This window comes from Waltera acetigignens, from assembly GCF_025567015.1.
Lineage (GTDB): Bacteria > Bacillota > Clostridia > Lachnospirales > Lachnospiraceae > Acetatifactor > Acetatifactor acetigignens.
The window spans coordinates 1-57,671 of the sequence record NZ_JAOQJO010000015.1 but is presented as its reverse complement, the minus strand read 5'-3'; the positions used below and the strand labels follow the sequence as shown (position 1 = coordinate 57,671).

The window sequence follows — 57,671 nt, the reverse complement described above, 5'->3', positions numbered from 1 at the left end:
TTTTGAGAAAGGCATATTTTTGATGTCATCAAACGAAGAAAACGGAAAAAGTGAAAAAAGACTGATGTCCATCGGAGAAGTCTCCAAAGCGATCGGCATCACCAGAAGAATCATATTGAACTACGAAGCCAAAGGTCTCCTGCTTCCGGATAAAAAAGAAGGAACTGCCGGGAATCGCTATTATACCCCGGATTCCATCTCCCTGATCCGCTCCATCCGGGTACTGCAGAATTTAGGGCTGTCCCTGGATGAGATTTCCTCCTATTATAATGGATCCACGGATCTGGAACCATTGATCGAACGTCTGGAAGCCTTACGAGACGACCTGACGCAGAGTATCGAGAAGTTAAAGCAACGTACTGCGTCCCCGGCTGCTTCCGTGATACAGTTTCTTACCCTCCCCGCCCAGACGGTGTACTGCCGCAAGGGGGCTTTTAACGGAGTGGAAGAACGCAAAGAATTCCTGCGGGAGGTCTTTATGGAAGCCATTCATCTGTACGGCTCCGACAGCAGTAAGCGGATGTTTTTCATTGAGTACAATCTGGAACATCCGGAAGAATTCACCTGTTGTATCTCCGTACCTCCTGCCAGCAAGGGAGAACATGTGGTGCATCTGCCGGAGCAGAAAGCTCTCGGCATCTTCTATCACGGCTGTTACGAATCACTCCCGGATGCCCGTAGAAAACTGTCTGCCTACGCAGCTGCGCAGAATCTGTCTCTGTCAGGCACGGTACGGCATACTTATCTGGAAGGTCCTCCCCAGCATAAGGATCCGGCGAATTTTATCACTCAGGTGGCTCTTGTTTTACAATGATTCAGTCAAACAGGATTTCCTCCACCGTTACGAACTGAAAGCCTCTTTTCTGTAGAATATCCACTACTTCCAGTGCTGCGGTGACAGAAGTCTCATAATAATCATGCATCAGAATAATATCGCCGTCCCCCGCCTTCTCCACCACTTTGGACGCAATACAGTCTGCATTGTGGGAACACCAGTCCAGAGGATCGATATTCCACAGAACCGGGAACATATTCAGTTCTTTCTCAAAGCTTTTGTCCCAACTGCCGTAAGGCGGCCGGACAAAGCTTATTTTCTCCCCTGTGATTTCTTCGAGAATTTCATTGGTCTGCACCAGCTCCTCCCGAAAGGTCTCCCGGTTGCGGAAAGTGAGCTGTATGTGACTATAGGTATGGTTCCCGATCAGATGTCCTTCGTCCTGTTCTCTCCGGATAATGTCCGGGTAATTCTCCGCATTCTCTCCCGTCACGAAAAAAGTAGCTACCACTCCCCGCTCCTTCAATCCATCCAGAAGCTGTTCCGTATACTTCGGATGCGGCCCGTCGTCAAAGGTCAGCGCGATCTTTTTCGGTTCTCCTGATGTCCCGCACACGCCAGTGTCTGTTTCTATATAGGTTCCATATGACTTCTGCTCTGCGTATCGTTCCGTTCCCACTGCCAGACACAAGATTCCCAGAAGCATGTCAAAGATCAGAATTCCCGCCAGTACTTTTTTCATTTCAAGCCGTCCGTTTCACGCTTTCACAGAAAATATATGCATTCTCAAAAGTGACCATTCCTGCTGCCGCAATAAAACATGCTTGCAAAAAAGGAGACCCGAGACTCTCATCTCCCGGATCTCCTCTGTATGTTACTTTTTTATTTATACTCAGATCTTGAATACGGAAATCTCGTTCTTAAGTCCTTCCATATTCTCATCCAGTACACTTGCAGTAGTGCTCAGCTTCTCCACATGGTTCAGAAGCTTATTGGCCACATCGTTGACGGTCTCGGCACTGCCTGCGGTCTCTTCAATGATATCGGAGATATTCTTCACGGCTGCCACAGCAGCGCTACGCTCACCGTCTGCCTTCTCCGTGCTTACCACGATATCTTTCAGTCCCTCGATCAGCTGGCCCATACGCTCCTGCATCTCGCGGAATACTGCGATCACTTCTTCCACAGCTTTGGTCTGGAGTTCTACCATTGCTTTCGCCTGGCTTGCACTCTCCACGCTGTTCTGGGTCTGGGCTGTAATGTTGGCCACATTGTTGCGGATCTCGCCGGCTGCCTTTGCAGAATCATCTGCCAGCTTACGGATCTCTTCTGCTACTACAGCGAAGCCTCGTCCAGCCTCTCCCGCTCTGGCTGCCTCGATAGAAGCATTCAATGACAGCAGGTTGGTCTGCTCTGTGATCTCTGTGATCGTAGCTACGAAACTGTTGATGATCTCAGATTCCTTGCGAAGAGATTCGATACTCTCACTCACTTTCACAGTCATCTGTGTTGTCTCGCCAGCACGATCACCCAGTACCTGTACGATCTCCATTCCCTTGTTGATCATGCCTTCCGTCTCGCCTACCAGCTTCTCCACACGTTCTACCACATGGCTGACTTCCTGGATCTCATTGGAGAGGATATCGGTCTTCTCCACGCACTCCTGTGCATGTCTGGACTGTTCTTCCATACCTTCGTTGATCTCACCGATGGCACGGGTAATATCCTGTGAATATTCATGAATCAGTTCAGAAGCCTGTCCCACGTTCTGTGCAGACACTTCCAGCTCTCCGGTAGCATTGCTTACCTGATTGACCAGCTTCTTCGTATTCGTGATCATGTTGGTAGCCGAGCCTGCCAGATCCTGGAACTCATCATGTCCCTTGGCAGATACGGTAACCGTCAGATCACCCTTCGCCACATCACCGAACTTTCTGGAAATGCGTCTCATGTTATTCTCAATACCTGCAGTGATAAAGATACCTACGATCACTACGATCACACATGCCAGGATCACCAGACCGATGGTCATGTTGCGGATCTCGGTAGCCTGACTGGTCACTACTCTCATAGGTACCAGTGCACAGGTGGTAAAGCCGATATCTGCACTGTGGCTGTAAATGAAAAGATACTTCTCACCCTGGAAATCTACCTCCGCAGTACCTGCATCCGCTACTGCCTCATCCATGACAGCTGTATAATACTCCTGTCCGGAGAATACATTTCCCTCTTCCGGAAGGACACTTTCTTTTCCTTCTTCTACGTTCTCAACAACCAGTTCTCTGCCTCCGGGAGTTACAAATCCGATGATACTGCCGTCTCCGATATCGATCTCTTCCATGAAATCCGTAATAGCAGAAGGCTTGATATCGATGACAACGCAGGCATTGTTCGACTGGCTCATCATTTCGAAGGCCATAATATAATCTTTTTCGGTCTCCGTTACCTTTTCATCCAGTACAGGATGACTGTCGATCCACTGCGGGATACTTCTTCTGCCTTCCCCGCTTGCCACGTCTTCCTTGTACTCATCCAGGAAACCGTCCACACCGGATGAAAGCTTAGTGGACAGAAGGTTTACTCCCTTCTTGGGAATAATGTGCATGTGGCTGATGAACGGGTTGGAGGTCTGCACCGACAGAAGGTTGGACTTCGTAGATGTCAGGAAATTCAGCTTATCCACGGGATTATCTTCGAACATTCCCAGGAAATATTTCCGCAGATCATCATCGTAAGCATATTTCAGACCCTCTGAGCGGATAAAATCACAGCTCATATTCAGATTTTCCGTGGCCATACGCATCGTCTGTAATGTGGAATCGGTGAATTTCTCGCTTAATCCTTCTGCGGATTTCTGGTATGCTGACACACCGATGATCACCATAAACACAATAGGCACCAGGAAACATACAACGATCTTGTTGCGGATGCTGAGCAGTTTCGAGCTCTTTCCACTCTTTTTCTGCTTCGGAACCTTTTGCTTCTTCTCCGCAGATGCCTTCTTTCCCTTCACTGCCTTTTCAGGCTTCGGCTTCTTTTCGGAAGTCGTCTCTTTTTTCCCCGTAAAAAGAGATTTCTTTGGTTTTTCAACATTCGTACTCATTTAATACCCTCCGGTACTTGTTATAGATATTTAAAATTATAGCATAATAATTACCAGAATGGAACAACATTTTCTGCCATTTGTTATGCTTTTTGTATATTTTTAGTTAAAATTTATCTTCGTCAGAAAGGTCTCAGGGAACTTCTCTTCCTCCGCCAGATTTAGGATACGTATCTGCAATTCCTGCCGTTTTCGAAGGTCATCCCCACCATCTGGCAATGTTCCTTCCGCCGTTTGCTTTCCACCTGCTGTAAGGATCCGACTGCCCACCATGGCTGCACCGCTCAGTGCCGTATTGCCGCCGGTCACCGTGCAATCTGCCAGTTCTTCCGGAAGCAGCCCGATAGCCACAGCCGCCTTCGGATCCAGATAATAACCGAATCCTCCCGCCAGCACCACTTTCGAAATGTCCGAAAATCTTATGCCATAGCTGTCCGCCAGAATCTCAATGCCTGCGGCAATGGCTCCTTTTGCCAGCTGCACTGCACGCACGGACTCCTTCGTCACCAGCACATCGCCGATACGGACTCCTTTCGTAAAATAAGGTTCCTTCAAAAGACCCTGTCCGTCCATCAGCCCCTCTTCCAGAAGTTTTTGTAACAGTCTCACCATATCCGCGCCCCAGATGCCCCGGTTGGCTCCGCCTTCGAAAGCAGGGCCAGCCGCCGTGGCACAGGCATGTAATCTGTGCCGGTTTCCCAGTGCCATCTCCCCGTTGGTTCCAAGATCGATGAGCAGGGTGGAGGCCTCCTGTTCGAGCATTCCACTGGCCAATATTCCGGCAGTAATATCGCCGCCTACAAAGGCTGACAATCCCGGTATGATATGACAGGCCACTCCTGCAATTTCTGTCTCCACTGCGCCGCTATGACTGACTGTAAAAGGTGCTTTGCCCAGTTCCTCCGGATTCCAGCCCATGAACAGATAGGTCATGGTGGTATTTGCCGCAACGACCATCTGCAGAGTCTCCTGCGGCTGCAGCTTTTTGGAAAAACGCTGCACTCCTTTTTCCATGAGGTCACGGACTTTTTTCTGCATATCTGCCGCTTTTCCCGGATCCTTCGCTGCCTCTATCCGTGAGAGCACATCGGCACCATAGCTGACCTGGGGATTCACACTGGGAAAGCTGTCCACCACTTTACCGGTCATGTCATACAACTGCATGGCAATGGTAGTGGTACCAATATCCACAGTCATCAGCCGTTTACCGTCCGGATTTTGTAATGTTAACGGAGGAAGTTCCAGCTTTTCCGTCACCACCTGCATCCCCCGGATCACTCCTGGACATCTACCACAACCGGTACAGATCAGGCATCTGGTTCCCTTTTTTCCTGTGGGATTGGTACTGCTCGTATTATACAAACTGATTCCTCTCTTCATCGTAATGATAGTCAATGGCTGCCAGTTTATCTGTGATCTCCTGTTCCTTCACATCCAGATCATCGCAGAGCTGTTTCAGGCTTCCGTAGAAATCACGGAGTTTTAAATTTATAAAGCTTAATAACATTACGGGATCCTGTGGTATCATAACGTTTTCCTCTCTTTTCCTGTTTTTGACAGAGTTATATTGTAAACGAAAGGAGCAAAAATGACAAGTATCATCATCTTTGCTCCTGTTTTATTTTACAGATTATTGATTTTTCGATCCTTTTTCGCACTTGGCGGCCAATTGATCATTCTCCACGGTAATGACAATGGTATCGCCTTCTTCTACCTGATCTGCCAGAATCATCTTGGCTGCCAGGGTCTCCACGTACTTCTGGATATAACGCTTCAAAGGCCGTGCACCGTAGACCGGATCATAAGCATTGTCCACGATATACTGCATAGCTTCCTCCGACAGACGGATGGTCAGCTGCTTATCCTCCAGACGTCTGTTCAGATCGGCAATGATCAGATGAATGATGCCGCCGATATTGTCCTTGGTCAGAGGCTTGAACAGGATTGTCTCATCCAGACGGTTCAGAAATTCCGGACGGAAATGAGCCCGCAGGTCGTTCATGACTGCCGCCTCTGCCTCCGGCTTGATGGTGCCGTCTTCGTTGATACCGTCCAACAGATAGCTTGCGCCGATGTTGGAGGTCATGATCAGTATGGTATTCTTAAAGTCTACGGTACGACCCTGAGAATCCGTGATACGGCCGTCATCCAGTACCTGTAACAGTACATTGAATACATCGGGATGTGCCTTCTCGATCTCATCGAACAGTACCACGCTGTAAGGTTTTCTCCGGACAGCTTCGGTCAGCTGACCACCTTCCTCATATCCTACATATCCGGGAGGCGCTCCGATCAGACGAGAGACAGAATACTTCTCCATGTACTCACTCATATCGATACGTACCATATTATTCTCATCGTCGAACAGTGCTGCCGCCAGACTCTTGGCCAGCTCCGTCTTACCGACACCGGTAGGTCCCAGGAACAGGAAGGAGCCGATGGGCTTGCTGGGATCCTTGATCCCGGCTTTGGAACGGATGATGGCTTCGGTGACTTTGGTCACACCCTCGTCCTGACCCACCACACGTTTGTGCAGTTCTTCGTCCAGATGGAGGGTCTTGTTACGCTCACTCTCGGTCAGTTTGGCTACCGGAATGCCGGTCCAGCGGGAAATGATCCTTGCGATCTCTTCCTCCGATACTTTTTCATGTACCAGAGACAGATCGGATTCTCCTACCTTATCCTCTTCCTGTGCCAGCTGCTTCTCCAGTGCGGGCAGTTCGCTGTATTTTAATCTGCCGGCCTTTTCATAGTCTCCTTCCCGCTCTGCGATCTGGATCTCATTATTCATGCGGTCTCTCTCTTCCCGCAGTTTGGAAAGTTTATCCACGGATGCCTTCTCGTTATCCCACTGTGCCTTTTTAGTGTTGAACTGATCCTTTAACTCTGCCAGTTCCTTCTGCAGATCTGCCAGACGTTCCTTACTGATCCGGTCATCCTCTTTTTTCAGAGCGGTCTCCTCGATCTCCAGCTGTGTCACCTTACGCTGCAGTTCATCCAGCTCCGTAGGCATACTGTCCATCTCGGTCTTGATCAGGGCGCAGGCCTCATCCACCAGGTCAATGGCCTTATCCGGCAGAAATCTGTCGGTAATATAACGGTTGGAAAGCACGGCTGCACTTACCAGTGCGTTATCCATGATCTTGACACCGTGATATACTTCGTAACGATCCTTCAGTCCACGCAGGATAGAGATCGTATCCTCCACGGTGGGTTCTTCTACCATAACCGGCTGGAAACGACGTTCCAGAGCGGCATCTTTTTCAATATACTGTCTGTATTCATCCAGTGTGGTGGCACCGATACAGTGCAGTTCACCACGGGCCAGCATGGGCTTCAACATATTGCCCGCATCCAATGCGCCGTCGGTCTTGCCGGCACCGACAATGGTATGCAGTTCATCGATGAACAGAATGATCTGTCCGTCACTGTTCTTCACATCATCCAGTACGGCCTTCAGACGTTCCTCGAATTCACCTCTGTATTTGGCACCGGCTACCAGTGCGCCCATATCCAGTGCGAAGATCTTCTTATCCTTCAATCCCTGAGGGACATCGCCCTTGACGATACGCTGTGCCAGACCCTCCACCACGGCGGTCTTACCGACACCGGGTTCACCGATCAGCACGGGGTTATTCTTTGTCTTACGGGACAGGATACGTACCACATTACGGATCTCGCTGTCACGTCCGATGACGGGATCCAGCTTCTGGTTCCTTGCTTTCTCCACCAGATCCTGCCCATATTTTTCCAATGTATCATAGGTTGCTTCCGGGTTGTCACTGGTGACTCTCTGGTTGCCTCTTACGGTAGACAATGCCTGCAGGAAACGTTCTCTGGTGATGCCGTATTCCTTCCAGATCTCGGCGATCTCCTTGTTGGGATTCTTGATCATGGCAAGGAACAGATGCTCTACGGAGACATATTCGTCACCCATCTGTTTTGCTTCGTCCGATGCGCTGACCAGTACCTTGTTCAGATACTGACCGACATAAGGCTGACCACCCTGCACCTTTACTCTCTTCTCCAAAGCCTGTTTTGCGCGGTTTACAAAATGATCCTTCTGGATCTCCATCTTTTCCACAAGCTTTAAGATCAGACTGTCATCCAGCGTCAGCAGACTGTACAGCAGATGTTCCTGTTCGATCTCCTGATTGCCATATTCCATGGCGAGCTTTTCACAGCCATTGACTGCTTCTATGGATTTCTGTGTAAATTTATCAATATTCATAATCGTTCGCCTCCTCACATAAGGTTATGCAATTTGCAACTATTCAGAGCCATTAAATATTGCCTAAGCTTTGTTGATTGCTTGCATTCATATAAAGCTTTGGCAATATTTATTTGGCGAGGTAGCCTCAATGAGCAAAAAGGAAGCTGTGTAACAGCGTTTTGCGAATGAGGCTCTGAATAGTTGCTTTATTTATTTTCTTACTCGCGAACAGATTCACAGGCTTTCTGTCTCATCTGTTCTATATTTAATATAACACATAGTCAGAGAAAATCAATTAAGAAATTATAAACTTTATATGGAATCTTTCGAAAATTATTTTCCATTCACGCGGAAGATTAATGCCGTTAGGAGAAAAATCACTCTCCAGATACTCATTTTTCACAATTTAAGTATCTATGCCTGAAATTTTTCTGTATAGACCCATACGCCACATATATTCCTGAAATATTGCATTGAAAAGTACCTGCGGATCACTTTTTTCTCTATAGACCCAAAATAGCGCCGTCCGGTGTCGTGTTTGCAAAAACACGGCATCTTGGCAGCGCCATTTCTCTTTTTCCGTTATTGTAACCTACAGTAACACTTTATTTTTCGGTAACGCCCTTTACTTCATATCCTGCGTCAACTACAGCCTTGGTCAGTACTTCGTCTGCCACATCAGAAGCCAGTTCCACAGTAGCATTCTTCTGCTCCAGGCTCATGGTTACGGCCTTTACGCCCTCTACGGCCTCCAGTGCCTTCTGTACGGTCCCGGTGCAGTGGTTGCACATCATTCCTTCGATACTGATTACTTTTGTCATTGTGTTTGTCCTCTCTTTCTCTTCTTTGCTATTTTGCTCTGCGGGGGCTTCCAGTATGCACTGTTCTCCCTCCACAGCTGCCTGCGTTGTCTCCTGTTCCGTCCGGGCTGCTTCCGGCGTTCCTGTTTTCAGCGGAGTAAATCCGCTCTTAAAGCCTCTCAGCCGCAGGGCATTTCCCACGACAAAGATACTGCTTAAACTCATGGCTGCCGCGCCGAACATGGGATTCAGACGGATTCCAAAAGACGGGTACAGCACACCGGCTGCCAGAGGGATGCCGATGCAGTTGTAGAAGAAAGCCCAGAACAGATTCTCCTTGATGTTGCGGATCACGGAACGGCTCAGTTTCATGGCCGTCACGGCATCCCGCAGATCATTTTTCATCAGAATAATATCTGCGCTCTCCATGGCTACATCCGTGCCTGCACCAATAGCCATGCCTACATCTGCGGCTGCCAGTGCGGGGGCATCGTTGATGCCGTCACCGATCATGGCTACCTTATGGCCCTGACGTTTCAGTTCGCTGACCTTTTTCTCCTTATCCTGCGGCAGTACTTCTGCCACGACCTCAGAGATACCCAGCTTCTGTCGTACAGCTTCTGCAGTACGGCGGTTGTCTCCGGTCAGCATGATGACTTTGACACCCATTTTCTCCCAGACACGAATAGCTTCATAAGAAGTGGCCTTAACAGTATCCGCCACGCCGATGACTCCTAAGAATCTTCCTTCCTGTGCCACAAGGAGCGGTGTCATGCCTTCGTCCGCCATCCGGTTCAGACCTTCTGTGGCTTCCTCCGGCAGAGTGATATGATTCTCCTGCAGAAAGGCAAGGTTACCTACATAGAATTTTGTACCGGCAGGAATTATCACGCTACTGGCACCCGATACTGTATTTCTCGCCATCTGGTTCTGTTCCGTTGTCTTGCCAGAGCCATCTGTGGTGTCGTTCTGTTTTCCGGCATAAAATACCGCCGTAGGGCCGTCATTTTTTACTGATTCTACCGCGCGGAATTCTGCTGCCAGTGTACCTTCCACGCCACGGCCGAAGGTTGCCTTGAAATCCACGATCTCGGGAATTGCCAGACCGAACTGCTCTGCCCATTCCACTACAGCTTCCGCCAGCGGATGCTCACTTTTTTTCTCAAGAGCTGCTGCGATCTGCATCATGGCATCCATCGGGAAGTCACTCTGATAACCGCCTGCTTCTTCTACCTTTAACTTACCGCTGGTGATGGTTCCGGTCTTGTCCAGTACCACAGTGTCAATCTCTTTGGCCTGCTGCAGGGCCTCACCCGTCTTGATCAGGATACCATTGCTGGCACCTACGCCGGTTCCCACCATGATAGCCACGGGTGTTGCCAGTCCCAACGCACAGGGGCAGGAAATTACCAATACGGCAATGGCTGTGGAAATGGCAAATTCCGCGGTAGCACCGCTTATCAGCCACACGATCAGGGTGATCAGGGAAATAGTCATGACCGTCGGCACGAATACACCAGCCACCTTATCTGCCAGCTGTGCAATGGGAGCCTTGCTGGCACTGGCCTCTTCCACCAGACGGATGATCTGTGCCAGTGTTGTGTCATCGCCAACACGATCCGCACGACATTTTAAGAAGCCCGCCTTGTTCACGGTAGCGGAGACCACATGGTCACCTGCCTGTTTCTCCACCGGAACACTTTCACCAGTGATAGCCGCTTCATCCACACTGGAGTTGCCTTCTAACACGATACCGTCCACCGGTACCAGACTTCCGGGCTTTACCAGAAAAATATCGCCTTTCTGCAGGCTCTCCGTGGGCACTTCCTTTTCCTGTCCGTCCTCGGTCACAAGAATTGCCACCTTGGGAGCCAGATTCATCAGCCTGGTGATGGCTTCACTGGTCTTTCCCTTGGAACGGCTCTCCAGATATTTTCCAACGGTGATCAGAGTCAGGATCGTACCGGAGGATTCAAAATACAGATCGTGGGCATAATGCTCTACCACTGCCATGTCACCATAACCCAGGCCGCAGCTGATCCGGTACATGGCGAAAATGCCGTACACCAGTGCCGCGCCGGATCCCAGAGCGATCAGGCTGTCCATGTTCGGACTGCGGTGCGCCAATGTTTTGAATCCTACAGAGAAAAACTTCCGGTTCACATACAGAATCGGCAATAACAGTAAAAACTGCGTCAATGCAAAATTCATGGCATTGGCATTGCCGTGCATCGTGTTTACGATAAATGCCGGAACCGGAATTCCGAACCATTCTTTCAGCATATGGTGCATAGACACATACATTAACGGGATCAGGAATCCAATGGAGATTCCCAGACGCCATTTCATGGCTCTTGCGTCTGCATCCAGCTTCTGCTGCAGCTCCTGTTTGCCATCGGCTGTGGACTTTCCTGTACTTCCCGCATTCCCGGAAGTGCTCTGTCCGCCTGCACCTGCCACACTGCCTTCGGTCATTACCGAAGCACCGTAGCCTGCTTTCACCACAGCATCGATAATTTCCGCCGAAGTGATCTTCGTCTCGTCATAGGTCACATCCATGGTCTCTGTCAGTAGATTCACGGATGCTTTTTCCACATTTTCCAGCTTGTTTACTGCCTTTTCCACATGGGAAGAACATGCGGAACAGGACATTCCCGTAACATGATATCTTTCCTTCATAATACCCTTGCCTTTCCATGACCTGCAAAGTCTCCGGTGCTTTCAATGCACCGCAGCAGCACAAATTTACAGGTTTATCTGCGACCATTCCGCCGCTTATTTCAATTTCTTCACAAGTTCCACTGCCTCATCTACTACAGTAGTATTCCCCTTCTGGATCTCTTCCACCACACAGGTCTCCATATGTTCCTTCAGGATTGCATAGCCAAAGGCCTGTAAAGCACTCTCCACGGCAGCTACCTGTGTGAGAATATCACCGCAGTAGCGGTTCTCTTCCAGCATCCGGCTGATACCGTTTAACTGCCCGGCCATGCGGCTTAAACGGTTCTGTAATTGTTTTTTTTCTTTTTCGGAGCGGGGCGTTGCCTTCTGGTGACAATGACAACATTCCATGCCTTTTTCTTCCATTTTTTCTTCCTTTTGTTCTGCCATAATTTTCCCCTTCCTGAGCCTCCGGCACCGGAATCCGAATTTTCCAGAATCTTCCCGGTTCTACACATATGCTGTTTCCGGCCTGAATATCAGTGCACGCAACATGCTGCCGGATCTTTCGTTGCAGCCATACGCAAAATACCCCGCAGGGGTATCTTGCCTTTTTCTACAAGATATACCCCCATAGGGTATTTGTCAAGAGGCACTTTCTAATTCCTGCCAGTTCATCTCTGACCAAAACAGATCCTTACGATCTGCATCTTCATGATTCTGTCGCCGGTTCTGGCGAGGAAGCGGAATAATCCGCTGACGGAAGGGTCTCGAAGATCATTATAGCCCAGCATATAGCCACGGCTTGTGACCTGCAATCTGCTGTCCCACGGGGAAATCTCACTTTTCGCATCCGAAACCGCAAAATACGCACCCACATCCTGAATTTTAGCGCTTCTTAGCCATGTCTTTGCTATCATCTTAACCGCTGTCCGGTTCGCCGCATCAAATACCAGCACACCACCGGGAAAACTGTCAGCCATTGCCTGTACCAGCGTCCTGACTTGCTCCGTCAGAAAATAATAGAATACTCCGGAGGCAAAGAATATCGCCCCGCCAGACGCGTCGATTTTGGTAAACCATTCCGTATCATTCAAATTGCAGGGAATATTTTCCTCACGGTCTCCGGCGGGCAGTAATTGATTGCGTACGGCGATAACATCCGGAAAATCCAGATTGTAAATTTTACAGCTGCCATTGTCACAGGCTCTTCCCGTACTGTCAAGTCCACAACCCAAATTGACCACCGCCGCATCAGGATGGTCTGCCAGATAATTTTGTACCTCCCACGCAAGGTCATTCTGCCGCATGGCAACCTCCAGCGAACCGAAACGCTGCATCAGGCTGTGAGATTTTTTCTCCACCTGTGAAAAGTCATAGTCGATCTGGTCGATCAGGTGTACCGCCATCGCGTCCCGATAAAGGTTCGGATACAACTCCGAGCATAGCTTTCGGGAATAAAGCGGGATGATCAGTGTCTCCTGTACGGTGTTCTTCTCAATCTTGTATTTCATGGACATCTCTCACTTTCTTGCATTTTTGCCATTTCCTTTTTGTTAGTTTTGTTTAACCGCTGTATAGAGTTATGCGGTTAGTTTGTGCTAACTTAAATATCTTAGAAAAGCCGCATTACTGCGGCCTTTCAGCTGACTGTTTTGGTTTTCGTTTATATTATACTGAACTTATTTCTGTTTTGCAAGGTAGATTTCCACCAATAGATATTTCTTGTCTTCTTCCCAGTTATAGTAGAACTGAATCAGTCCGATGCGGCTCCTGGTGCCGGTCTTCTCATTCAACGCAGAAAACATGCCGCTAGAGCAGCGCACGGGAGACAAATAAGGCTGTCGGCGATCACCGGCACCGACAAGAAAAATCCCACTGCCTTGAACGCAGTGGGATTCCCGGTTTTGCTTTTCCATAATAGAAAACAGCTAATGAAAGCATGGTCTCTCCTTAAACAGACTGGAAACCGCCTTCCAAGTCTTCAATAATATCATCGATATTCTCTGTACCGATGGACAGACGAATGGTATTGCTGTAAATACCCTGTTCGTTCAGTTCTTCCTCAGACAACTGTGCATGGGTGGTGGAAGCCGGATGGATGACCAGAGACTTCACATCTGCCACGTTTGCCAGCAGTGAGAACAGCTCCAGATTGTCGCAGAACTTTTTCGCTGTCTCCTTGCCGCCCTTGATCTCGAAGGTGAAGATGGAACCGCCTCCGTTCGGGAAATATTTTTTATACAACTCCTGCTGCTCCGGATCGGTGGATACGGAAGGATGATGCACACGCTCTACCTGAGGATGATTGTTCAGATACTGTACCACCTTCAGTGCATTCTCCACATGACGCTCCACGCGCAGAGACAGTGTCTCCAGTCCCTGTAAGAAAATAAAAGCATGGACAGGGGAAATGCATCCGCCCATATCACGCAGAAGCATTGCACGGATTGCTGTCACAAAAGCTGCACCCGGTACTGCCTTGGTGAAGGTAACGCCATGATAGCTGGGGTTCGGAGTGCACAGATGAGGGAACTTGCCGCTGCCCTCCCAATCAAATTTACCATTTTCCACGATCACACCGCCTAAGCTGGTGCCGTGTCCGCCGATGAATTTCGTAGCGGAATGTACTACGATATCTGCACCGTACTCAAAAGGACGTACCAGATAAGGAGTAGCAAAAGTATTGTCCACTACCAGAGGCACCTTGTGTGCATGGGCGATCTGTGCCAGACGCTCGATGTCTACCACATCAGAGTTGGGGTTGCCCAGAGTCTCGATGTAGAGAGCCTTGGTGTTCTCCTGAAAGCTTGCTTCGATCTTATCATAATCGGAAGGAGCCACGAAAGTGGTGGTCACACCGTAGTCCACCAGAGTATGCGCCAGCAGATTGTAGGTGCCGCCGTAAATATTATTTGCAGAAATGATATGATCTCCCTGTTTTGCCAGGTTCTGGATCGTGTAGCAGATAGCTGCTGCGCCACTGGCTACCGCCAGAGCTGCGGTACCACCTTCCAGTGCTGCAATACGCTGCTCGAAGACGCCCTGTGTTGGGTTGCCCAGACGACCGTAGATCTCACCGGGATCTTCCAGTCCGAAACGAGCTGCTGCGTGATCGCAGTTGCGGAATACATAAGAAGATGTCTGATAAATGGGAACGGCTCTGGCACCGGTCACGGGATCGGGCTGCTCCTGTCCCACATGTAACTGTAATGTCTCGAATTTCAGATTACGCTCTGCATAGGGCTTTTTGCTCATGTTCTGCCTCATTTCTGCACTTGGATGTGCTATGTATTATTGCGTAACGATCCTGGCGGAACCGTTACAATTTCTATAAAAACATGCTAAAACACATTGCAAAATCTGTCAATGTAAAACTTTAGCGCAGCAGATATTTTTGTCCACTGCGCCTCTATTCCTCTCCAGATTGCATTATATTACTTTACTTCACCAGCCGGTCCTTATACTTCAGCCATTTTCCCGTACGTACCCTGTTAGTGAACAAAAATGCCCGTACGACCCAGTCCATGGTCATAGCGATCCAGACGCCGATGACGCCAAGTCCCAGACCCTGTCCCAGGATATATGCCATGCCCACACGGCAGAGCCACATGGAAGCGATCGCCACGATCATGGTAAATCTCACATCTCCCGCAGCGCGAAGTGCATTGGACTGTGCAAAGGACAACGGATGCACCAGCATACAACATACACAGCTGTAACATAACAGAAAAACAGTTATTTTCATTGTCTCCGAACTCAGATGATAGATTCCGCAGATCGGCCTTGCAAAAATAATCATGGGAATTCCCAACAGGATCATACAGGCATATGCTACTTTCATCATTTTTTTCAGATAATATAATGCCTGCTCTGTCTCTCCTGCACCGATGCACTGTCCGATCACAGTGATCATTGCTACACCGATGGCGTTGGCAGGGATCTGCTGAAAGCTGGCAATACTGCCTGTTACGGCATTTGCCGTCGTAGCAGCCATTCCAAAACCGGCGATCAGACTGGTGGTCAGAAGCTTACCGATCTGGAAAATACTGTTTTCCAGTCCGTTGGGAACACCGATATACAGAATCTTTCCCAAGATTTTCGTATCGATCCTCCAGTGATTGCTCACTATGATCTTGTCACTTTTTCCAAGCAGCACTATGATCATCACAGCCGACAATATTCTGGAAAACAACGTGGACAACGCAGCACCGGCAGCACCGATCCCTGCACCATAGATCAGGATCGCATTTCCGGCAATATTTACCAGATTTGCCACCAATGACACTTTCATGGACACCTTGGAATCTCCTACCGCACGGAACAGAGCTGCACCACCGTTATAAATTCCCAGAAAAGGAAAGGACACCGCCACAATATAAAAATAAATTCTTGCGGCATTCATGACATCCGCCTCCACATTTCCGTAAAGCAGTGCCAGCAATCCCCGGTTCCAGATCAGTGCTATCGTCATAAACAGAAGGGCCACACCCCCTACCGCTAAAAAAAGCTGATTGGAGGCCCGGCCTACCATTTCCTTATCTCCGTGTCCCATATATTGCGCCGCCACTACGGCACCGCCGCTGGCCATGGCCGTGAACAGACCGATCAGCAATACGCAGATACTATCCACCAGAGAGATTCCGGATACCACAGCTTCTCCACAACTGGCCGCCATCACCGTGTCCGCCATTCCCATTGCGATTGCCAAAAACTGCTCTATGATCAGCGGCCACAATAATTTTTTCAGTGCATCCTGTGAAAATAACATTTTTTTCTCTTCCGTCATACCTTACATCGTTCCTTTATCATCACATTAACAACTGCCAAAATATCACATTGTCATTGCATTGTAAATAGAAATGTAATTTTATGATTCAGTAACTATTCAGCACCCCATTCGCAAAACCGCCTCTACGAGGCTTTCTTGGAGAACAGGCCGGCCTGTTCTCTGCTCATTGTGGTTACTTCGCCCTATAAATAGTTACAGCTCCTGATATACGAAATAGTCCGCAGCGACCAGGCCGCCTTCCATACCCTGCTCATTGATGGCAAACAGTCCGTCCTTGACACCGACCCAGCGGCCCGGAGTTGCTTCCACCATCTGTCCCACAGGCTGTAAATTTTCTTCTGCGATTCCTACATAAAATGTACGGTAAATCTCCTTCTCCACCTTCATCTGGATATAAATGACATCACTGTTCCATTCGCCCAGACCGGTGCGCACTTCATCGTCCTTCGTCCAGTTGCCGGTGCGCTGCTGTAAGCTCATCTTTCCGTTTATTTTCTGCACCGCAAGTGCTGTATAACATCCGCCCAGCGATACCAGTCCTGCCACATCGCCGTCCTTCATCTGTTCCAGATGCAGACAGGTGGTAATGGAGAATTCCGGTGCCGGCCATTTCTGCAATAACAGGTTACTGATATCGCACAGCTGCGTCTTCGGGTCTGCGGCCTGGGCATGAAGAATGAGCTGGCCGTTTTCCAGATCATACCATTCCTTTTTATAATTGGCATTCCACTGCCACTGTAATCCCAAATTTTCCCCTTCGAAGAAATCACTGTCCTCCGGTGCATCGATTGGGTACGTCGCTCCTACTTCCGGCTTTTTATAGCGCAGTACCGGTTCGCCACAGCCGTCCACCTCATTCACACCGATCACCGGCCAGTCATTCTCCCAGTGCATAGGCTGCAAATGAACGATACGTCCTGCATTGCCCACATCCTGGAAATGCAGGAACCAGTCCTGTCCGTCCGGGGTATCCACCCAGGCACCCTGGTGAGGTCCGTTGACAGGAGAATTTCCCTGATGCAGGACGATTTTCTCTTCCCAGGGACCGTAAATATTTTTCGAACGCAGTACGGTCTGCCAGCCGGGCTTCACGCCCCCTGCCGGAGCGAAGATATAGTAATAGCCGTTTCTCTTGTACAGCTTCGGTCCCTCGATGGTGGGCTGGGTCGCATGGCCATCATAGATGAACTGACCGTCATCCAGCACTCCGGAGCAGTCCGGTTCGATGGGAGACATATACAGCATGCTCTTGAAACCGATACGGCTTCTGGCGAAAGCTGTCACCATGTATGCTTTGCCGTCCTCATCCCAGAAAGGACAGGGATCGATCCATCCCACTACCTTACGCACATAAGCCGGCTCGCTCCACTTGCCGAAAGGATCCGTGGTCTTGCACATCATGATGCCCTCGTCCGGCATGGGGATAAATACGTAATAAGTTCCCTCATGATAACGGATGGCCGGTGCCCAGGTACCACAACCGTGTACCGGCTTGTCATAATAGTCAAAGGGAAGCTTGTCAATGATGTAATTGATGACCTTCCAGTTCACCAGATCCTTCGAATGCAGCAGAGGCACCGCAGGGGTGTTACAGAAGCTGGAAGCGATCATAAAATAATCCTCTCCCACACGAATGGCATCCGGGTCCGAATAATCGGTATACAGGATCGGGTTGGTATAGGTGCCGTCGCCCTGATCGGCGATCCACATTTTATGTATCTTGGTCTTGTCCATAATTTCTCCATTCCGCAGCCTTTGCCGCCTTTTATTTACGAATGCAGGTGTTCAACACTCATTTGATAATAGTTACCTGTTTCTGAACAATTTCAGTATAACAGATGTTCCCTTGTATCGCGTGCCATTTTCCCATTAGTTTGTGTCAAATCTTGCATTTAGCGACTATAAATGTCATAATAGTGACAAAAGTTGCAGGAGGGAATCCCATTGAGTTTCTTTTACCAGAACCGTCAGGAACAGCTTTATTTATATTTATCCAAAAACAACCCCTATGCCATCCATCTTCACAGACAGTTGGAGTTGATCTATGTATTGAGCGGTTCCACCACCGTCACCGTGGAACAGCAAGATTTTTTACTTACCCCCGGTCAGGGTGTTCTGGTTTTTCCGAACCAGATGCATGGTCTGAAGCATGTGGAACCCGGTCAGAATCTGCTCTGTATCTTCGAGCCGGATTTCTGCCACTCTTTCCGCCATTTTTTCCAGAACAAAAAGCCTGCCCGCAATAACTTTACCGTCTCCTCCCTGTCAGAGCACAGCCGTATTGCCCTGCAGGGACTTAAAACACTGGCCGCTGCCATGGAAAAGGATCGTCCCACACCTTCCGATGTACAAGTCTATGCGGAAGGGTATCTCACACTCCTGCTGGCAGACCTGCTGCCATCGTTGCCTCTGCAAGTGCGTAAAAACACAGATGACCTGGAATTGGAGCAAAGACTGCTTCTCTATCTGGATACCCACTATACCGAAGAATTGTCCCTGGAAAGTCTCTCGAAAGAATTCGGTGTCAGCCGCTTTGTCCTGTCCCGGATCTTCACTGAGAAACTCCACACCACTTTTCCTGATTACGTGAACTCCCGAAGGCTGGACTATGCCAGAGATCTTCTATTGTCCACGGAGCTCTCCGTGACGCAGATTGCGCTGGATGTGGGATTCGGAAGCTCCCGCACCTTTTTCCGGGCCTTTCATTCCGCTTATCACACCACTCCCGGAGCTTACCGCAGGCAGAAAGAATCTTCCTGATCCCTTCCCTTACGCTGTATCCACAGAAGTTCCTCTCCCGCCCGGATATAATCTTTCCAGGTGCCGACGATCTGTCCCCGCTCCGGGATCTGGCACATTTCCACCGTCACCGCCGTATCCACGCCTTCCCTTGCCAGGCCCTCCTGATCAAATTCCATCAGCAGTTTTCCTTTGCGCACGATCTCGTTTTGCAGGACATTGCAATGATAATAGGCGCTGTGCAGTTCTTCCCTGTCTCTGCAGATATTCAACAGCAGTTCCAGTCCGCTGTCCGTGCGGAATCGGATCCGGTTTCCCATGGGATAGAGTTTCAATACCTTTCCTGCCGTGGGCGCATAGACCTTTCCATCCTCTGGCACGATGCTGATACAGCCAGTTCCGGCATCAGCGGTCTCTTCCGCGGTCTCTTCCATGCGCTTACGGATCTCTCCGTTCACCGGGCTGCCTATAGTGACACCTTCCCTCACCAGTTGCCTGGCTGCTGTATTTTTTCTCGCTTCCCTGTCTTCCCCTGTCTCTTCTGTTTCTTCCATTTTCCACCGGATACTCCTGCCAGACCAGAAGCCGACCAACAGTCCCAGCACTCCCGTTGCCACGATGTCATACATCTGCATGTTTCTACCTTCCTTTTTCCATGATAAGGTTCCCGCTCCTTATTCTGTCTCATTTTCGGGAAAACATGCCATTTTTTCATTCATAACTTCCAAAAGAAGTGCCGCCACGATTCCTGCCGCCATGCAGAACAGATTCCGGGATGCGGTCTCCGGAGATGTGGCAAAACTGTTCCATGGAACCGTCATCACTGTAGCTGCACTGATGATCCCGAAGATCCCGTGGAACATCCCCGCATACTGTTTTTCAAGCAGGCGGTTTACCAGCCTGGCCAGACACACAAAAGTCACCACGCAGCCGGTCATTCCGGGAATCAACACCTCCGACCGAAGATGAGCGATCCCCTCTACGAACGGTGTATACAGCCCTAAGGGCATCAGTAGTGTAGAAAAACTCATCCCCGGAGCGATCACCGACAGAGCAAGGGCAAATCCACAGAACAGATACGCTCCGAGTCCCGGCTCCACTGCAGTCTTGGAAGTCTGCAACGAAAACAGCAAAAAAATCATTGCCGCAAACGTCACTCCGGAGACGATCCTGTTTCCTCCGGTCCTGCCCTGCTCTCCCGCTTCCCGCCACAGGGACGGCAGCATTCCGCCGATCAGCCCCACAAATACACAGACGGAAGGCTCCGGATAAGTCTCTAATACGTAAGATAACAGATTCGCCACCCCCAGAAATCCTGCTGCCGATCCAATCATATAAGGGAATAATTCCGGCAGATGGGTCCGCCACTTATGTACCGGATCCGACAGCAGCTCCATGATCGGTCGATAGACTCCGAACACTACACTTAAAACGCCGCCGGATATCCCCGGGAGTACCGCTCCCAGACCGATCAGCGCCCCTTGTAATACTTTTCCCAAAAATCTAAGATCCATCGTTATTCTCCGCATCCTGTTGCTCTTAAAATCATATGCTTTTTCCATAAGAAAATAGGTCTAAAATTCAAAGATAATTATTGACATTTCGATCAGGGCAATGGTATACTCTAACCGTATTCTAAATGAAAGTCATTGATCTCACATATTTTTGTAAGACATTGCTACTTTTTCACGGATGCTTTACAAAAATATGTGATTTTTTTGTCCTACGTTTTAGAATCATCAAAAGGATCAGGCAAAGCCTGAATTATTAAAGGAGGTACCAATAATGAATAACGGTACAGTTAAGTGGTTCAATGCTCAGAAGGGTTATGGTTTCATCACCAACGATGCTAACGGCGAGGAAGTATTCGTACACTTTTCCGCAATCAATGCTGATGGTTTCAAGTCTCTGGAAGAGGGCCAGAAGGTAACTTTCGATACCGAGTGCGATCCTCAGAACAGCAGCAAGATCCGTGCTACCAACGTTACTGTTGTAGCTTAATAGCAAGACAGACCAAAAGGATCAGTCCCACGGGACTGATCCTTTTTTGTGTATACGATGAGCCAAGTACAGATTTGTGCTTGCACAAGAATCTGTATTTGGCGAATGTAAATCATCGAGCTTTTAAGCGAGATGGTGTACAAAGTATACAAATCGAGTAGGAGCCAGCCTACTCGATTAGCTATTCAAAATTCATCCACCGCTCTGCAGAAATCTCCGGCTTCGTCACAAGGCATTCCGGATCCGGTGCCAGCACATGCCGTACCACCCGGAACACTTTCTGCGCATCACACAGCAGACACTTCGCATCTCCGAACATCACCACTTCCACTGCTCCACAATCCAGAAACGCCTGGTTCAATTTCACAAAATCTTCCGAGATATGGGGCTGGTCGGGATTATAGTGTTTTCTCATATATACTTTCTTTTCTCTTCCGTCCGGCAGGATCGTTGTCAATAACATGGGCTCCGCCGCCAGACGATTCGGAACATTCAGCACCTCTTCCACACTGTGGATGTAAGTATTGCGTTCATGTCCAACGCCAACCAACAGAATCTTACCACCGCAGTCTTTCAGCCGGTCGTAGGCTCCTCCCGGGGTACATGGAGTGTTACGTTCTTCCTCTCCTGCCAGATATTCGGCAGCATTTTTTCCGTACCCCGCTAAAGAATGGGTGGGATGCAGGGAGCGCACCACACCCTCTCTCTGCCGGAACAGATTGGTCAGCAGTCCCACGCAGGATGGGGTATTACGATAGTCATACACCGGGTGCTGTGCATTCACATTGGCCCAGGTATGGGTCGGCAATAGCAGAAGGCCTTCCGCAAAATATTCCATCCAGGCATCCAGCACGATATCCGCACCGCCCTCCACTTCTCCGATGGCCTTCATGGAAGAATGGATCAGGATCGTCTCTTTTCCCGTAAGTCCCACATTCCGTAACTGCTGTTTCAATTCTTCTTTGGTATACATATTTTTTCCTCGCATATCGCATATAGTAAAAGGCCGGTTTCCTGGGGAGCATGGAACCGACCTTTTTATGCTGTTTTCTCTACTTTCCCGCTTCCGGTACAAAACTGTCGAAGATGAAAATATCGAAATGTTTTCTCGCTTCGTCCAGTTCCTTCTGGCTCTTGATGGTCCATGCGGCTGCAGTATTATGGTACAAACCTCTGCAAAGCTTCCGGGACAGGATTTCAGGATAATGATGATTGTATGCCACAAAATCCGGCTTGGTCACGAAGTTCAGCAGCAGATTCTGCAATACAAAATATAATATCCCGACATACTCTCCTTCTTTCAGAAAAGCATCGGACAACTGGCCTCGCACCAGATCCGGATGTTTCTTCCGATACCACCACACACCCAGAGGGTTGAATGACTCCATGCAGTACATTCCCTTGTAGGCCCGCAGCATTTTATCTGCAATGGGGCACAGGGACAGGTCGGTACGCTCGATCTTGAACTCCACGATCAAAGGCACTTTTCCGTCTACCATCTTCAATACATCCTCAAACTTCGGAATCTTCTCCACAGAATCGCACAGGTGAAACTGCTGCAATTCCTCGTAGGTATAATCACTGATCTTGCCTTCGCCGCCGCAGACTCTTTTTAATGTAAAATCATGGAACACCACGGGAATCCTATCCTTCGTCAGCTGAATATCCAGCTCGATACCGAAGCCTGCATCCACGGCCTTGCGGAATGCCGCCATGGAGTTCTCCGGTGCTTCTGTGGCATTGTCATGCAGACCTCTATGGGCATAAAGCCATTCTTTAAAAGGGGCTGTGTCCGGTTTGTGCAGCATCCTCGGCATGATCATGAGAAAATACAGAACTGCGAGAACTACCAAAACAATCAATAAGATTCCTAATACTTTCATTCCTATAACCTTCTATCTTCCTGTAACTTTTTACAGCGAATCCATACCGTTTCTATCACAGTATAGATTCGCTGCCTTTTACTTTAATCCACTACTCTTTTATTTTCAAGTAGGTATTTCTTAAGATTCTCCAAAGAGCTTACAACACATTTGTCAAATTGTATCGTCCTGCCAAGTATATACCGAAGTTATCCGCATCAGTCATCTACGTCAAAGTTTTCCAGAATACTCTCTTTTTTCTGGGGCTTCACATCGCCGTGACGTACCTGGGTCATAGTAAGGAATGCCATCAGGGAGAAGAAAAGGGCATAGGGAAACAGGGTGTTATAGGACACATTTTCCAATAGGAATCCAGATAGTACCGGAGTCAGGATCTGCGCTGCCATGGAGAACGTATAATAGGTTCCGGTGAATTTCCCCACATCGCTGCCACTGCTCATGGCCACGATCATCGGATAGGAATTCACATTGATGGCTGCCCATGCCACACCGATCAGGGCAAATGCCACATTGACGATGGGGTGATATTCTCTGGCAAAAATTGCGCCACCATAGCAGGCTGCCATCAGCAGAACACCGCCCATGATAGTCTTCTTACGACCGATCTTCGCAGAGATGTTTCCAATGGGAATATAGCTCAGAATAGCAGCTACCGTCGCTACCATCAGACAGTTGGCGAAGCTTCCGCCCTCCATCTTCCATACTACCTTCGTATAGCGGGAAAAAGCTGTGGTCACGGCATTATACGCGGTGAACCATAAGAAGATAGATGCAAGCATGAAGTACATACTGCGCTTCACTTCCTTGGGCATACCCTTGGTGCCTTCCGTCTTTCCTGTCTGTTTTTTCCCGTCGAAAGATTTTACCTCTCCGGTATCTCCCACTGCCTCGATCTCACCAGCAGCTTCCACTCCCTCGGCCATTGCTTTTTCTTCTATTGTTCCTGCATTTGCCGCCTCTGCCTTCTCGACTTCTTCCCGCAGCTTATTTTCCCGGATGGTGATCACAAGAATTCCCACAGCAATCGCCATGACTGCTGCAATACTTGCAAATAAAGGCAGATAATCCGGTGTTTCACCTTTGCCCACCAGAACTTTGATCATGATCAGAGCATAGACGCCGCCCACAGCTCCCATGAGGTTGATCACCGCATTGGCACGGCTGCGCAGATGGTTCGGTGTCACATCCGGCATCAATGCCACCGCCGGGGAACGATACAGTCCCATGGACACCAGGGTGAAAAACAGCACCGCCAGGAAGATCACCTGGTTACTGAAGGACTCTCCTGTGTTCCATCTTGCTTTTTCCGCATTGTCGATCATCGGCAGTAACATCATGAAGATCACTGCCAGGATCGTACCTGCCACGATAAAGGGCATTCTTCTGCCAAGCTTCGTATGTACCTTATCAGACAGCGCACCAAACACCGGCAGCAGAAAGATCGCCAACACATTGTCCAATGCCATGACCGCTCCCGTCATGGTCTCGCCCAGATGATAGGTATTCTGCAGGATCAGGGGGATGATGTTGTCATACATCTGCCAGAAGGAACAGATGCTAAGAAAAGCCAGTCCGATCAGAAACGTTCTTTTGTAATTTAATTTTGTCTCCATAAGAAAACCTCCCAAGTTGATAGTTTTATTTTATCAGAGGGGGATGCCATGCGCAATCTCAGGGAGTAAAATCGAGGTAAATTTTCTTTCCGGAACTGCTTTTGCATTGGGCGCCTGTTTCGAAGCATCAGCCACCACGAAGTGACGGAAGTCGTTCCAGCGTGGCACACTGGCTGGTCCACCGCCCGAGAAAACGCTGAAATATCACACTTTCTCCTTGAAATATGTGGGCTTTTATGTATAATGGAAGAAGTGACTTTGTAACGCATATAAATAAGAAGAGGTTTTTAGAATGATCAGTGCAAACAACGTAACTTACCGTGTGGGTAAGAAAGCATTATTCGAAGATGTCAACATCAAGTTTACCGAAGGCAACTGTTACGGACTCATCGGAGCCAACGGTGCCGGTAAATCCACCTTTTTGAAGATCCTGTCCGGTCAGCTGGACACTACCAAAGGTGATATCGTCATCACCCCCGGTCAGCGTCTCTCCGTGTTGGAACAGGATCATTTCAAATACGATGACAACGTGGTTATGGATACCGTTATCATGGGTAACGAACGTCTCTTCCAGATCATGAAGGAAAAGGATGCCATCTATGCCAAGGAAGATTTCAGTGACGAGGACGGTATCCGTGCCAGCGAACTGGAAGCGGAATTCGCCGAGATGGACGGTTGGGAAGCAGAGTCCAATGCTGCCATGCTGTTAAACGGTCTTGGCATCGGCACCGAGTTCCACTACTCTCTCATGAAGGATCTGGACGGCAGCCTGAAGGTGAAGGTCCTGTTGGCCAAGGCACTGTTCGGTAACCCCGACATTCTGCTGCTCGATGAGCCGACCAACCATCTGGATCTGGATGCGATCGCATGGTTGGAAGATTTCCTGATTGATTTCGAGAATACCGTTATCGTAGTATCCCATGACCGTTACTTCCTGAACAAGGTATGTACCCAGATCGCCGACATCGACTACGGCAAGATCCAGCTGTATGCCGGTAACTACGACTTCTGGTACGAGTCCAGCCAGCTGCTGATCAAGCAGATGAAGGAAGCCAACAAGAAAAAGGAAGAAAAGATCAAGGAACTGCAGGAGTTTATCTCCCGTTTCTCCGCAAATGCTTCCAAGTCCAAGCAGGCTACTTCCAGAAAACGTGCACTGGAAAAAATTGAGCTGGATGATATTAAGCCTTCCAGCAGAAAATATCCTTATATTGATTTCCGTCCCGAGCGTGAGATCGGTAACGAGGTACTGGCTGTGGAGCATCTGTCCAAGACCATCAACGGTGAAAAGGTGCTGGATGACATTTCCTTCACTCTGGGCCGTGAAGACAAGGTGGCTTTCGTAGGTAGCTGCGAGCTGGCGAAGACTACTCTGTTCCAGATCCTGGCCGGGGAAATGGAGCCGGACGAGGGAACCTACAAGTGGGGTGTTACCACTTCCCAGTCCTACTTTCCGAAGGACAATACCGCAGAGTTCGACAACGATATGACCATCGCCGACTGGCTGACCGGTTACTCTCCCGTGAAGGATGCCACTTATGTACGTGGTTTCCTGGGACGTATGCTGTTCGCCGGTGAAGACGGTGTGAAGAAGGTTCGTATTCTCTCCGGTGGTGAGAAGGTGCGCTGCCTGCTGTCCAAGATGATGATCAGCGGTGCCAACTGCCTGATCCTGGATGAGCCCACGAACCATCTGGACATGGAGTCCATCACCGCACTGAACAACGGTCTGATCAAGTTCCCCGGTGTGGCACTGTTCTCCTGCCATGACCACCAGTTCGTACAGACCACCGCCAACCGTATCATCGAGATCCTGCCAAACGGCAGCCTGGTAGACAAGATCACTACCTACGATGAGTATCTGGCAAGCGATGAAATGGCAAGAAAGCGTACCGTATTCACTGCACAGACCGAGGACGACGAGAACTAAGACAAATAAAATGGATGCCGGTAATGCCGACATCCATTTTTTGAAAGGAGCTTTACTATTATGGTAGATTTACACGTACACTCCACCTGCTCCGATGGCACTTTCACCCCGGAGGAATTAGTCGATTACGCGATGGAAAAGGGACTGCGTGCCTTCGCCCTCACAGATCATGATACCGTAAACGGATTGGACCGGGCGATCCGGTATGCGGAAGGGCTGCGACAGACACAGGAAGCATCCCCGGCTGACGCTCCCGCGCCTCAGGTGCCGGAAGTCATCCCCGGTATAGAACTTTCCACAGAATACCAGGGAAAAGATATCCACATGGTGGGACTTTTCATTGATTACCACCAACCGGATTTTGCTCATTACCTGGAGGATTTCATCCATTCCCGGGAGAACCGCAACAAGAAAATGTGCGCACTCCTTCGAGAACATGGCATTGATATCACCTATGAAGCGCTTCTGGCAGAATTCCCCGGTGCAGTTATCACCAGGGCGCATTTTGCAAGGTATCTGCTCTCCCACGGCTATATCCAGAGCATGAAGGAAGCATTTGACCGCTATGTGGGCGACCACTGTCCCTGTTTCGTTCCGAGAGAAAAAGTGACCCCCGCTCAGGCGGTAGAGCTGATCCTCGGTGCCGGCGGCGTTCCCGTGCTGGCGCACCCGATCCTCTACCATATGAGCGACGAGCGATTGGATAACCTCGTGGCAGAATTAAAGAGCATCGGCCTCGTGGGTATCGAAGCCATCTACAGCACCTACAACACTGCTGAAGAACGCCAGATCCGGGGTCTTGCCTCCAAATACGATCTGAAGATCAGCGGCGGCTCCGACTTCCACGGTGCCAATAAGCCCAAGATCGACCTCGGCACCGGCTGGGGCAAGCTGTATGTGCCGGATGAAGTGCTGGAAAATCTGCGCCCGGGCCGGAAATAACTGGAAAGTTAGTAAAGAAATGCTATCAAATCCCCGTAGCCCTTGGCAAGGTATAAGAAACGCGGCACGCTCGCGCTCTGTCGCAGAGCGTAGCGGTACATAAGCGGTCACAATACGACCGCTAAGTACCGACGTCTGCTTACGGCACTGCTTATTCTTATACCCAGCCGGGGCTACTGGTTTTTTTGAAAGCTTTCCAAAACGCAGAACTCCCGGCGTATGCGGTGCCATGTCGAAGATGTTTGTCGGAGGATGTTGATATTTTCTAGAAAAGTGCTGAAAGGCAGGGGGAAAGCGGACACGATGTACGCGTCAGCCGATTGTCGACATGGATGTCGACTGTAGGCGGCCCCGTCATGACGAGAACTACTCATCACTTTTCGTAGAAAATTCACATCCGGAGACCTTACATCGAGACATGTGTATCGCATGCTCCGGGAGTTCGTGGATTTTGCCAATGTATTTAACTAACTTTCCATTTAGTTACCGCACTCTACGCTGATGCGGTTGAAGATCGCCATGATCTCCTCGGTGTTGATGGTCTTCTTCTCTTCTCCGGCTTTGTCGAGGATGGCTTTTCCTTCGTGCATCATGATCAGGCGGTTACCGTATTCCACGGCATAGCGCAGATTGTGGGTGACCATAATAGTGGTCACTTTCTTCTCCTTTACGACCTGATCGGTGAGCTCCATGATGATCTCCGCAGTCTTGGGATCCAGCGCAGCGGTATGCTCATCCAGAATGAGAAAATCAATCGGTGTCATGGTAGCCATGAGCAGCGCCAGTGCCTGTCTCTGTCCTCCGGAGAGGGAGCCGACCTGCACACCCATCTTATCTTCCAGTCCCAGATTTAAGGGACGTAACATCTCGCGATACTCTTCCAGCTTTGCTTTATTCACACCACGTCCCAGGTTATAAGGCTTGCCCTTATTCTCCGCAATGGACATGTTCTCTAAAATCGTCATGCCGGGGCAGGTTCCCTTGGAAGGATCCTGATAGACTCTGCCGATCCGACGCTGACGAATATAATCCTTCTGTCTCGTAATATCTTCTCCGTGGATCAGGATCTTGCCGCTGTCCACCGCAATGCTTCCACAGATGATGTTCAGCATGGAAGTCTTACCGGAACCATTGCTTCCTACAACGGATACGAATTCTCCGTCCTTTACCGTAAGGTTGAAATCCTTGAACAGGCACAGCTCGTTAACCGAACCGGGATTGTAATTCTTGTTGATATTGATAAGTTCTAGCATGCTTTCACCTTCTTTCTGTCCATGCTGACCACCAGAATGATCAGGAACAGGACTGCTGTGATCAGCTTGATGGCATTAGGGCTGATACCTGCGAACATGGCTACTGCCACACATGCCTTATACAGAATGGATCCCACCACAACACTGCTGGTCACACGGAAAAATGTTACCTTCTTGAACAGGCTGGTGCCGATGATAACGCTGGCCAGACCGATGACTACCGCACCGGTTCCGATGGAAATCTCAAAACTTCTCTGCTGCTGTGCATAGATACAACCGCTTAAGGATACCAGACCATTGGCAATGGACAGCCCCACAATCTTCACCAGTCCTTTATCCACACCGAGGCTGGTAACGATGGTATCATTGTCACCTACGGCACGAAGTAAAAATCCGGACTTGGTGCTCATGTACCAGTCTAACAGATATTTTGCTACCATGGTGATCAGGAAAATAATGATCACATTTTTGAAATTTACCAAGAAACCCGGGGTAATACTATTCACAAAGCTGTTGTTGAAAATATTTTCCTTATCAAAAATAGCTACATAGCCGGAGCCTGCCACCCACAGATTGATGGTATACAGACCGGTCATCATGATGATACCGGAGAGCAGATCTCTGACTTTTAATTTCACATGGATCAGTCCGGTACAGATTCCCACCAGTGCTCCGCCGAGGAAAGCAATAGGAAGTGTGAGGATCGCCGGTACGCCGAAGCCGTTGATCAGACGCACAGTGATGGCAGCCCCAAAGGGGAAGCTGCCATCGACCGTGAGATCCGGAAAATCCAGTATTTTATAGGTAATGTAGACACCCAGTGCCAGGATGCCGTAGATCATTCCTTGTTCCAGTACGCTTAATAATAACGCCATATTTTTCTCCATTCTTAAAATCCTGTATATCCGGATTACTCTATTATTTTCTGCCTGTCGGCAGCTATTTCCTGATTACTGTACTACGATCTCATCAAAGGACTGGTAAGCATCGGTCTTGTAATTCTCGGGAAGTTCCAGGTTGATCTTCTCTGCTGCTGCAAAGTTCACATACAGGCTGGGCTCGGAGATTACTTCGAAATTCAGTTCGGAAGCTTCTGCCTCTCCCTTCAGGACTCTTGCTGCCATCTTACCGGTCTGCTTGCCGAGTTCGATGTATTCCAGACCCATGGATGCCACACAGCCAGCCTTAACCTGCTCTACTTCGGAACCAAATACAGGGATGCCTGCCTTGTTAGCCTCATCCAATACCGTCTGCAGTGCGCTTACTACGGTGTTGTCGGTCAGGTTGGTAATGCAGTCTACCTTGGATGCGATATCCGCTGCTGCCAGAGCTACCTCAGACATTGCGGTAACACCGCTGTCCACGATCTCGAATCCGTAGTTGCCTGCCAGAGCCTTGTACTCTGCGATGGTACTGATGGAGTTTGCTTCGCTGGTGGTGTAGATGATACCGATGGTCTTCGCTTCAGGAAGTACCTCACGGATCATTTTCAACTGTGCATCTACTGCCAGTGCATCGGAAGTACCGGTGATGTTGCCTACGGGAGTACCATCCTCATTGGCCAGACCTGCTTCCACAGGATCAGATACTGCAGTGTAGATCACGGGAATATCTGTATTCATTGTAGCATTGTATGCTGCCATAGCGCAAGGAGTTGCGATAGCACAGATCATATCTACTTTCTTACTTACGAAGTTGCTGGCGGTCATGGCGGAAGTTCCGTTGTCTGCCTGTGCATTGACATATTCGATCGTCAGGTTCTCACCCTCTACAATACCTTCCTCTGCCAGCCCCTGAATAAATCCTTCACGACAGTTGTCCAGGGAACCATGTACGGCGTACTGCATGATACCAATGGTGTAATTGTCCTTGCCTGCGGTGCTGCCACATCCGGTGAGGGCACCCATTGCCATAACTGCGGTTAATACTGCTGCCAAAATTCTCTTCTTCATAATCTTATTCCTCGCTTTCTGTACGTCCTGCGTACCATGATATGCAGCGCATACCATAAAATAGTTTGCTCATAAGATTACTGAACCTTTCACTGTCATGAAAGCCAGATGCTTTCGCATCTGTACCCACATTCGTATTTGCATACAAGCGTCATGTGGATTGAAAGACTTTCATAACAAAAAACCGCCTCAAATGTATATTGCTATACACTTGAGACGGTAATAAGCTCTTGCTCATCATCGTGGTGCCACTCAATTTGACAATTCCTGCGAATTGTGTCCACTCTCTCTGGATACTATCATATCCATCGGCTTGATAACGGGTCCGAATCCCGCTGACGCCTAAAACTGATCTGTTCTCGGGCCAGCCTCGGAAGTCCATTCGGCGAAAGTTCCTTTACCGTGATCCCACCATCCACGGCTCTCTGTAAAATTCCCTAAGGCTTACTACTCTTCCTCACAGGTTTGGTAAACTTATGAATGTTGTTTATGTGTCTTAGAATAATCTCTATTTTCTATTTTGTCAATACTATTTTTAGAAAATTTACAAATCTTATCCGTACTGTCACATACTTACATTCGTAAACCCAACGAATCCAACGAACAACTGTTACTCTGTCTCTGGCAGAGTGATCACCACCTTGAACAGGTCGCCGTCCGTGACAATCTGCATATCACCATTCTGCAGTTCCGTCAGGCTCTTGGCTATGGATAATCCCAGACCGTTGCCCTCCATGTGGCGGGATTTGTCTCCTCTGGTGAACCGCTCTTCCAGTTCCTCCGGTGACATCTCCAGCGGGAAGGCTGACATATTCCGGAATATGATTCTCACATCCTGACCGTCATGCTCCACGTTCAGGTAGACGCGGCTGCCTGCCTGGGCATATTTGTAAATATTATTCAGCAGATTGTCAAACACTCTCCACAGATGCCTGCCGTCCGCCATGACCTTTACGGTCTCCTCCGGCTGTTTTACGATAGTTTCCAGCTTCTTGTCAGAGAATCGCTGCTCATATTCCCCCGCCGCCTGTGACAACAGTACCGATACATCGCAGACTTCCGGGTGTACTTCCAGATTGCCTGTGGTGGCTTTGGAGGCCTCCAGCAGATCATCCAACAGTTTTTTCAGCTTCCTGGACTGGCGCAGCAGTACTTCCGCATACTCCGACAGACGCTGTTCCTTTTCGGAATCCGGATCCGCCGTCAGACCATTCTCTGTTGCTGCATTCTCTTCCACTTCCTTCCCGATGAGATCCGCATAATTGATAATGGAAGTCAGCGGGGTCTTGATGTCATGGGACACATTCGTGATCAGCTCCGTCTTCAGATGTTCGCTCTTCATCCGCTGCTCCACTGCTGCGGAAATTCCCTCGCCGATGCGGTTCAGATTCTCTCCGTGCTCCTTGAAGGACAATACCATATGGGAGGTATCCAGCTTATGATTCAGATCTCCGTCCGACAATGCTTCACTGCCCTCCTGCAGTTCTTTGCACATCAATGCCACAAAAGTAATCGTACCGCACAGAATAACTTTCTCTATGGCCCAGAAAAAGAGTAATACACCTGTATCGTGATAAAACAGCATTAAACCGAAAAACTCTGCCACGCAGACTGCAAGGCACAAGAGTACTGTTCTCCATACCACAGGAATCCCACGGATCAATTTCACAATACCACGGAAAAAACCCTTGCAGAATCTTCCGAAGAACCGGAACACTCTATACAGAATCGTATTCTGCCACCATTTTCCCATTTTCAGGCGGATCGCCAGCTCCATGAAGTACAGGGTACACCATATCACCTCTGCGGCAAACAGTACCACCAGAACGATCAGATTGATCATACTTGGGTTCATACCGATCCATCCAAAAGCCAGGTACAGACCGGTAAAAGCTCCAACGGCAACGACCACTGTATACACATCCAGGTGGATCTCATGGATCGCACTGGGAGTAATACCCTCCCTGCCATTCTTATGTCCGGCACTGCACAACAGGAAAATAAAGCATAAGAATGCCAGTACCGTTCCCGCACAGCATACCACGGGGATCACATTTCGGTTATCATAAAGCTGCTCTGCCTGATGATAGATCAGGGCATATTCATCTTCCTTCGGCAGGCTGGGATTCGCTGTCAGGGTAACCACAATACGCTTGTTACGCTCTGCTAATGCTTCCTCTGCAGCCTCTTCCTGCAGCCGTTCTGTCTCACTTAAGGCATCCTCGATCATCCATTTTGCATATTGTTCCGCCCGTTCAACCGGCACATAAATCTCTCCACCTAAGGATACGCTGTCCCCCAGATCCAGATATTTCTCCAGATTGCCGGAGGAAAGGGCTTCCTGCTCCGCTGCCGTTATGCTTTCCACATCAGACCCGGTATTGACAGATGGTTCAAGCTCCATGATATCAGAGCTTCCATAACTTTCATAACTATCAGAGACAGAGGAAGTTTCTGTGTTGATATAGGTGTTATCATTCCTATGCTGCACCTGAGACTCCAGCCGGTAAGTCAGATCATTTGTCTTGTCTACATAATCCTCGTTCTTCCATTCTCCCAGAAATTCATCCGTATCCAGATCGTAGCTCTCCACCTTTACCCAGATGTTCCGCTGCCTGCAATAAGCTTCCATGGTCTGCAAGCTCTCATTCTCATACCAGTCGCGTATCCGATACAGATCCTGATTGACCTGCCGGTACAACAGCTGATCATGGATAAACATCATTTTGCCGGAGGAATACGCTCCACTGTCTGCAAGCATGCAGGTACCATAGAGTCCAAGCACCCCCGCAATTGCGGCAGCGATCATCAGGACAAATGCCATGATCTTTGCCAGTGTGCTGCCCAACAGGCTGTTTCCCTGTGCCGGTGCATTCTTTTTTTTCTCGGCTTTTTCTCTTTTTTTCCGTTCCCTTTTATTCTCTGACAATGCTGGTTCTACCGTCGTACTCACTGTTTCTTCCACCGGATTTGCCACTCTGTCCTGTTCTGTGCTCCTGCTGTTTTCTTCCATGTTATCCATATTCCTGTCTCCTTATTTCCCCAAGCTGCTCCGCTCTCCTGCCTGCTCTTATCCCTGCTTCTCACATTTGTATCCCTGTCCCCAGACTACTTTTAAGTATCTGGGTTCTGCCGGATTGATTTCCAACTTTTCCCGTAAATGCCGGATATGTACCGCCACGGTATTCTCGCTGCCCAGAGGCAGGTCGTTCCAGATTCTGGTATAGATCTCCTTCGGGGAAAATACCTGTCCCGGATTCTGGATCAGAAGCTTTAAGATCTCGTACTCCGTGGGCGTCAGCGCCACCGGCTCGCCGTCCAGCATCACGCTTTTCTCCTTGTCATCCAGTTCGATACCACCGACTCTTATCACATCCGGCCGGACAGTACCTCCACCCAGCTGCATATAGCGACGCAGTTGGGATTTGACTCTGGCGGATACTTCGATGGGATTAAACGGCTTCGTGATATAGTCATCCGCTCCTACCGTAAGTCCCAGTACCTTGTCGGAATCCTCACCCTTGGCTGTCAGCAGGATCACCGGGACATTACTCTTCTCCCGGATCCTGATCATCGCCTGTATGCCGTCCAGCTTCGGCATCATAATATCCATCAGTACCAGATGCACCTCATTCGTCTCTACCATATGTACGGCTTCCTCGCCGTCAAAAGCCTCCAGAAAATGATAATTGGTGTCATTTAAGTATATCTTTAACGCGTTTACGATATCCTTCTCATCATCACAGATCAATATATTGTACATACTCTCCCTCATTTCTGTGCCGGTGGCTGCAGCCCGGACACTTCCTGCGCAAGGAGCTTTCCCTTACGCTGCCAGAACATCTGCTTTGTCCACAGATGTCCCGCTGATGAATTTATTGTAGCAGATAACAGATTAATAAAAAACAGGAAAAACCTTTAAAACTTTATTAAGATGACTTTACATAAAACACCCTCTGCCATTCCCAGAAGAGCAAAGGCAAAGGGTGTGGACAACACATGTTGAAAAGTGAACAGTGAGCAGATCAAATAGCCGGTGAGGCCGAGGAAAACTGCAAGTGCCCGGGGATCCCTGGTTGCGGAGATTCGAAGGTTCCGGAATGCAGTGAGGAAGATTCCACCGTAGGCAATGACTCCCAGAATTCCCTGCTGTACCAGGAGGGTCAGCCATTCGTTGTGGGCATTGGAATAGATATTGTTGTCCAGAAGTCCCCGGTTGATCCAGTCCATGGCATCACTGCCCCATTGATAGAGCGCATAATAGAAGCTGTCAGGGCCCATACCGAATATCTGAAACAGGAGTCCCTCTTTTCCGTAAGTAAGAATCGTGACCTTCCACAGTGCCAGTCGGCCGTTGGCAACTTCCGACACTTTATCACTGCCGGGCAGATATCCCGCCACCAGCAGACAGCCAAGAAGCAGTGCCGCCAGCGTCACCGCAACCGCAAGCCCCACAACGGTCCGAAAAACCCGGCCGCTCTCCAGCCGGTCACTTCTCTCCTGTCTCTCCCGCAGCTGCAAAATCAGATATACCGCCACTTCCACAACAAACACCACATACCAGGCCGGGGTAAAAAAAAGTCTTTTTTCGGCATCCCCTGCCAGCACCAGGCCGGTCAGATGTAACAGCAAAAACATCCTGACCATAAATACCGAAAGCGGTAAAAGCATCAGGATCTCCAACGCCCGCAGCAGCCGGCCTCTCTTCCGCAGAGAAAGCAACAGTAACAGCAGGCTTAATCCGCAGGCTGCCAGTATAGCTGTAGTACTGTTGGAAGTAATAGCCGATGCAAAAAACAAAAAGCTCCCGAGCAGTCCCAGTGCTCTGACCTGTTGTTTTCCCATAAAAGCTGCTGCCAGAGAGATACCTGCCGTCACACTGATATAGCCTGCATACCAGTTGTTGTTACCGATGGTGGACAACAGCTGGGTCCGGTTCCATTCTCCGTTTTCCATTCCGCGGAAAGTTCCCAGCACATCGATGTCCAGACGGTTCAACAGTCCGATCAGTGTCACGATTCCCGCTGTGATCCCGGCGATCCACCAGATACTTCTGCTGCCGTCATAATACCGGGATACCGCAAAATAGATCCCCACCAGCAATCCCTGGGTCACCAGCCCCATATACCAGCCGGGATACCCTGCATCTGTCAAGACTGGGACAAAAAAAATTTTATTTTTTTCTGTACATATTCTATCAAATCCTTACTGATTTTTAAAGTACAGAATAGTTTATTACTATTAACCTTTTCGTTACTACCCATAGAAGAAGCCAGCAGCTTTTTCACTACTGGCTTTCTGTATTACTCATTTTGTTTACTACACTGCATTTCGGATAAAGTTCTCACCCTTAAACACAACCTCTATATCTTTGTCGTTGTAAATGAGCACCTTATCAATTATGTTGGAAAGTACATCTCCGTCATACTGTTCCAGCATACTATACTGGGTTAGCTGTTCTATCTTCTCCTCTGTGTCAGGCTCCTGATTTGCAGCTTTCTCCTGCAAATCTGATATCTGATTCTCCAGATCAGCTAACAGCTCTTGGTTTGTTTTTCTTAGCTGCACATATTCTTCTTTTGTGTACTTTCCCTCTCTGTATGACTGATAACAAGAAACTGTGCTGTTTGATATTCTGTCATACTCCGCTTTAAGCTCACTAATCAAATACTCATCGCTTGTCACCTTCCTTTTATCCTTTGATGCCCTTTTAAGTTCTTCTTCCTGTATAAGTGTTCTACAGATTTCCTTTGTGATTTCCAGCACCTTGTCCTGTGCTTCTGACTTCAGCATAAAAATCTGCTGACATTCGCCAGTCCTTACCATCCTGCGTTTTGGACAGAGGAGCTTCGGTGTACATACTGCACTGGAATTCATCAGCTTTCTTCCACAATAGGGACAGATAAAAAGATTTTTCTTACGTTTCTTTGTACTCTTTTCAATCCCTCTGGCTTCAACCCGTAGCATTTTATTGACTTCATCAAACATTTCATCGCTTACTATTCTTGGTATTGCACCTTCTACAACAGACCAGTCCTCTTTATTTCGTTTGCGAACCTTCTTATTATCTCCAAAACCAACAGTTTCACATTTATTCTGGATCATTATTCCTTTGTACTGCTCATTCTGGACAATCGCTATAACTTCTGAATTATCCCACATATAATCCCCTTTATTATGAACCGGAACATAATTGATTCCATTCTTCCACTGGTTTTGAACTCTTGTCGGGATTTTTCTCTCATTTAATATGCGGGCAACCTCACTTGCATTATATCCTGCAATGATCAGTGAAAATATCTCCACAACAACCTTTGCAGCTTCTTCATCTATTATCAGCTTATGCTTATCGTCCGGATCTTTCTTGTATCCATAGCAGACAAATGATGCCGTGTATTCGCCACTCAGATTTCTTGTCCTTCTGGCACTCTTTACCTTTCTTGATAAATCCATACTGTAAAGCTGGTAAATCAGATTCTTATAAGCTACATCCATTCCTCCGGTAACACCAAAGTTTCTGTCACTGTCATAATTATCGTTGACAGAAATAAACCTCATTCCCATTGCAGGGAATACAAACTCCAGATAGTTGCCTACTTCAAGGTAATCCCTTCCAAATCGTGAAAAGTCTTTTACTATGATACATTCAAATCTTCCAAGCTCTGCGTCCTGTATGAGCCTTTGGAATTCTGCTCTGTTATTGAACATTGTTCCCGAATATCCGTCATCAAAGTATTCCAGTACCTCAAAACCTGCAAATTCCTCTGTTTTCTTGATATACGCATACAAGAGTTTTCTCTGTCCTGTAATACTGTTACTTTCGTCTTTTGTTCCTGCTTTTACCTCCTCATCCGCATCAGAGAGACGGATATAAAAGGCTAATTTTCTTTTCTCAGCCATTATCCTGCCTCTCTTTCCATATTCAGTTCTGCGAATTTTTTCAGTTCATCTTCATAGTTCAGAACGATCTCAAGATTCTTGTTTTCGTATATGCGTACCTGTGCAACAAACAAATCGACCATTTCCTGCGTCAACTTGCGTTTTCCTTTAAAACGGAGCATTTCAGCTTTTAACTGGGCAACGGTCTTTTCAGCACTTTCATACTGACTTGCCGCCTGCCTGTATTCATCAGCCTGTATCTTCAATTTCTCAATACGCTGCGAATACTCCCTGTTCAGTTGCAGGTATTCCTTTTCATCAAGCAGTTCTTCTGTGTAATCTGCATACAAGCCGCTCTTTAATTCCATAAGCCTGTCCATTTCCTTGACACACTTATTCACGGCTTCCGTATATACCTGTTCCTGTCTGATTACCCTGCTGTCATTGTGGTGTTCCTTTAATATCATTTCCCTGTCAACAAAGACCTGTATCTGCTCTTTTATAACGGCAAGCACCGCTGCATATACATCGTCTACCTTTACAGGCAGGCAGTTACAACTATCCTTTCCATATCTTTTTCTATGCGTACACAGATAAACCTTTGCGTGTTTCTCTGGGTGAATATGGATACTGCTTCCACAACAGCCGCAAATGATTTTGCCTTTCAGCATATTCACTGTCTGCTTTTTTGTTGGCTTTATTACCTTTCTTTTATTCTTCTGTACCGCATAGAACTGTTCCTTTGCAATAAGTGCAATATGATGATTTTCAAAAACATACCACTCATCTTTATTGGTAGTATGCCTCTTTTCGTGTCTGTACAGGCATACCCTGTCTTTACCAGTCACATATCTTCCAATATAGACTTCATTCTTTAAAATCTGTGACAATGTATCAACAGTCCACTTAACTCCACTCAGCTTTTCAAGTTTCTCTATATTATGCCTTACTCTGTACTGGGCAGGTGTAAGGATATGCTTCGCATTCAGTTCTGCCGCTATCACAGAATGCAGTGTACCTTTTTCTGCCTCATTAAAAATCCACCTTACAACATCTGCGGCTTCCTTATCCTCAACCATTACCTTGACTTTATTTTCATTAAAGACTACCTTATAGCCATAAGCCACATTTCCAGTCGGAATACCTTTTTCCATCGCTTCCTGCTTACTGGCAGATATTTTCTTTGAAATATCCTTAGCATACAGATCATTGGCTATATTCGTGACCGCAACCATAAGGTCTGCGTCTTTCTTTGAGGAATCATAATTATCCGTAATCGCTACAAAGCGGATATTCATCATCGGGAATACACGCTCTACCAGATTGCCCGTTTCAATGTAATCTCTACCCAAGCGGGACAAATCCTTTACGACAATGCAGTTGATCCTTCCTGCCCTCATATCCGACATCATACGCTCAAATTCCGGTCTGTCGAATGTTGTACCGGAAATTTCATCGTCCATATAGATGTCATAAACTTCCATGTCCATCTGCTGATCCACAAAGTTCTTAATGAGATTTCTCTGATTGATCAGGGTTTTTCTGTCTCTCGTTTCATCTTTTTCCGCAGATAACCTCACATATATGGCAGTCTTATACACTTTGGATAAAGCCTTCAGCGTATCCGTGGACTGTTTCGGCTGTGTTCTTGACTTCCTTGCCATTTAAACCACCAGCCTTTCCGCATCATGCTGTCTTTCCAGCTCCCCGGCTCTTGCAACGATTTTTCTGTATTCATCGTCACAGTCCAGTACGATTTCTATATCACCGCCCTCATATACCTTTACAGACTGTATAAGGCTCACTACCACATTACGGGTAAGAGAAGGCATTGTTTTCCATTTCCTGTGTTCTTCCAGCCACTCGGTATCTCTTTCAATCCCGGCAGCAATGTTTTCCGCTTCCTTCTGCAACCTGTCGATTGCCTTTTCCGCCTCTGCTCTTTTTACCTCAAAACTCTCCTTGATAATCGCAAAATCTGATTTATCAACAATTCCATCTCGGTAATCCTCATAAAGCGAAACAAGCATCTGGTTGTATTTGGTTATCTCTTTCTCTTTTGCACTGATCCTCTCTTTTGTCTTTTTCTGGTCTATTCTGAAATTGGCACTATTGCCAGCTTCCTTTATTACCTCATCTGCATCCAGAAGTATTGCTGTCATATCCCTCAAGGTATCAAATACACGGCTTTCCAAGTCTGCCTCTTTTATCCTATGGGAGCTGCACTTCTTATTCTTCTTGTTATTGGAACACATATAGTAAACATACTTTTTTCCATTTACCGTAGACACCTTTCGTGTCATAAGTGCCCCACAGTCGGCACATACTGCTATTCCGGATAAAAGATAGATAGAATCTTTTCCCGGTGCCATTCTCATATCCACTGACAACAGACGCTGTACAATCTGGAAAGTCCTTAAAGATACCAGTGCCTCGTGATTGTTGTGGCATACTGCCCATTTCTCCTGTGGCTTTAATATCTTTGTTTTAACCTTATGGTTTGGTGTTGTAAATTTTCCCTGTACAAGTGTTCCTGTATAAATAATATTCGTTGCGATACGCCTTACCGCAACAGGAGTCCACAGCAGCTCGTCTTTCTTCTGAAATGCTGTCTTATAATTTTCGCCATTGCTGAGTTTGTATGCCATAGGTGACAGGATACCAAGAACATTCAGCTTATCGCTTATGGCATCAAGGCTCATTCCGTTCTTTATCCAGCGGAAAATGTCCTGTACCACATGACCTGCATATTCGTCCGGGACAATCACATTATGGTCAATCTCAGATTTCTTGTAGCCATAGACACAGTAATTTCCTACAAATTCTCCGTTCTGTCTCTTTGTTTCAAGGTGGCTTCGGATTTTTATGGAAATATCCCTGCAATAAGCGTCATTGATAAGATTCTTAAACGGAATGATTATCTCGTTTCCCTGTGCCTGTGTATCTGCACTGTCATAGGCATCATTGATCGCTATAAATCGTATCCCCATTGCAGGAAACATCCGCTCAATGTATCGCCCTGCGTCGATATACTCTCTTGCAAACCTCGAAAGATCTTTTACAACGATACAGTCTATAATACCGTCTTTCACATCCTGCAACATAAGTTTAAATGCCGGACGGTCAAAAGTTGCCCCTGAATAGCCGTCATCCTCACGGATTGATACTATTTCAATATCTTCTTTGTCTTTTAAATAATTAAGTATCAGGGATTTCTGATTTGAGATACTGTTACTTTCAGCTTTTCTCACATCATCAAGATCGCCATCTTCCTTAGATAATCTAACATAGATGGCTGCTCTGTAAATTCTTTTAGAATTGTTCATGTCCACCACTCCTTCGATTTTCTAAGTTAGAAGTCCCAAATCAAGAGGAATGGAAACATAAATATGAAATTGATACCCTTTCGGGTTAGATGTCCTTATTTGTCTGTAATGATATCACAAATCCATCTGAATTTCCACCCCTAATTTTGGCTGACTGCTCTATACATTGGCAAGCATAGCAATATAATTGTCTTTCAGGCTTTCCCCATTATCGGAAAATGAAATCTTAATCTTGCTCTTTCCTGACCTGCGGAAATACGGATTACCTGTCTTTGCAATCATTCCCGCAACCTTCTTTTCCACAGGCATTCCGTCAGCGTACTTTATGCTGTTTACTTCCACCAATGTATCAATATCCACATCTTCTAATCTCTGTGCCGATATTTTGTCCAACTGTTCAACTGTCATCCTATCCCTCCAATCAAATTAAGCCGCCAGATATGCTGACGGCTATGTAACACCGGAGCTTTCGCCCCGGCTGGAATTTATGCAATTGGATTATTATGTTTTGTACTCATACCCAACTGGATCTGCATACCTTTTGTTATCTGTCTTAACTGGTTTTTGCTTACTTTCCCGATTTTTTCTATCAGGTCCGTATCTTTCACATCACATAACTGCTCACACTGAGCGATACTGTTCGTTCTTAATCCAACAGCCTTAAACGAACTGATAAAAATATGTGTTGGCAGATATGTCTTTTTATGAATCTTACTTGTAAGCGGTACTGCATGGAATACCGTGCTGTGTCTGTTTGCACTGTCATTGCTCACAATCACTACTGGTCTGATACCGTGCAGCTTGTGGTCATTCTCATCTTCCGGTACTCCAAAATCAACCATCCAGATATCGCCCCGTCTTATTTCACTCATAATATTCACTTCCTTGTCTGTCAACTGGTATTTCCTGCCCACGGATATATTCGACAGCTTCCTGTTCCGTAGGACAGGCAACAACTCTGTCTCCTTTCCCATCAAACACCACGGTTTCTGATGAAAATGTCACTATGCTTAATTCCTTTTTATCCGGCATTGTCCTCCTCAAATGAGATGAGAGCAGGTTCATAGCCCCTGCTCTCGTCGTTAATGCTGATCCCGTGCTCTGCTGCAAGTTCCATGATACCTTTCACCACATCTTTATCCGATGAGACATCATAGATACTGCTTACCAGAATACTGATAATGGAATCTCTTTCGATATAAAATTTAAGTCTTTCCACAGACTTCGTATCTTTAAAGATTGTTTCTACAATCTCAAAATCCGCTTTCTTCGCATATGCTTCTATCCTGTCTGCGGCTCTGTCGGCATTTCTGCCTACGCAGATAACACAACACTTACTCATAGAGCCTCCTATCTGTCGGCTCTGAGACGCTTGAAAAATACTGCCATAAAATCAGCAAGTGAAACAATACCGTTATCTTCCTTTTTCCCTGCCTGCTCCATCTTCTGATAATATCCAGCCATATCATCGTTTGCTGTCTCAACCGTAATGCCGTGCTCTCCGAGCATAATGATGTTATCCATAATTGTTTCTTCACAATCGCCCACCATATCACTCATAAGAGTAACAACCACATCAACATCTTCTACTTCTGCCATACCGACAAAGGCAAACTTCATAGGAAATGTCATTCCCTCCGGTCTTGCGTTCTCCGAAATGACTGCAACCACCTCATATCCATTCACAGCGCAATACTCCTCAAGAACCTGCATTACCATCTGATCCGCTGCCTCATTTCCTGTTGCTCCAAAATATATAACTGCTTTATTCATTTTAAAATCTCCATTCCTGTTTTTATTTTGATTTGATATCCTGTGCACACTTTATCTCCTCACATAAACTGACCTGCCAATGCTCTCTGTACTTATAAGCCCCGTTGTTGTCTGCTGGTTACTGCAAATCAGTTTGTGTGGGAAGATAAAATACTATCTTCCCGGTTTCTTAACCATCCCCGTATCGGGTAACATATCCTTTGCCAGCCACAATCACTTCGTAGTTTCCTGCCCATCTGGACTTACGAAAGTAGCCACTCTCTGAAAATGCGTTTTGCTGAAATTCAGGTGCACTTATTATCTCATTACCTCCGGCTGCTAACCCGGTAGGCACAACCCTCTGCTCTTATCCTTAAAGGCTCCTGCTGTTACGTTTCTCATAATCGGCTACAGCTCTGAGGATAGTCATCGCACGAAATGGGATTCTGCCACCCTGTCATAGACAAGGCGATATAAGCTCGTGGGATATGCGTGTCCTATTCTGTTTTCAATATTCAACGGCTCTTTTCTCAGAACCTGAACAAAGTATAACTGACACCACGCATCTTCTACAGTAACCGACACTCTTTTGAACTAAGAGTAACACTCCCACCTGTTCCAAATCCTTATAAAAAAAGCCGGACTGCATTATCAAAAATGCAATCCGACTTTTTTATTCTGTCAGAAGTTTCATATTGTCAACGGCATTTAATACCATATTCCGGATAAACTGTACTTCCTTCTCCTTCAGACCAACCAGCAGATCATCGACTTCTGCCTTTCTTTCACACCCACACACAAGATAATCCAACGTTATATGAAACAATTCAGCAATACTAATCAGCGTATCTATTTTTGCTCCATTTACACCAGCTTCAATTTTCCGCAGAGCATCCACTGACAATCCAATCTGCTCGGCAAGCTGCTGTCTTGTCATTCTTCTTGCCGCACGCAACTCTTTTATTCTTTCTCCACTATTAACAATATCGTAGTACACCTTCCACTCTTTTCCGGCACCTTATATATTTGCTTAAGCTGTATTCATTGTACCGTAAGCGAATCTTTTGTAAGAGTGACTAAACCAGCTATTTCAGGTGGAATATTGTACACCTTAATACCAAGAATATAAATATTTGCGGATTAAAAAAGAGATATTTCCAAACTCTCATTACATTTTGGAAATATCTCTTTACTTAATATCCTCATCCGGCACAAACTCCATGATGTCCTCTATCTTACAATCAAGTATGGAACATAATCTGTTAAGGATTACCGTTTTTACGACCATATTCTTTCGCAATCGCTGTAACTGTGCTTTATCTATTCCATAATCTTTAATTAGTGCATACTGGCTAATATTTTTCTTCTTGAGTGTGATCCATAACCTGTCATATACTATCATTACAAAGACCTCCTCCTTGTATTCTACGCAAGAGTGTCCTATAATGATATGGTGCGTGTATGCACCATACTGTATGTATATGATAGAATAGAAAATAGCCATAATCTGCATAGAAAACAGCTCTCAAGGTTATTATGTAATATAGAACGGATTATCTGTTTTACTTTTATGGTATTCAACCGGGACAATTCAAGCACCTGACAATTTGACCGCAAATACCCTTCTCAGAAAGGATTCACAACAACACTATGAATGATAAAAACACATACTCTGTTGATAAATATTTGGAAATCATTGCCGAAAAAGAAGGAATCACAAAAGAAGAAGTCCAACAGGAAATTGGGCGGGCAGTTTCCATTGCTTTAAAAAGCCCTGATCCAAAAATGCAACGCTTCTGGACAGACTTTCCATGTGAAAATGATACTCCCACCATTGAAGAAATCATATACCATCTCGCTGAAAAATTTGCAAAAGAGTCATAGACAAAGGACAGGATAACTACCCGTCTATTCACTCAGATAATCTTCCTGTCCTCTTAATATTTGTTCAATCATATGTAATGCAAATTCTATTTCTCTTTCGTCACATCGATTCATCATAAATGCAAAACGCTCAATGTGTTTTTCTGGGTGCTGCTGGCTCATCAAAACCATAGGCGATGACTCCAATGCATGAACAATATTCAAATATGTATCAAGACTCATTGCCCTTCTGCCATTTTCAACACTTTTGATAGTATCCAATGATACATCTGCCCGTTCTGCAAGCTCTGCCTGTGTAATTCCAAGCCTTCTGCGTTCTTTTCTGATATTCTCTGCAATAATTTCGTATATGTGCTCTCTTTTCCCCATAGCCCCATCATCCTTTCTGACTTATCGCATTATATCAGAAATTATTATGGGTTTTAGGAAACTGTAATCCTTTGACATTTTCGTGTAATACTTTGCATATTCCTTCTAAACACCAATCTACTTTTACACTGAAATTTAAAATTTCAGCAAAATGTATATAACAACATGAGAAAAGCCCGTGGCAGATCCACGAGCTTTATCTCCAGTTTGAAGCATGGATATAGATAGTTCCCTGCTTTTATTTAGTGTAACATACACCTTTACTTAGCTACATGTGTAAAATCCCAGTGCGAAAATACGTCTACATAGCAGGTTTTTGTTTCAACCACATATCTCTCCATGCCGCCTAATGCTTCATTATATCTTTCTTTATATTTTGTCTCAACGACCTTATATGTATAATACATAGGACGATATTTGATTAAATAATGAGATCCTTTTGGAACAGTTACGGAGTATCCGCTACCTAAAGAATATGATTTTGATGCACCTAGTGTAACACCCAACTCACTTCCTATAGTTCCACCATTTGTATATCCACCGGAAACTGAAGCTTTAAAGGAAATATTATAAGAAGTATCTTGAGTGTAATTCAATGATAATTTTGCGCTAGATGTAGAACTACCACCACTCGTGCCATTTCTCCATGCACCACTTTTTAAACTACCTTTGGTATATTGATAACCATATACGGTAACAAAATCAGAAATGCGTTCTTCATTTTCCTCATCAGCTTTAATTTCCGTTTCAAAATAATCAGCTCCATCATGAGGCAAATTTTCAGTGTCATAGTTATGAGTCTCCGCAGCAAACGCTGTTGTCGAGCACCCCAAAATCAATATAAAACTTAAAACCATACTAATTATTTTTTTCATTAGAAGTCACCCCCGCTTTGCTTTAAAAAAACTATAAACCAGATAAATAATTGCCAAAATGATACTAAAAACAAAAAAGCCACCAATATAAATAAGAGGACTTTTAAAAAGATAATCCATGTTATTGGTAAGATATCCATTTCCTGAACTAAATCCAGTTATTGAGTCAATATATTGGACAATAATGGAAAGAAACGGAAGCGTACTTAAACCAAATATGCCAAAAATTATCATTATTATAGCTAAAATCTTCAAATGAAAATCTTTCATCAAAATCACCCCCTATTTTAATATCATTTTGTCGTTATATGCAGATCATTCTATAAGCATATTCATAATTATATTTACTTCTCCTTTCCTCAGTATTCAATGTGCCATATAGAGCAATCTGTTGTATATTCTAAGAATAGCAGGAATCAAAGCAAAAGAAAATATCCTATGCAGAAAGTGACCTGTTTTTGCAGAAAATGACCAACAGAACAAAAATTACTCAGAAATCAAGTAAAAAACACAGCATTGATACTATTTCAAAGCTACAGTTCTGCTCTAAAGAATATATTGAGAGTACGCTTTCAACAATATTTCCTAGTCTAAAAACGGTATTAGAAGAATTTTGGTAAAAATTTAGCAGGCAATAATTTGAATATTATTGCCTGCCAAATTAATGATGAAATCATATGATTCTTCTGTCAATCAGAACCAATCTGCTTTCTCCTATCGGAGTCCAAGCATACACACTCTTGCAATATAACGTATCATCAGCTCCGAGCCTGTGCTTTCTGTATATTGTCTGACCAATACTTATTGCTGAAAAAATTCCCATTTCTAGGCAAATTTCTGAACATATCCATAACAATATCATATGATAAGCCTGATGTGTCCACAAACATCTCTTTCCCATCTTTAGATTTAACTGCAATTCCGTTATCACCCACATACGCTACTGTATTGTCATCTAATTTCTGTATTAATCCCGTCATTTCCGCAAATTTCTTTAGCGCAAACTCCCCGGATTCTTCACAAAGTTTTCGGAACTTTTCTGCATCCTCACCTACCATATACGGATATTTTCCATCTCTAATATACCATGAAATTCCCGTTTCTGAATCCGTGTATTTAGGATCAGTTAATGCCCACTCTTCCAAAGGAACACCCTGATACCATACTGTCATTTTTTCACTGGAATCATTGCTTATTTCTGGTTCATCATTTTGAATTTCTTTCTCAGCAATTTCATCCTGCCCCTGTTCATATCCTCTACATGACACGTTACACTTTAGTGCCTCATAAATTTCTTGAACATTTGCATATTTGTTAACTGCTGCAACATCCGGTGTCTCTAACACTTCCTTTTGTTGAAAAGCCTTTGATTGGTTATATTTTGAACCTGATTTTCTTCCTGCGTAAATATTGTTATTTACAGCGGTATTTACCATATTTACCATATTTATAATCCCTCCAGCAGCAATATAATCTAATTTTCTTATTATAGTATGTTGCACTTTATGCCAGATTGCTATAAAATGCAACATACAATGAAAATATTCTGTTGCGCTTGCTTAATATCCCATATTCAAGCAGCTATTATTGTGCATAAGCAGCAGAAGCAATATAGCCTACCTGCGAAGACCCAACAGAATACAACTCATAATGGAAATGGTATCTAACGCCTACCTTAACACCTGTAAATGTCAGTGTCCATGAATCTCCTGAATAGTTAGCAATTTGTACCGGTGCACTTGTTCCGTCATTTCCTACAAGAGTAATTGTTCCCTGAAGATAATCTGTTCCACTTTCATTAGGCATATAAACATTTAAGCACAACTTTGTAACGCTTGAGTTATTAATGGTGTAATAATAATTTCCGTTGAATACACCGCTTCTGGAATTGCTTCTTGTAATGGTTCTATTTGCATCATACTGAATCGTATCTGCAAGAGCAACGGCGTCATCATAAGCAGGTACTACGTCCAAATCGCCACAATCGCTTACTTCTACTGCCTTATTTGCATTAGGGGCAGCCTGTCCCTGAGTGGATACTTCACTTGCAAACGCAGTTGTTCCCATTGCCAAACATAACATCAAACTCAACACCAACGCCTTTAAACTTTTTACTTTCTTCATTTTAAAATCTCCTTTCAAATTAACATCGTATAAATTTTCATTCCAACAGGAATCTATAAACAACTTTATGCTTTTTTCTGTCTTTCCAGATTTAGATAAGTATTCATATTTCGCATATAAAACATCTGCAAATCATACTTTCCTAATTTGTTCATATCCTGAATAACCTTTTCAAAGCTGGATATAAGGTCACATCTTTCATTTAATCCCATGTGACCAGTTTCTTGTGGAAAAGAGCTGAGACTATTACCCCTATCAACATCATAATATGCCTCCAAAGCACTCATTTCGACATAAGAAGCATTTCTCAAATCAATATCGTTAATATTAATCTTTTCTTCAAATTCTTTTCCATTTTCATCAATCCCTTTGGCTATCACTACAGGATTATCATCTGTTGACTCTTCTGCATACTTAATATAAAACGAAAGACCGGTTCCATTTCCGCCTGAAAACAACATATCATCCGTCTTTAAATACACTTTCATTGATGTCTGAGGAAATGCCTCATTTCCGTTAACAGATGTTTTGCTATTGTTTTGTCGCTTTCCAAATAATTCAGATACACTCTGCACTCCCGAACCAATACGCATTTAACCACCTCCATTCGCATTATAATATTAGGGATTGTTAAAAGTCAAGCCGCATCTTAGATAAGTTTGCCCAAACACCAATGATGTCAGAAGATGTAAAATAATAAAAATCAGAAGTTTCAGATTGTAGGTATCCCTTTTTTGTTGCAATACCAATGTAAACAAGTTCGTAATTCGTCCCATCTGAAAGATCAAACACGAATTTTATTGTACTACCGTCGTTAGTAGAATCTGAATTTGCATCTTTCACAGGCAGCTCAGAAAAAAACGTATATAGGTAGTCAATATCCGCTTCTTCTGTTAGCGTTTTTTCCTTGGTGTCTGCCTCTGAGTTAGAATAGTACGTTTCAATTTTCACAACATCTGATGCAGAAAAAGGAAAAACAATATATTCTTTCTTTCCACAACCAGAAATTCCAAATATAATTGCCATTGCGAGAAAAAATGTAAAGACTTTCTTCATACTTAACTTCCTTTTTTAATTTAATACAAACTGTGTACTTGAACCGACTAAACCACCGTCTAATGTGACGTGACTGTAACCAGACCATCCGTAATGGACAATTAGTTTAGTAACAAGCCCGCTTGTTGATGTTCCATAAGCGGTAACTGCATGAAATACTTTTCCACGACTTTGAACTTGCCCAGGAGAATCAGGAAAATATCCGAATACAATTACTGGACGGTTTCGACCAACTTCTGCAAAAATATCGAAATTTGTTACATAGTATGTTGAAGTTGCCGCAACTCCATACTCATTGCAATAGTCGATTAAGACATCTCGAATAGTTAATCCCCAAGAGGAATTCGATTTTCCATAAGAGAGTAACTTGTCTTGCAAAGTGTTTCCAGTAGTTTTTAAATTACCATTCCTAAATATGCGCATAGCAATATTTCATGTATAAACTATGCGCCTATCCTGCTGATTTTAAGTCGCAGCCTCCATAGTGGGCAGGAGAAATAAGCAGCCCCGCGCATAATCCTATGCAGAGTAGTAACCTGTGTCATCGCTTATTTCACCTCCTGTCGTGTCCTTTTACTCATATAACGGTCAAGATCAAAAAAAGGGACAAACTTTTTTGAAATTATTTTTGATTATTTTTGATTCATACCTTGTTAATGGGTTGCCACTTTCCTGCGCAACATTCTTGTGGTATAATTTGAAACAAGCAGACGCTGTAACGAATACCCATAATGTGCAAGAATAAATTTACTTGCTCACTTAGAATGGATGGCTGCAGGGCTATCCATGAGGAAACTTATATGATGATACTCCTATTTAGTGTTTTGAATGATGAACAACGTGCGCTGGTAGAGCGGATATTCCATGAGCATCATATCCACTTCCAGCGCATTTCGTTTAATATTGTGAAGTCAGAGGAAGCCGCAGAGGATGTCGTGTCCACTGCATTTATAAAAATCATGGACAACATCGAAAAAATTTCTGATTTACCCTGTCCCCAAATGACCGCTTTCTGCGTTACCATAGTGAAAAATGCTTCTATTGACGTACTACGTCAATTACAACAGAGTGTTCACATTGATTACTGGGACAATATTTCGGACGATATTGAAGATGAATGTATTCACAATGCAGATGTACATAGGCTGACTGAGGTAATAGATCAGCTTAATCCCGATGATCGGCATTTTATCTATCTTCGCTATACGCTGGAAATGGGATATAGAGAGATTGGTGAATTGCTGAACATTTCGGAGGATGCCGCAAAAAAACGTGGGCAGCGGCTCGTCAAGAAGCTCCAAAAACTGTATGAGGAAAGGTGACGATATGGATATGAATTGGCAAACCATGCTGCATGAAGCAGCAAATGCCAGCTTTGAAAAGGATATAGAAGTTCGCTCTGCCGCCGATAATGACGCCTACTCCTGTGTAGATTTACCGAAAGCAAAGATCCGAGAATTAAGCGAAAAGATTCTGCACTTGCCGCATCAGGGAATTGTTCTATTATTTAGTAGATACTGCTTCCGGCTATCTCCCCAAGAAACTGAAAAGTTTTTCCAAATGAAAAATGCAAAGGGTCGCTTCCGCTTTTACCGTGAACTACTTTCTACAAGCATGGGGCTTAGCTCGGAGCAAGTGATTTCGGATGCTTCTCTCAATCGCGCCTGTAAAATTGCTATGAAAGACTATTTACGCACGGAGCTAAAAGAGGATGCTGCTGTAAGTAGTACCGGAAAGAGCCGAACGCATATTGTGTTCAGACGGTTCGGCAAAGCTGTTGCAGTCGCAGCAATTACCATAACCCTGTTGTTCTCAACGGCTATGGTAACTAATGCAAAGATCAGGGAAAAAGTGATTGCGTGGATAGTCGAGACATTTGAAAAATACAGTATCTTTGAACTGCAAAGCGACGGGGAAAACACAAAGCCCGATTTGCAGAGCTATAAGCCTACCTATCTTCCCGACGGGGCGGAATTGAAGAATACGGTTGAACAGCCGGAAATGCTTGCCTATGAATATGCCATCAACGAATCGAGTTATTTTAATATTCTTCTTAGTAAATCAGATACAAGGATTTACGCCGACGCAGAAAATACAGAAATTGAATCGTTTGACAAGGATGGTGTGATTGGCTACTACTTCAAGAAAGATGATTTGAATTATATTTGCTATGAGCGGGATGGCGATTTCTTTTCTATATATGGCTCTATTGATATGGACGAACTGATAAAAATTGCCGCTGGTATAACAACAGAATGATATACTCATCTTAGCTGAACAAATCAAAATTTCAGGAGGTATAATAAAATGTCAGACGTATATGAAAACTGTCCAGCTTTTGAAAATGATAAATTTCTACTGAGGTTTTCGCAACTTGATGATGCCGAGGATCTTGTAAGCGTGTATAGTGATAAAAATGCACTACCGTTTTTCAACAGCGATAATTGTCATGGAGATAATTTCTATTATCCAAATGAAGATCGAATGAGACAAGCTATTAAGTTTTGGCTTAGTTCCTATTCATCCAAATGGTTTGTCAGGTGGACAATTATTGACAAAGAAAAGCATGAAGCTATCGGCACGATTGAAGTGTTTCATCGTAGTGCAAACGACAACTTTAATCATGTGGGTGTTCTTAGACTTGATTTGAAAAGTGAATATGAAACTTCAGAAGAAATTTTTACAATTATGAATCTTATTGTACCACCTACATTTGATTTGTTTGAGTGCGAGGAAATAATTACAAAAGTTCCTGTTTATGCAGTTGAAAGAATTGAAGCAATGAAAAGAGTAGGATTTAAGAAGTCAACGAAGCTGTTGGTTGGGACAATGGACGGTTACGCTTATAAGGATTATTGGACAATTAACAGAGGAGTATATATCCCTCTGGATGATTTGGAAGCAATCGAGTAGGAGGAATTTCTCCTAAATGAGAAATTCCGACCTCTCACACCACCGTGCGTCAGACTGTCTAACGAAACCATTTTGAGGTAGCAAAATCTACGGTCTGACAAACGGATTTTCATATTTTCTTCATTCTACTAAATGAAGGACTGCCCTAAAGTTCTTTTCGATGCTTTTTTCTTTTCGATTATTCAAATCTGTTGACCAATTCTTGAATTGAGAACATACTTAATAATCGCTTAAAATTATAAGCGATAAACATGGATGCTGCTTCAGCATCGACATTTTCTTTTTGGCGTCTAAGAAAGAAGCTATATCCTAAAGTGCGTTTGATTGTTCCAAACGGATGCTCTACAATGCATCGTCTCTGTTTATAAACATCATTGTTTTCCAATGTTGATTTGCGAACATCAGCAAGGATATTTTCATGTTCCCAACGCTGAAGCGTCCTTCCGGTTTTGGATGATGTACAACTATTCTGATATTTACATGTAGAACAGGATGCACACTTATATTTTTTATATCTCAACCCATTTTTTGATGTGTTTTCAAAAAAAGATAACCTCTCACCTGCCGGGCAGATATATGTATCATCTTCCGAGTTGTAGGTGAATTTTTCTTTACGAAATTCATTATTCTTTGTACTATTATTGGCTTTTGATTTTTTGATATATACAGTCATGCCGTCATCGATACAGTTTTTAATTTCAGTCGCATTATAATATCCGGTATCAGCGATAACTGTACACTCCTCGATGTCTAAGAGTTCTTTCGCATTCTTAGCCATGACATGAAGCTGATTTTGGTCATTGATATCATTTGTTGTAGATATATCTACGATAAAATGATTTTTTGAATCAACTACAGATTGTACATTGTAACAAATATCCAAAGAGCCATTATTTTTCATTCGCCGGGAATCAGGATCTGTAAGGCTCTTTTGCTCTAATCCATTTTCTGCAAGTTCTGTCTTTTGGCATAAGTATTCTTCTTTCAGTTTCTGATAGGTTTCCAGCTTGGCTTTATATTCAGAATCGACCGTATTCTCTTTTTCGATGGCCATAAGATACGAATTTATTTTTTCATCAGTATAAGCAATCTTTTTATCTAAACCGCTTTGGGTGATACAATTGTGCTTGCTATTTTGAGCACGAATTTTAGTGCCATCAATTGCTATCAGCTTTCCATCGATCAAGCCCCATCCTTTAAGAAGAAGTGTCAATTGCTGCAACGTATTATGAAAAGCTTTTCTGTTTTCTTTTACGAACCCAGAAATAGTTCCATGATCTGGTGTTATTGCATTGATCAGCCACATGAGTTCAATGTTTCGTTTACACTCCATTTCCAGAGCTCTGCTCGATCGAATTTTATTCAAGTAGCCATAAACATGCAGTTTCAACAAATCAGAACGACGATATGGCGATTGCCCTCTATTAGTCCCTCTGTATTCTGTAAAACCCAGTTCGAGTAGATCTAATGAATTAACATAGGAATCAATTGCGCGGACTGAATTATCTTTATCAATCAAATCATCTAACGATGCTGTAATCATTCTGGATTGATTTCTATCTATTCCAACAATATATGCCATAATTAAGCCCCCAATTCCTATATCTTGTAACTTAATTATATCATAAATACCAATCGTTAGACAGTCTGGCGTACCGTTCGGTACACGGCGGTTCAATCAATTTAACAAGTAACACACCTTTCAGTATAGTAATCTAACATAGAAACTAATCCAAAACGGGTTAGTCTTTCTTTATTTATTGCAAAATTCATAACTCTTCGCTGACAAACATATGCTATTCGATTACCCGTATAGGCTGTAATCCTTGCTGTATCCTTATCTACTCCGAGTTTTATCAAGTTATTTATGCGGTTCTGCGGAGTTTTCCATTGTTTCCAAATGCACATGCGCAGTCTGCAACGAATTCTTGCGTCCATCTCTTTACAAAGTGTTTTCATACTACCTATCTTGAAATAGTTAATCCACCCTCTGATAAGCTGATTGAGTTTCATCACTTTATAACTGTTGCTAACGCCCCAGCTACGGCACGTGAGCTCTTTCATTCTCTTCTTAAATTTCGCTACTGATTTTGCATGCGGTTTCGCCTTGTATTGATGTGCTCTTGTATCAAAGTAGAATCCAAATCCAAGGTATTTAAGTCCTTGTGGTCTGTCTACCTTACTCTTGGTCATGTTGACCTTAAGCCCCAGTTTCTCCTCAATGAATCGTGAAATATTTCTCATGACTCTGTTGGCAGACATTTCACTTCCGACCATAATGATGCAGTCGTCCGCGTATCTTACAAAGTTAAGCCCACGCTTTTCCATTTCTTTATCGAGTTCATTCAGCATGATGTTTGCCAGTAACGGCGAGAGATTTCCTCCCTGGGGTGTTCCCACGATAGAGTCCTCATATTCATCATCAATCATGATTCCACTGACAAGGTACTTTCTTACGATAGAGATAACATCTCCATCTTTAATAGTTCTGCCTATGATAGTCATGAGCTTATCATGATTTACTGTGTCAAAGAACTTTTCCAAGTCGATGTCTACAATCCACTCATTACCGTCATTCATCGTTTCAAGTGCTGTTAGAATTGCTTGTTGTGCACATCTGTTCGGTCTGAATCCATAACTGTGGTCATGGAACTGTTCCTCATAGATTGGCGTTAATACCTGTGCAATGGCTTGTTGTACAAATCTGTCTGTCACTGTTGGTACTCCCAGGTTTCTGACACCGCCATCAGGCTTTGGTATCTCCACTCTTCGTACTGGCTGAGGTTTATATTTTCTCGCCCTCAACTGTTCCTTGATGTTTTCGCCGTTCTTTGCAAGATGTTCTTTGAGTTCTGTGTACTTCACTCCGTCCACTCCCTCTGCACCTTTATTTCGTACGACTTGCAGATATGCCCTGTTGAGGTTATCGCTAGATAGTATCTGCTCCATTAGACTACTTGTGTCCATGCGTTCTTTCCTTTCCGTCTCGCTTGATTTGACCACCCTTTACCCGATTGGTTACGGCAGATGAATGTCTCCTCTGCAATACGAGACCTACTCAAACTTATTGATTGTTCGCCCCTTTGCTCCATCTCCATTACAGAGACTTCTTCACTACTATGGGCTCTGCTGACTTCTCACAGTTCGTTGTTACTAGGCTAATGGAACCTCTGTGAGATCTCCACGCTTAAGGTGCTCGCTCTTTCTCTCCATATATCCGCCACATTTACTCTGCTACTACAAAAGTGATAGTTATTAGATTTCGTTGTTCTTTGCCAACTTATCTCTCGTAGCCTAGCCTTATATGTGATTTCTGTCCGTCGGACCGGAGATTTGCTTACAGCTTCCTTCAGATTCCACCTCACGGTGGACACCCTTGCTGTTCGGCTATACACTTCCCACTATCTGGGCGTGTTCGGGACTTACACCCGTTAGAGCGCGCCCATGGCGCGCAAACAAAGAAAAGGCGTGACCGAAGTCGCGCCCAATCTTCCCCATTGCGGGAGCATTTGCAAATACTGTTTTATGGGAACACGAAAGCATTGTCCCTTTTTTCCTCCTTGTGCGTTATATGGGTGATACCAATAATGCACAAGGAGGATTTTATTTATGAAGAAAAAAGAAATTGTCACATTGGCACTAACTACCGCTCTACTGATGACCGCTCATGCCGTACCCGCATCGGCGGCATCAAATGCGCCTGAGAGTATGTCGCAAACAGGTTCGATACAAACCATTACTCCCCGATGGGAAAGCACCAATGTTGTTGTCCCGTCTATCTCAATCTCTGGCAAGCAGATTTCTGTGTCGGTATACATTTCACCAAAAAAATCGACGACATCATCCGTAGGTACCCTCTATCTGGAAAAGAAAGTTGGGAATGGTTGGACACCCGTCACCTCATGGTCGATTGATGGAACTGGATCGGTTAGCATTACCAAAACTTACACCGGCACAATGGGTATTACATACCGCACCAGAGTAGTTGTCACAACTGGGGTAGACAAGATTGATGCAACTTCTACCGAACGCACCGTCTAAAAAATTTAGAAAAAGATTGTCCCTTTTTCTGTGTCTGTCCGTTATACAAGTAAATCCACAAAACAGGAGGTGAAATAAGCGATGGCAACGGTAAATACTTTATGGGAGCATTTGTGTGGGTCTGCTTATTTCTCTTGCCCACTATGGAGGCTGCGACTTAAAATCAGCAGGACAAGCGCATAGCTTATATAGTCGATGTTTAGGTTATGCGCTGCCGATGGTTTTATCTACTAATTTTCCATGCTCTCAATGGGCATTGATACCAAACGAAAGGAGTTAATCTATGAAAAAAGCATTATGTGTCCTGTTATCCGTTGTTATGCTACTCTCCATGAGTGTTACCGCCTTTGCCGCAGATACAAAAGGAGCACCGTCGCAAACATTACCATCTTGGCTGCCTGATGATGCACCTGCGCCTGATCCAAACTCCGAGATTTCTATTGTTCACTTTTACATCAATGAGGATGGCGAAACTATTGTTTATGATCCAGAAACGGAAGTCATTCCTTATTCAACAGCATACGGTGATGCAGGAACAGCAGCCATTTATTGGGTTAACCGTTCACAAATTTATTGGGGCATTACTTCTTATACCAAAGGACTTATGACTTTTGCAGGAGATGTTACCACGAATCGTGGAGGATTTTACTTGCTTGGAGATATTGAGTTTGACGGAAGTGCTTCTGGCAACATCATGGGAGTAACAACAAAGCGTGGAACCAATACGGCAACACTCAGCGGTTTTATGATTGATGCTAAAGGAGTTTCTTTTACCGCACCTGATGTATCATCTTCTCTGACTTATTGATTATGTCTGTACTTATTATCGAGGAAAAGCCACCTCATTTTACAGATGTGGAGTTTGAATACAAAGGAATTGAATTTAAAGCACAAATCTGTCTGTTAGACACCGGAAAAGTGATGATTTCTTTTCGTGTACCCAAAAATGAATTAGAGCAAAACCTGTGTAAAGGTTTGCTTAATTCTCGTGGTACAAAATTGGATATAAAAATAAATCATTTACCAATGTGTGCAAACGTAGATACTTGCTCCTTTGCAATTCTCAAAGGCTCATCATTATTCTCCGATTTCAGCATTACTGTCGAGAACAATCTGATTCTCAGAGAGGATAGTATCTGACCTCAAATTTGTAATCTTCCCTCTGGCAGAAAAAGGCTACGCCCGTATCAGCAGTAATGCCGATACGGGCGTTTTTAAAAAGGTGAATTTTTATAATATTACTCATCATTTGAGCAAATAAAGCAAATCGCTATATCCCGACTTCATAAGTAATTGTTTGAAACCAGAAAGCACTTCTTCTTTTGTATAATTGTTGTTTTCCAAAAACTTATTATCTTTTTCACTAAGGTACTGATAAAAAAGAGCCACCTCTATTACCTCGTTATTGTTTGTATAGTCAATGCTATCTAAAAGTATGTTCTCTGCTTCGTTAATTTTTCCTAAATCAATCATATCAAGAAATTTTTTCCCGATACTTCATACTTGTTTTCTTTTTCAAGTTCAACAGAAACATACTCTTTCCCAAAGGCTAATGAAAATAATACTCTAACCATTTCTTTTATCATTCGCATGATGTAATCTTTCTCATCGGTAAAATTCATTTTTCCATCTCCTTAAATGCCATTCTAATTGTTTGGGACATATAAACTAACTGTATTGTAAATATAAGTCGACTTATAAAACTGAAAGTGAACAAAATCGCTGCGCGATGGCCTGCCAAGGCTGTGGCGCAGTTTTTCTACTTTTTCTAAAAAAGGCAGTTGATTACTTCTTG

At 45.2% G+C, this 57,671-nt stretch carries 54 protein-coding genes and 1 pseudogene; 11 read left to right on the top strand and 44 right to left on the bottom strand.

The window, feature by feature from the left end; all coding sequences use genetic code 11:
- Positions 1-22: 22 nt before the first annotated feature.
- On the top strand, positions 23-814 hold the full coding sequence (locus OCV96_RS13970; protein ID WP_262594749.1) for a MerR family transcriptional regulator: 792 nt from the start codon (positions 23-25) through the stop codon (positions 812-814).
- 1 nt (position 815) lies between these two features.
- Here OCV96_RS13970 and OCV96_RS13965 read toward each other — a convergent pair whose 3' ends face one another.
- From OCV96_RS13965 to OCV96_RS13910, 12 genes are all read right to left on the bottom strand, one after another.
- Positions 816-1,517 carry a polysaccharide deacetylase family protein gene (locus OCV96_RS13965; protein ID WP_262594748.1) on the bottom strand — a complete coding sequence of 234 codons (702 nt, stop codon included), beginning with the start codon at positions 1,515-1,517 and terminating at the stop codon, positions 816-818.
- Positions 1,518-1,667: 150 nt separating this feature from the next.
- Positions 1,668-3,878, bottom strand: a complete 2,211-nt coding sequence (locus OCV96_RS13960) for a methyl-accepting chemotaxis protein (RefSeq protein WP_227733561.1) — start codon at positions 3,876-3,878, stop codon at positions 1,668-1,670.
- Positions 3,879-3,980: 102 nt separating this feature from the next.
- Positions 3,981-5,240: an ASKHA domain-containing protein gene (locus tag OCV96_RS13955; protein ID WP_191835467.1), complete on the bottom strand. Its 1,260-nt coding sequence runs from the start codon at positions 5,238-5,240 to the stop codon at positions 3,981-3,983.
- Complete coding sequence (locus OCV96_RS13950; protein WP_022312824.1) at positions 5,233-5,406, bottom strand: DUF4250 domain-containing protein; 174 nt, start codon at positions 5,404-5,406, stop codon at positions 5,233-5,235. The genes OCV96_RS13955 and OCV96_RS13950 overlap by 8 nt, the downstream gene beginning before the upstream one ends.
- 102 nt (positions 5,407-5,508) lie before the next feature.
- Positions 5,509-8,109 carry an ATP-dependent chaperone ClpB gene (gene clpB / locus OCV96_RS13945; protein ID WP_022312825.1) on the bottom strand — a complete coding sequence of 867 codons (2,601 nt, stop codon included), beginning with the start codon at positions 8,107-8,109 and terminating at the stop codon, positions 5,509-5,511.
- 587 nt (positions 8,110-8,696) lie between these two features.
- A complete protein-coding gene (locus OCV96_RS13940) occupies positions 8,697-11,570 on the bottom strand; it encodes a heavy metal translocating P-type ATPase (protein ID WP_262594747.1) in 2,874 nt (957 codons plus the stop codon).
- Between the two features lie 96 nt (positions 11,571-11,666).
- Positions 11,667-12,002, bottom strand: coding sequence for a metal-sensing transcriptional repressor (locus OCV96_RS13935; protein WP_262594746.1), 336 nt, complete (start codon positions 12,000-12,002; stop codon positions 11,667-11,669).
- A 224-nt stretch (positions 12,003-12,226) separates the two neighbouring features.
- Positions 12,227-13,066 carry a class I SAM-dependent methyltransferase gene (locus OCV96_RS13930; RefSeq protein WP_262594745.1) on the bottom strand — a complete coding sequence of 280 codons (840 nt, stop codon included), beginning with the start codon at positions 13,064-13,066 and terminating at the stop codon, positions 12,227-12,229.
- A gap of 168 nt (positions 13,067-13,234) precedes the next feature.
- Entirely contained in the window at positions 13,235-13,471 is a 237-nt protein-coding gene (locus tag OCV96_RS13925) for a hypothetical protein (protein WP_117466590.1), read from the bottom strand.
- 34 nt (positions 13,472-13,505) lie between these two features.
- Positions 13,506-14,810 (bottom strand): O-acetylhomoserine aminocarboxypropyltransferase/cysteine synthase family protein, encoded by a 1,305-nt coding sequence (locus OCV96_RS13920; protein ID WP_118504256.1) that lies wholly within the window; start codon positions 14,808-14,810, stop codon positions 13,506-13,508.
- 184 nt (positions 14,811-14,994) lie between these two features.
- Entirely contained in the window at positions 14,995-16,323 is a 1,329-nt protein-coding gene (locus OCV96_RS13915) for an MATE family efflux transporter (RefSeq protein WP_262594744.1), read from the bottom strand.
- Positions 16,324-16,536: 213 nt separating this feature from the next.
- Positions 16,537-18,078 (bottom strand): glycoside hydrolase family 43 protein, encoded by a 1,542-nt coding sequence (locus tag OCV96_RS13910; RefSeq protein ID WP_262594743.1) that lies wholly within the window; start codon positions 18,076-18,078, stop codon positions 16,537-16,539.
- A 210-nt stretch (positions 18,079-18,288) separates the two neighbouring features.
- Here OCV96_RS13910 and OCV96_RS13905 point away from each other — a divergent pair, with 210 nt between their 5' ends.
- The gene (locus OCV96_RS13905) at positions 18,289-19,104 is read left to right on the top strand and encodes an AraC family transcriptional regulator (protein ID WP_262594742.1); all 816 of its coding nucleotides are present in this window, start codon (positions 18,289-18,291) and stop codon (positions 19,102-19,104) included.
- Here the strand turns inward: OCV96_RS13905 and OCV96_RS13900 are convergent.
- Both OCV96_RS13900 and OCV96_RS13895 read right to left on the bottom strand, forming a co-directional pair.
- Entirely contained in the window at positions 19,077-19,718 is a 642-nt protein-coding gene (locus OCV96_RS13900; RefSeq protein ID WP_022312833.1) for a PTS glucose transporter subunit IIA, read from the bottom strand. The two genes, OCV96_RS13905 and OCV96_RS13900, sit on opposite strands and share 28 nt — an antisense overlap.
- 39 nt (positions 19,719-19,757) lie before the next feature.
- A complete protein-coding gene (locus OCV96_RS13895) occupies positions 19,758-20,597 on the bottom strand; it encodes a DUF368 domain-containing protein (protein ID WP_262594741.1) in 840 nt (279 codons plus the stop codon).
- A gap of 271 nt (positions 20,598-20,868) precedes the next feature.
- Between OCV96_RS13895 and OCV96_RS13890 the strand changes: the two genes are divergently transcribed.
- Positions 20,869-21,084 (top strand): cold-shock protein, encoded by a 216-nt coding sequence (locus OCV96_RS13890; protein WP_022154211.1) that lies wholly within the window; start codon positions 20,869-20,871, stop codon positions 21,082-21,084.
- 181 nt (positions 21,085-21,265) lie between these two features.
- Here the strand turns inward: OCV96_RS13890 and OCV96_RS13885 are convergent, their stop codons facing one another.
- From OCV96_RS13885 to OCV96_RS13875, 3 genes are all read right to left on the bottom strand, one after another.
- A complete protein-coding gene (locus OCV96_RS13885) occupies positions 21,266-22,057 on the bottom strand; it encodes an AAC(3) family N-acetyltransferase (protein WP_262594740.1) in 792 nt (263 codons plus the stop codon).
- 79 nt (positions 22,058-22,136) lie between these two features.
- Positions 22,137-22,967: a glycerophosphodiester phosphodiesterase family protein gene (locus OCV96_RS13880; RefSeq protein WP_262594739.1), complete on the bottom strand. Its 831-nt coding sequence runs from the start codon at positions 22,965-22,967 to the stop codon at positions 22,137-22,139.
- Between the two features lie 197 nt (positions 22,968-23,164).
- Positions 23,165-24,580 (bottom strand): MFS transporter, encoded by a 1,416-nt coding sequence (locus OCV96_RS13875; RefSeq protein WP_227062944.1) that lies wholly within the window; start codon positions 24,578-24,580, stop codon positions 23,165-23,167.
- Positions 24,581-24,872: 292 nt separating this feature from the next.
- Here OCV96_RS13875 and OCV96_RS13870 point away from each other — a divergent pair, with 292 nt between their 5' ends.
- Both OCV96_RS13870 and OCV96_RS13865 read left to right on the top strand, forming a co-directional pair.
- Positions 24,873-26,510 (top strand): ABC-F family ATP-binding cassette domain-containing protein, encoded by a 1,638-nt coding sequence (locus OCV96_RS13870; RefSeq protein ID WP_022312289.1) that lies wholly within the window; start codon positions 24,873-24,875, stop codon positions 26,508-26,510.
- Between the two features lie 60 nt (positions 26,511-26,570).
- The gene (locus OCV96_RS13865) at positions 26,571-27,452 is read left to right on the top strand and encodes a PHP domain-containing protein (RefSeq protein WP_227062945.1); all 882 of its coding nucleotides are present in this window, start codon (positions 26,571-26,573) and stop codon (positions 27,450-27,452) included.
- Positions 27,453-27,931: 479 nt separating this feature from the next.
- Here the strand turns inward: OCV96_RS13865 and OCV96_RS13860 are convergent, their stop codons facing one another.
- The 16 genes from OCV96_RS13860 to OCV96_RS13785 form a co-directional block, all read right to left on the bottom strand.
- Positions 27,932-28,705, bottom strand: coding sequence for an ABC transporter ATP-binding protein (locus tag OCV96_RS13860; protein WP_118669551.1), 774 nt, complete (start codon positions 28,703-28,705; stop codon positions 27,932-27,934).
- Positions 28,699-29,580, bottom strand: coding sequence for an ABC transporter permease (locus OCV96_RS13855; RefSeq protein WP_118669550.1), 882 nt, complete (start codon positions 29,578-29,580; stop codon positions 28,699-28,701). Before OCV96_RS13855 ends, OCV96_RS13860 begins: the two co-directional genes overlap by 7 nt.
- A gap of 75 nt (positions 29,581-29,655) precedes the next feature.
- Positions 29,656-30,657: an ABC transporter substrate-binding protein gene (locus OCV96_RS13850; RefSeq protein ID WP_118669555.1), complete on the bottom strand. Its 1,002-nt coding sequence runs from the start codon at positions 30,655-30,657 to the stop codon at positions 29,656-29,658.
- Between the two features lie 610 nt (positions 30,658-31,267).
- Positions 31,268-33,679, bottom strand: a complete 2,412-nt coding sequence (locus tag OCV96_RS13845; RefSeq protein WP_262594738.1) for a sensor histidine kinase — start codon at positions 33,677-33,679, stop codon at positions 31,268-31,270.
- 48 nt (positions 33,680-33,727) lie between these two features.
- Positions 33,728-34,420 carry a response regulator transcription factor gene (locus OCV96_RS13840; protein WP_118669554.1) on the bottom strand — a complete coding sequence of 231 codons (693 nt, stop codon included), beginning with the start codon at positions 34,418-34,420 and terminating at the stop codon, positions 33,728-33,730.
- Positions 34,421-34,575: 155 nt separating this feature from the next.
- Positions 34,576-35,781: an O-antigen ligase family protein gene (locus OCV96_RS13835; RefSeq protein WP_118505647.1), complete on the bottom strand. Its 1,206-nt coding sequence runs from the start codon at positions 35,779-35,781 to the stop codon at positions 34,576-34,578.
- 195 nt (positions 35,782-35,976) lie between these two features.
- The gene (locus OCV96_RS13830) at positions 35,977-37,557 is read right to left on the bottom strand and encodes a recombinase family protein (RefSeq protein ID WP_005602794.1); all 1,581 of its coding nucleotides are present in this window, start codon (positions 37,555-37,557) and stop codon (positions 35,977-35,979) included.
- Complete coding sequence (locus tag OCV96_RS13825; RefSeq protein WP_005602796.1) at positions 37,557-39,200, bottom strand: recombinase family protein; 1,644 nt, start codon at positions 39,198-39,200, stop codon at positions 37,557-37,559. Before OCV96_RS13825 ends, OCV96_RS13830 begins: the two co-directional genes overlap by 1 nt.
- Entirely contained in the window at positions 39,201-40,862 is a 1,662-nt protein-coding gene (locus OCV96_RS13820) for a recombinase family protein (protein ID WP_005602798.1), read from the bottom strand. It lies immediately after the preceding gene.
- 159 nt (positions 40,863-41,021) lie between these two features.
- Complete coding sequence (locus OCV96_RS13815; protein WP_005602804.1) at positions 41,022-41,270, bottom strand: DUF6870 family protein; 249 nt, start codon at positions 41,268-41,270, stop codon at positions 41,022-41,024.
- 77 nt (positions 41,271-41,347) lie between these two features.
- Entirely contained in the window at positions 41,348-41,734 is a 387-nt protein-coding gene (locus OCV96_RS13810; RefSeq protein ID WP_005602806.1) for a type II toxin-antitoxin system PemK/MazF family toxin, read from the bottom strand.
- Positions 41,727-41,894, bottom strand: a complete 168-nt coding sequence (locus OCV96_RS13805) for a hypothetical protein (RefSeq protein WP_005602807.1) — start codon at positions 41,892-41,894, stop codon at positions 41,727-41,729. Before OCV96_RS13805 ends, OCV96_RS13810 begins: the two co-directional genes overlap by 8 nt.
- Positions 41,884-42,204: a hypothetical protein gene (locus tag OCV96_RS13800; protein WP_005602809.1), complete on the bottom strand. Its 321-nt coding sequence runs from the start codon at positions 42,202-42,204 to the stop codon at positions 41,884-41,886. Before OCV96_RS13800 ends, OCV96_RS13805 begins: the two co-directional genes overlap by 11 nt.
- A gap of 8 nt (positions 42,205-42,212) precedes the next feature.
- The gene (locus OCV96_RS13795) at positions 42,213-42,635 is read right to left on the bottom strand and encodes a hypothetical protein (RefSeq protein WP_172606715.1); all 423 of its coding nucleotides are present in this window, start codon (positions 42,633-42,635) and stop codon (positions 42,213-42,215) included.
- A 652-nt stretch (positions 42,636-43,287) separates the two neighbouring features.
- Positions 43,288-43,611 (bottom strand): helix-turn-helix domain-containing protein, encoded by a 324-nt coding sequence (locus OCV96_RS13790; protein WP_005602820.1) that lies wholly within the window; start codon positions 43,609-43,611, stop codon positions 43,288-43,290.
- A gap of 192 nt (positions 43,612-43,803) precedes the next feature.
- Positions 43,804-44,016 carry a helix-turn-helix domain-containing protein gene (locus OCV96_RS13785; RefSeq protein ID WP_014081251.1) on the bottom strand — a complete coding sequence of 71 codons (213 nt, stop codon included), beginning with the start codon at positions 44,014-44,016 and terminating at the stop codon, positions 43,804-43,806.
- Between the two features lie 248 nt (positions 44,017-44,264).
- Between OCV96_RS13785 and OCV96_RS13780 the strand changes: the two genes are divergently transcribed.
- Entirely contained in the window at positions 44,265-44,498 is a 234-nt protein-coding gene (locus tag OCV96_RS13780; RefSeq protein ID WP_005602824.1) for a hypothetical protein, read from the top strand.
- A gap of 24 nt (positions 44,499-44,522) precedes the next feature.
- Here OCV96_RS13780 and OCV96_RS13775 read toward each other — a convergent pair whose 3' ends face one another.
- The 8 genes from OCV96_RS13775 to OCV96_RS13740 all read right to left on the bottom strand — a co-directional run bounded on the left by OCV96_RS13775 (position 44,523) and on the right by OCV96_RS13740 (position 49,345).
- Positions 44,523-44,867 (bottom strand): helix-turn-helix domain-containing protein, encoded by a 345-nt coding sequence (locus OCV96_RS13775; RefSeq protein WP_005602826.1) that lies wholly within the window; start codon positions 44,865-44,867, stop codon positions 44,523-44,525.
- Positions 44,868-45,127: 260 nt separating this feature from the next.
- A complete protein-coding gene (locus OCV96_RS13770; protein ID WP_005602828.1) occupies positions 45,128-45,742 on the bottom strand; it encodes a hypothetical protein in 615 nt (204 codons plus the stop codon).
- A 6-nt stretch (positions 45,743-45,748) separates the two neighbouring features.
- Positions 45,749-46,012, bottom strand: coding sequence for a hypothetical protein (locus OCV96_RS13765; RefSeq protein WP_005602830.1), 264 nt, complete (start codon positions 46,010-46,012; stop codon positions 45,749-45,751).
- 488 nt (positions 46,013-46,500) lie between these two features.
- Positions 46,501-47,274 (bottom strand): hypothetical protein, encoded by a 774-nt coding sequence (locus tag OCV96_RS13760; RefSeq protein ID WP_005602834.1) that lies wholly within the window; start codon positions 47,272-47,274, stop codon positions 46,501-46,503.
- A 52-nt stretch (positions 47,275-47,326) separates the two neighbouring features.
- A complete protein-coding gene (locus tag OCV96_RS13755) occupies positions 47,327-47,866 on the bottom strand; it encodes a hypothetical protein (RefSeq protein ID WP_015521442.1) in 540 nt (179 codons plus the stop codon).
- A gap of 65 nt (positions 47,867-47,931) precedes the next feature.
- Entirely contained in the window at positions 47,932-48,459 is a 528-nt protein-coding gene (locus OCV96_RS13750) for a hypothetical protein (protein WP_005602838.1), read from the bottom strand.
- 37 nt (positions 48,460-48,496) lie between these two features.
- Positions 48,497-48,922, bottom strand: a complete 426-nt coding sequence (locus tag OCV96_RS13745) for an LptM family lipoprotein (protein WP_005602876.1) — start codon at positions 48,920-48,922, stop codon at positions 48,497-48,499.
- Between the two features lie 15 nt (positions 48,923-48,937).
- Positions 48,938-49,345 carry a hypothetical protein gene (locus OCV96_RS13740; protein ID WP_262594737.1) on the bottom strand — a complete coding sequence of 136 codons (408 nt, stop codon included), beginning with the start codon at positions 49,343-49,345 and terminating at the stop codon, positions 48,938-48,940.
- A 377-nt stretch (positions 49,346-49,722) separates the two neighbouring features.
- Here OCV96_RS13740 and OCV96_RS13735 point away from each other — a divergent pair, with 377 nt between their 5' ends.
- From OCV96_RS13735 to OCV96_RS13725, 3 genes are read left to right on the top strand one after another with little or no spacing between them, the layout of a single operon-like run.
- Positions 49,723-50,244, top strand: coding sequence for an RNA polymerase sigma factor (locus tag OCV96_RS13735; protein ID WP_243095884.1), 522 nt, complete (start codon positions 49,723-49,725; stop codon positions 50,242-50,244).
- A 4-nt stretch (positions 50,245-50,248) separates the two neighbouring features.
- A complete protein-coding gene (locus tag OCV96_RS13730) occupies positions 50,249-51,181 on the top strand; it encodes a DUF4367 domain-containing protein (protein ID WP_015561001.1) in 933 nt (310 codons plus the stop codon).
- A gap of 48 nt (positions 51,182-51,229) precedes the next feature.
- The gene (locus OCV96_RS13725) at positions 51,230-51,835 is read left to right on the top strand and encodes a GNAT family N-acetyltransferase (protein ID WP_119623830.1); all 606 of its coding nucleotides are present in this window, start codon (positions 51,230-51,232) and stop codon (positions 51,833-51,835) included.
- Positions 51,836-52,013: 178 nt separating this feature from the next.
- Here the strand turns inward: OCV96_RS13725 and OCV96_RS13720 are convergent, their stop codons facing one another.
- On the bottom strand, positions 52,014-53,417 hold the full coding sequence (locus OCV96_RS13720; protein ID WP_262594736.1) for an IS1182 family transposase: 1,404 nt from the start codon (positions 53,415-53,417) through the stop codon (positions 52,014-52,016).
- Between the two features lie 101 nt (positions 53,418-53,518).
- A complete protein-coding gene (ltrA, locus tag OCV96_RS13715) occupies positions 53,519-54,802 on the bottom strand; it encodes a group II intron reverse transcriptase/maturase (protein WP_262594735.1) in 1,284 nt (427 codons plus the stop codon).
- 642 nt (positions 54,803-55,444) lie between these two features.
- Between ltrA and OCV96_RS13710 the strand changes: the two genes are divergently transcribed.
- Both OCV96_RS13710 and OCV96_RS13705 read left to right on the top strand, forming a co-directional pair.
- Positions 55,445-55,876 (top strand): hypothetical protein, encoded by a 432-nt coding sequence (locus OCV96_RS13710; protein ID WP_005602881.1) that lies wholly within the window; start codon positions 55,445-55,447, stop codon positions 55,874-55,876.
- A 283-nt stretch (positions 55,877-56,159) separates the two neighbouring features.
- A complete protein-coding gene (locus tag OCV96_RS13705) occupies positions 56,160-56,684 on the top strand; it encodes a hypothetical protein (RefSeq protein ID WP_005602883.1) in 525 nt (174 codons plus the stop codon).
- 437 nt (positions 56,685-57,121) lie between these two features.
- On the opposite strand, the pseudogene OCV96_RS19440 reads toward OCV96_RS13705, so the two are convergent.
- Positions 57,122-57,498, bottom strand: a pseudogene (locus OCV96_RS19440) (DUF6483 family protein).
- Positions 57,499-57,671: the final 173 nt, after the last annotated feature.

What these genes read in the sequence shown, in the direction of transcription:
- OCV96_RS13775 (WP_005602826.1), bottom strand. Translation starts at nt 44,867, where the DNA reads ATGGGGAAAAGAGAGCACATATACGAAATTATTGCAGAGAATATCAGA.
- OCV96_RS13815 (WP_005602804.1), bottom strand. Translation starts at nt 41,270, where the DNA reads ATGACAGTTGAACAGTTGGACAAAATATCGGCACAGAGATTAGAAGAT.
- OCV96_RS13780 (WP_005602824.1), top strand. Translation starts at nt 44,265, where the DNA reads ATGAATGATAAAAACACATACTCTGTTGATAAATATTTGGAAATCATT.
- OCV96_RS13835 (WP_118505647.1), bottom strand. Translation starts at nt 35,781, where the DNA reads ATGGGGCTGGTGACCCAGGGATTGCTGGTGGGGATCTATTTTGCGGTA.
- OCV96_RS13810 (WP_005602806.1), bottom strand. Translation starts at nt 41,734, where the DNA reads ATGAGTGAAATAAGACGGGGCGATATCTGGATGGTTGATTTTGGAGTA.
- OCV96_RS13840 (WP_118669554.1), bottom strand. Translation starts at nt 34,420, where the DNA reads ATGTACAATATATTGATCTGTGATGATGAGAAGGATATCGTAAACGCG.
- OCV96_RS13875 (WP_227062944.1), bottom strand. Translation starts at nt 24,580, where the DNA reads ATGGAGACAAAATTAAATTACAAAAGAACGTTTCTGATCGGACTGGCT.
- OCV96_RS13820 (WP_005602798.1), bottom strand. Translation starts at nt 40,862, where the DNA reads ATGAACAATTCTAAAAGAATTTACAGAGCAGCCATCTATGTTAGATTA.
- OCV96_RS13755 (WP_015521442.1), bottom strand. Translation starts at nt 47,866, where the DNA reads ATGAAGAAAGTAAAAAGTTTAAAGGCGTTGGTGTTGAGTTTGATGTTA.
- OCV96_RS13940 (WP_262594747.1), bottom strand. Translation starts at nt 11,570, where the DNA reads ATGAAGGAAAGATATCATGTTACGGGAATGTCCTGTTCCGCATGTTCT.
- OCV96_RS13930 (WP_262594745.1), bottom strand. Translation starts at nt 13,066, where the DNA reads ATGAAATACAAGATTGAGAAGAACACCGTACAGGAGACACTGATCATC.
- OCV96_RS13900 (WP_022312833.1), bottom strand. Translation starts at nt 19,718, where the DNA reads ATGCAGATGTATGACATCGTGGCAACGGGAGTGCTGGGACTGTTGGTC.
- OCV96_RS13885 (WP_262594740.1), bottom strand. Translation starts at nt 22,057, where the DNA reads ATGTATACCAAAGAAGAATTGAAACAGCAGTTACGGAATGTGGGACTT.
- OCV96_RS13785 (WP_014081251.1), bottom strand. Translation starts at nt 44,016, where the DNA reads ATGATAGTATATGACAGGTTATGGATCACACTCAAGAAGAAAAATATT.
- OCV96_RS13795 (WP_172606715.1), bottom strand. Translation starts at nt 42,635, where the DNA reads ATGAATAAAGCAGTTATATATTTTGGAGCAACAGGAAATGAGGCAGCG.
- OCV96_RS13725 (WP_119623830.1), top strand. Translation starts at nt 51,230, where the DNA reads ATGTCAGACGTATATGAAAACTGTCCAGCTTTTGAAAATGATAAATTT.
- OCV96_RS13855 (WP_118669550.1), bottom strand. Translation starts at nt 29,580, where the DNA reads ATGGCGTTATTATTAAGCGTACTGGAACAAGGAATGATCTACGGCATC.
- OCV96_RS13735 (WP_243095884.1), top strand. Translation starts at nt 49,723, where the DNA reads ATGATGATACTCCTATTTAGTGTTTTGAATGATGAACAACGTGCGCTG.
- OCV96_RS13870 (WP_022312289.1), top strand. Translation starts at nt 24,873, where the DNA reads ATGATCAGTGCAAACAACGTAACTTACCGTGTGGGTAAGAAAGCATTA.
- OCV96_RS13890 (WP_022154211.1), top strand. Translation starts at nt 20,869, where the DNA reads ATGAATAACGGTACAGTTAAGTGGTTCAATGCTCAGAAGGGTTATGGT.
- OCV96_RS13850 (WP_118669555.1), bottom strand. Translation starts at nt 30,657, where the DNA reads ATGAAGAAGAGAATTTTGGCAGCAGTATTAACCGCAGTTATGGCAATG.
- OCV96_RS13925 (WP_117466590.1), bottom strand. Translation starts at nt 13,471, where the DNA reads ATGGAAAAGCAAAACCGGGAATCCCACTGCGTTCAAGGCAGTGGGATT.
- OCV96_RS13730 (WP_015561001.1), top strand. Translation starts at nt 50,249, where the DNA reads ATGGATATGAATTGGCAAACCATGCTGCATGAAGCAGCAAATGCCAGC.
- OCV96_RS13970 (WP_262594749.1), top strand. Translation starts at nt 23, where the DNA reads ATGTCATCAAACGAAGAAAACGGAAAAAGTGAAAAAAGACTGATGTCC.
- OCV96_RS13960 (WP_227733561.1), bottom strand. Translation starts at nt 3,878, where the DNA reads ATGAGTACGAATGTTGAAAAACCAAAGAAATCTCTTTTTACGGGGAAA.
- OCV96_RS13910 (WP_262594743.1), bottom strand. Translation starts at nt 18,078, where the DNA reads ATGGACAAGACCAAGATACATAAAATGTGGATCGCCGATCAGGGCGAC.
- OCV96_RS13935 (WP_262594746.1), bottom strand. Translation starts at nt 12,002, where the DNA reads ATGGCAGAACAAAAGGAAGAAAAAATGGAAGAAAAAGGCATGGAATGT.
- OCV96_RS13895 (WP_262594741.1), bottom strand. Translation starts at nt 20,597, where the DNA reads ATGGATCTTAGATTTTTGGGAAAAGTATTACAAGGGGCGCTGATCGGT.
- OCV96_RS13750 (WP_005602838.1), bottom strand. Translation starts at nt 48,459, where the DNA reads ATGCGTATTGGTTCGGGAGTGCAGAGTGTATCTGAATTATTTGGAAAG.
- OCV96_RS13720 (WP_262594736.1), bottom strand. Translation starts at nt 53,417, where the DNA reads ATGGCATATATTGTTGGAATAGATAGAAATCAATCCAGAATGATTACA.
- OCV96_RS13825 (WP_005602796.1), bottom strand. Translation starts at nt 39,200, where the DNA reads ATGGCAAGGAAGTCAAGAACACAGCCGAAACAGTCCACGGATACGCTG.
- OCV96_RS13965 (WP_262594748.1), bottom strand. Translation starts at nt 1,517, where the DNA reads ATGAAAAAAGTACTGGCGGGAATTCTGATCTTTGACATGCTTCTGGGA.
- OCV96_RS13950 (WP_022312824.1), bottom strand. Translation starts at nt 5,406, where the DNA reads ATGATACCACAGGATCCCGTAATGTTATTAAGCTTTATAAATTTAAAA.
- OCV96_RS13860 (WP_118669551.1), bottom strand. Translation starts at nt 28,705, where the DNA reads ATGCTAGAACTTATCAATATCAACAAGAATTACAATCCCGGTTCGGTT.
- OCV96_RS13915 (WP_262594744.1), bottom strand. Translation starts at nt 16,323, where the DNA reads ATGTTATTTTCACAGGATGCACTGAAAAAATTATTGTGGCCGCTGATC.
- OCV96_RS13920 (WP_118504256.1), bottom strand. Translation starts at nt 14,810, where the DNA reads ATGAGCAAAAAGCCCTATGCAGAGCGTAATCTGAAATTCGAGACATTA.
- ltrA (WP_262594735.1), bottom strand. Translation starts at nt 54,802, where the DNA reads ATGGACACAAGTAGTCTAATGGAGCAGATACTATCTAGCGATAACCTC.
- OCV96_RS13770 (WP_005602828.1), bottom strand. Translation starts at nt 45,742, where the DNA reads ATGAAAAAAATAATTAGTATGGTTTTAAGTTTTATATTGATTTTGGGG.
- OCV96_RS13880 (WP_262594739.1), bottom strand. Translation starts at nt 22,967, where the DNA reads ATGAAAGTATTAGGAATCTTATTGATTGTTTTGGTAGTTCTCGCAGTT.
- OCV96_RS13805 (WP_005602807.1), bottom strand. Translation starts at nt 41,894, where the DNA reads ATGCCGGATAAAAAGGAATTAAGCATAGTGACATTTTCATCAGAAACC.
- OCV96_RS13800 (WP_005602809.1), bottom strand. Translation starts at nt 42,204, where the DNA reads ATGAGTAAGTGTTGTGTTATCTGCGTAGGCAGAAATGCCGACAGAGCC.
- OCV96_RS13865 (WP_227062945.1), top strand. Translation starts at nt 26,571, where the DNA reads ATGGTAGATTTACACGTACACTCCACCTGCTCCGATGGCACTTTCACC.
- OCV96_RS13705 (WP_005602883.1), top strand. Translation starts at nt 56,160, where the DNA reads ATGAAAAAAGCATTATGTGTCCTGTTATCCGTTGTTATGCTACTCTCC.
- clpB (WP_022312825.1), bottom strand. Translation starts at nt 8,109, where the DNA reads ATGAATATTGATAAATTTACACAGAAATCCATAGAAGCAGTCAATGGC.
- OCV96_RS13740 (WP_262594737.1), bottom strand. Translation starts at nt 49,345, where the DNA reads ATGCGCATATTTAGGAATGGTAATTTAAAAACTACTGGAAACACTTTG.
- OCV96_RS13765 (WP_005602830.1), bottom strand. Translation starts at nt 46,012, where the DNA reads ATGAAAGATTTTCATTTGAAGATTTTAGCTATAATAATGATAATTTTT.
- OCV96_RS13710 (WP_005602881.1), top strand. Translation starts at nt 55,445, where the DNA reads ATGAAGAAAAAAGAAATTGTCACATTGGCACTAACTACCGCTCTACTG.
- OCV96_RS13745 (WP_005602876.1), bottom strand. Translation starts at nt 48,922, where the DNA reads ATGAAGAAAGTCTTTACATTTTTTCTCGCAATGGCAATTATATTTGGA.
- OCV96_RS13760 (WP_005602834.1), bottom strand. Translation starts at nt 47,274, where the DNA reads ATGTTGCATTTTATAGCAATCTGGCATAAAGTGCAACATACTATAATA.
- OCV96_RS13830 (WP_005602794.1), bottom strand. Translation starts at nt 37,557, where the DNA reads ATGGCTGAGAAAAGAAAATTAGCCTTTTATATCCGTCTCTCTGATGCG.
- OCV96_RS13845 (WP_262594738.1), bottom strand. Translation starts at nt 33,679, where the DNA reads ATGGATAACATGGAAGAAAACAGCAGGAGCACAGAACAGGACAGAGTG.